Source organism: Pseudoalteromonas sp. B160 (assembly GCF_037162485.1).
GTDB lineage: Bacteria > Pseudomonadota > Gammaproteobacteria > Enterobacterales > Alteromonadaceae > Pseudoalteromonas > Pseudoalteromonas rhizosphaerae.
This window is the reverse complement of sequence record NZ_JARLUX010000001.1, coordinates 1-57,671: the sequence shown is the minus strand read 5'-3', so window position 1 is coordinate 57,671 and position 57,671 is coordinate 1. Positions and strand designations below refer to the sequence as shown.

Annotated in this window: 36 protein-coding genes, 10 tRNA genes and 6 pseudogenes (1 of these 52 running past the window's edge); 44 read left to right on the top strand and 8 right to left on the bottom strand. The window is 38.9% G+C overall.

From position 1 onward, the window contains the following. The 33 genes and pseudogenes from tolB to P4S61_RS00100 form a co-directional block, all read left to right on the top strand. A protein-coding gene (gene tolB, locus P4S61_RS00260) for a Tol-Pal system beta propeller repeat protein TolB (RefSeq protein ID WP_145233096.1) crosses the window boundary here: on the top strand, positions 1 to 260 show its 3' end. Its footprint begins 1,099 nt before the window's first position; 260 of the gene's 1,359 nt are visible here — the last part of the coding sequence; its start codon lies beyond the left edge, outside the window; the stop codon is at positions 258 to 260. A 35-nt stretch (positions 261 to 295) separates the two neighbouring features. After that, on the top strand, positions 296 to 838 hold the full coding sequence (gene pal / locus P4S61_RS00255) for a peptidoglycan-associated lipoprotein Pal (protein ID WP_145233097.1): 543 nt from the start codon (positions 296 to 298) through the stop codon (positions 836 to 838). Between the two features lie 12 nt (positions 839 to 850). Further along, on the top strand, positions 851 to 1,594 hold the full coding sequence (gene ybgF, locus P4S61_RS00250) for a tol-pal system protein YbgF (protein WP_182730648.1): 744 nt from the start codon (positions 851 to 853) through the stop codon (positions 1,592 to 1,594). Between the two features lie 168 nt (positions 1,595 to 1,762). Further along, positions 1,763 to 1,838, top strand: a tRNA-Lys gene (locus tag P4S61_RS00245). A gap of 82 nt (positions 1,839 to 1,920) precedes the next feature. Next, a tRNA-Lys gene (locus tag P4S61_RS00240) sits at positions 1,921 to 1,996 on the top strand. Positions 1,997 to 2,067: 71 nt separating this feature from the next. Beyond that, a tRNA-Lys gene (locus tag P4S61_RS00235) sits at positions 2,068 to 2,143 on the top strand. 71 nt (positions 2,144 to 2,214) lie between these two features. After that, a tRNA-Lys gene (locus P4S61_RS00230) sits at positions 2,215 to 2,290 on the top strand. A 71-nt stretch (positions 2,291 to 2,361) separates the two neighbouring features. Next, positions 2,362 to 2,437, top strand: a tRNA-Lys gene (locus P4S61_RS00225). A gap of 71 nt (positions 2,438 to 2,508) precedes the next feature. Continuing rightward, positions 2,509 to 2,584: transfer RNA gene (locus P4S61_RS00220), tRNA-Lys, on the top strand. Positions 2,585 to 2,655: 71 nt separating this feature from the next. Continuing rightward, positions 2,656 to 2,731 (top strand) — tRNA-Lys (locus P4S61_RS00215). A 71-nt stretch (positions 2,732 to 2,802) separates the two neighbouring features. Continuing rightward, positions 2,803 to 2,878 (top strand) — tRNA-Lys (locus tag P4S61_RS00210). 71 nt (positions 2,879 to 2,949) lie between these two features. Beyond that, positions 2,950 to 3,025: transfer RNA gene (locus tag P4S61_RS00205), tRNA-Lys, on the top strand. 419 nt (positions 3,026 to 3,444) lie between these two features. After that, entirely contained in the window at positions 3,445 to 4,485 is a 1,041-nt protein-coding gene (gene nadA / locus P4S61_RS00200; protein ID WP_182730647.1) for a quinolinate synthase NadA, read from the top strand. Positions 4,486 to 4,634: 149 nt separating this feature from the next. Further along, a tRNA-Ser gene (locus P4S61_RS00195) sits at positions 4,635 to 4,724 on the top strand. 174 nt (positions 4,725 to 4,898) lie between these two features. Further along, on the top strand, positions 4,899 to 6,035 hold the full coding sequence (gene csm6 / locus P4S61_RS00190; RefSeq protein WP_337117578.1) for a CRISPR-associated ring nuclease Csm6: 1,137 nt from the start codon (positions 4,899 to 4,901) through the stop codon (positions 6,033 to 6,035). Positions 6,036 to 6,105: 70 nt separating this feature from the next. Beyond that, positions 6,106 to 9,546, top strand: coding sequence for a DEAD/DEAH box helicase family protein (locus P4S61_RS00185; RefSeq protein ID WP_337117577.1), 3,441 nt, complete (start codon positions 6,106 to 6,108; stop codon positions 9,544 to 9,546). Between the two features lie 56 nt (positions 9,547 to 9,602). Then, a pseudogene (locus P4S61_RS00180) lies at positions 9,603 to 11,183 on the top strand (type I restriction-modification system subunit M). Then, complete coding sequence (locus P4S61_RS00175) at positions 11,180 to 12,130, top strand: restriction endonuclease subunit S (RefSeq protein ID WP_337117576.1); 951 nt, start codon at positions 11,180 to 11,182, stop codon at positions 12,128 to 12,130. Before P4S61_RS00180 ends, P4S61_RS00175 begins: the two are co-directional and overlap by 4 nt. Before the next feature lie 334 nt (positions 12,131 to 12,464). After that, entirely contained in the window at positions 12,465 to 12,662 is a 198-nt protein-coding gene (locus tag P4S61_RS00170) for a hypothetical protein (protein ID WP_337117575.1), read from the top strand. 107 nt (positions 12,663 to 12,769) lie between these two features. Next, the gene (locus P4S61_RS00165; RefSeq protein ID WP_337117574.1) at positions 12,770 to 12,898 is read left to right on the top strand and encodes a hypothetical protein; all 129 of its coding nucleotides are present in this window, start codon (positions 12,770 to 12,772) and stop codon (positions 12,896 to 12,898) included. Positions 12,899 to 13,039: 141 nt separating this feature from the next. Beyond that, complete coding sequence (locus P4S61_RS00160; RefSeq protein ID WP_337117573.1) at positions 13,040 to 13,327, top strand: hypothetical protein; 288 nt, start codon at positions 13,040 to 13,042, stop codon at positions 13,325 to 13,327. Between the two features lie 220 nt (positions 13,328 to 13,547). After that, positions 13,548 to 13,946, top strand: a complete 399-nt coding sequence (locus P4S61_RS00155) for a hypothetical protein (protein WP_337117572.1) — start codon at positions 13,548 to 13,550, stop codon at positions 13,944 to 13,946. A gap of 639 nt (positions 13,947 to 14,585) precedes the next feature. Then, positions 14,586 to 16,355: a dynamin family protein gene (locus P4S61_RS00150; RefSeq protein WP_337117571.1), complete on the top strand. Its 1,770-nt coding sequence runs from the start codon at positions 14,586 to 14,588 to the stop codon at positions 16,353 to 16,355. A gap of 38 nt (positions 16,356 to 16,393) precedes the next feature. Then, positions 16,394 to 16,789: a hypothetical protein gene (locus tag P4S61_RS00145; protein WP_337117570.1), complete on the top strand. Its 396-nt coding sequence runs from the start codon at positions 16,394 to 16,396 to the stop codon at positions 16,787 to 16,789. Next, a complete protein-coding gene (locus P4S61_RS00140; protein WP_337117569.1) occupies positions 16,786 to 17,601 on the top strand; it encodes a hypothetical protein in 816 nt (271 codons plus the stop codon). The genes P4S61_RS00145 and P4S61_RS00140 overlap by 4 nt, the downstream gene beginning before the upstream one ends. After that, positions 17,598 to 18,581: a patatin-like phospholipase family protein gene (locus tag P4S61_RS00135; protein ID WP_337117568.1), complete on the top strand. Its 984-nt coding sequence runs from the start codon at positions 17,598 to 17,600 to the stop codon at positions 18,579 to 18,581. Before P4S61_RS00140 ends, P4S61_RS00135 begins: the two co-directional genes overlap by 4 nt. 684 nt (positions 18,582 to 19,265) lie before the next feature. Then, positions 19,266 to 22,256 (top strand): patatin-like phospholipase family protein, encoded by a 2,991-nt coding sequence (locus P4S61_RS00130; RefSeq protein WP_337117567.1) that lies wholly within the window; start codon positions 19,266 to 19,268, stop codon positions 22,254 to 22,256. A 155-nt stretch (positions 22,257 to 22,411) separates the two neighbouring features. Continuing rightward, positions 22,412 to 22,933: a hypothetical protein gene (locus P4S61_RS00125; RefSeq protein ID WP_337117566.1), complete on the top strand. Its 522-nt coding sequence runs from the start codon at positions 22,412 to 22,414 to the stop codon at positions 22,931 to 22,933. Further along, a complete protein-coding gene (locus tag P4S61_RS00120) occupies positions 22,933 to 24,627 on the top strand; it encodes a dynamin family protein (RefSeq protein ID WP_337117565.1) in 1,695 nt (564 codons plus the stop codon). Before P4S61_RS00125 ends, P4S61_RS00120 begins: the two co-directional genes overlap by 1 nt. A gap of 94 nt (positions 24,628 to 24,721) precedes the next feature. Beyond that, complete coding sequence (locus P4S61_RS00115; protein WP_337117564.1) at positions 24,722 to 24,982, top strand: hypothetical protein; 261 nt, start codon at positions 24,722 to 24,724, stop codon at positions 24,980 to 24,982. 60 nt (positions 24,983 to 25,042) lie between these two features. Continuing rightward, on the top strand, positions 25,043 to 26,005 hold the full coding sequence (locus P4S61_RS00110) for a hypothetical protein (protein WP_337117563.1): 963 nt from the start codon (positions 25,043 to 25,045) through the stop codon (positions 26,003 to 26,005). Positions 26,006 to 26,149: 144 nt separating this feature from the next. Continuing rightward, complete coding sequence (locus P4S61_RS00105; protein WP_337117562.1) at positions 26,150 to 27,289, top strand: hypothetical protein; 1,140 nt, start codon at positions 26,150 to 26,152, stop codon at positions 27,287 to 27,289. 62 nt (positions 27,290 to 27,351) lie between these two features. Beyond that, the gene (locus tag P4S61_RS00100) at positions 27,352 to 29,607 is read left to right on the top strand and encodes a dynamin family protein (protein WP_337117561.1); all 2,256 of its coding nucleotides are present in this window, start codon (positions 27,352 to 27,354) and stop codon (positions 29,605 to 29,607) included. Between the two features lie 178 nt (positions 29,608 to 29,785). Here P4S61_RS00100 and P4S61_RS00095 read toward each other — a convergent pair whose 3' ends face one another. The 4 genes and pseudogenes from P4S61_RS00095 to P4S61_RS00080 all read right to left on the bottom strand — a co-directional run bounded on the left by P4S61_RS00095 (position 29,786) and on the right by P4S61_RS00080 (position 34,294). Continuing rightward, complete coding sequence (locus P4S61_RS00095; protein WP_337117560.1) at positions 29,786 to 30,886, bottom strand: methyl-accepting chemotaxis protein; 1,101 nt, start codon at positions 30,884 to 30,886, stop codon at positions 29,786 to 29,788. Positions 30,887 to 31,163: 277 nt separating this feature from the next. Then, positions 31,164 to 32,984 (bottom strand): tetratricopeptide repeat-containing diguanylate cyclase, encoded by a 1,821-nt coding sequence (locus P4S61_RS00090; RefSeq protein ID WP_337117558.1) that lies wholly within the window; start codon positions 32,982 to 32,984, stop codon positions 31,164 to 31,166. A 261-nt stretch (positions 32,985 to 33,245) separates the two neighbouring features. Further along, positions 33,246 to 33,640, bottom strand: a pseudogene (locus tag P4S61_RS00085) (DUF2750 domain-containing protein). A 72-nt stretch (positions 33,641 to 33,712) separates the two neighbouring features. Continuing rightward, on the bottom strand, positions 33,713 to 34,294 hold the full coding sequence (locus P4S61_RS00080) for a TetR/AcrR family transcriptional regulator (RefSeq protein ID WP_145233102.1): 582 nt from the start codon (positions 34,292 to 34,294) through the stop codon (positions 33,713 to 33,715). 145 nt (positions 34,295 to 34,439) lie between these two features. Here P4S61_RS00080 and P4S61_RS00075 point away from each other — a divergent pair, with 145 nt between their 5' ends. From P4S61_RS00075 to P4S61_RS00040, 8 genes and pseudogenes are all read left to right on the top strand, one after another. Continuing rightward, positions 34,440 to 35,483: an alkene reductase gene (locus P4S61_RS00075; RefSeq protein ID WP_337117557.1), complete on the top strand. Its 1,044-nt coding sequence runs from the start codon at positions 34,440 to 34,442 to the stop codon at positions 35,481 to 35,483. A gap of 402 nt (positions 35,484 to 35,885) precedes the next feature. Continuing rightward, on the top strand, positions 35,886 to 38,255 hold the full coding sequence (locus tag P4S61_RS00070) for a TonB-dependent receptor domain-containing protein (RefSeq protein WP_337117556.1): 2,370 nt from the start codon (positions 35,886 to 35,888) through the stop codon (positions 38,253 to 38,255). A gap of 66 nt (positions 38,256 to 38,321) precedes the next feature. Beyond that, complete coding sequence (locus P4S61_RS00065) at positions 38,322 to 39,449, top strand: alkaline phosphatase family protein (protein WP_337117555.1); 1,128 nt, start codon at positions 38,322 to 38,324, stop codon at positions 39,447 to 39,449. After that, positions 39,446 to 40,495, top strand: a complete 1,050-nt coding sequence (locus P4S61_RS00060) for an alkaline phosphatase D family protein (protein ID WP_337117554.1) — start codon at positions 39,446 to 39,448, stop codon at positions 40,493 to 40,495. Before P4S61_RS00065 ends, P4S61_RS00060 begins: the two co-directional genes overlap by 4 nt. Before the next feature lie 167 nt (positions 40,496 to 40,662). Then, positions 40,663 to 43,970 (top strand): annotated as a pseudogene (gene recC / locus P4S61_RS00055) (exodeoxyribonuclease V subunit gamma). Continuing rightward, positions 43,957 to 47,576 (top strand): annotated as a pseudogene (gene recB / locus P4S61_RS00050) (exodeoxyribonuclease V subunit beta). Before recC ends, recB begins: the two co-directional pseudogenes overlap by 14 nt. Next, positions 47,573 to 49,546, top strand: a complete 1,974-nt coding sequence (gene recD / locus P4S61_RS00045; protein ID WP_182734284.1) for an exodeoxyribonuclease V subunit alpha — start codon at positions 47,573 to 47,575, stop codon at positions 49,544 to 49,546. Before recB ends, recD begins: the two are co-directional and overlap by 4 nt. A 338-nt stretch (positions 49,547 to 49,884) precedes the next feature. Next, on the top strand, positions 49,885 to 50,382 hold the full coding sequence (locus P4S61_RS00040; protein WP_337117553.1) for a DUF2306 domain-containing protein: 498 nt from the start codon (positions 49,885 to 49,887) through the stop codon (positions 50,380 to 50,382). Positions 50,383 to 50,446: 64 nt separating this feature from the next. On the opposite strand, the pseudogene P4S61_RS00035 reads toward P4S61_RS00040, so the two are convergent. Further along, a pseudogene (locus tag P4S61_RS00035) lies at positions 50,447 to 50,578 on the bottom strand (GNAT family N-acetyltransferase); the annotation flags it as partial. A 756-nt stretch (positions 50,579 to 51,334) separates the two neighbouring features. Between P4S61_RS00035 and P4S61_RS00030 the strand changes: the two are divergent. The 3 genes from P4S61_RS00030 (at position 51,335) to P4S61_RS00020 (ending at position 53,382) form a co-directional block, all read left to right on the top strand. After that, positions 51,335 to 51,634, top strand: coding sequence for an AAA family ATPase (locus P4S61_RS00030; RefSeq protein ID WP_337117552.1), 300 nt, complete (start codon positions 51,335 to 51,337; stop codon positions 51,632 to 51,634). 364 nt (positions 51,635 to 51,998) lie between these two features. Then, positions 51,999 to 52,862, top strand: a complete 864-nt coding sequence (locus P4S61_RS00025; protein ID WP_337117551.1) for a PhzF family phenazine biosynthesis protein — start codon at positions 51,999 to 52,001, stop codon at positions 52,860 to 52,862. Between the two features lie 115 nt (positions 52,863 to 52,977). Next, positions 52,978 to 53,382 (top strand): MAPEG family protein, encoded by a 405-nt coding sequence (locus P4S61_RS00020; protein WP_182734280.1) that lies wholly within the window; start codon positions 52,978 to 52,980, stop codon positions 53,380 to 53,382. 25 nt (positions 53,383 to 53,407) lie between these two features. On the opposite strand, the pseudogene P4S61_RS00015 reads toward P4S61_RS00020, so the two are convergent. The 3 genes and pseudogenes from P4S61_RS00015 to P4S61_RS00005 all read right to left on the bottom strand — a co-directional run bounded on the left by P4S61_RS00015 (position 53,408) and on the right by P4S61_RS00005 (position 57,603). After that, a pseudogene (locus P4S61_RS00015) lies at positions 53,408 to 54,605 on the bottom strand (Nramp family divalent metal transporter). A gap of 405 nt (positions 54,606 to 55,010) precedes the next feature. Then, positions 55,011 to 56,273 (bottom strand): valine--pyruvate transaminase, encoded by a 1,263-nt coding sequence (locus P4S61_RS00010; protein WP_182785154.1) that lies wholly within the window; start codon positions 56,271 to 56,273, stop codon positions 55,011 to 55,013. Positions 56,274 to 56,484: 211 nt separating this feature from the next. Further along, positions 56,485 to 57,603 carry an ISAs1 family transposase gene (locus P4S61_RS00005; protein WP_337117550.1) on the bottom strand — a complete coding sequence of 373 codons (1,119 nt, stop codon included), beginning with the start codon at positions 57,601 to 57,603 and terminating at the stop codon, positions 56,485 to 56,487. Positions 57,604 to 57,671: the final 68 nt, after the last annotated feature.

Genomic DNA, 57,671 nt, shown 5'->3' with positions numbered 1-57,671 from the left:
TAGTGATGGTTAACCGTACTAACGGGCAGTACCATCTTGCTAAGAAAGAGCTGGCTACTGGAGCGTTTCAAGTATTAACTCGAACGCGTCTAGATGAATCACCGAGTATAGCACCTAATGGCTCGATGATTATTTATAGCACGCTACATAATAATAAGCAGGTACTAGCGCTGGTATCAATGGACGGTCGTTTTAAAGCACGTTTACCTGTGCTAAATGGACAAGTAAAGGCACCCGCGTGGTCGCCTTATTTACAGTAATATTTGCTGGTTTACTCAATATAGGAATCTACTCAATGCAACTTAATAAAATACTTAAAGGCCTGCTAATTGCTGTGCCTGTTATGACTCTAGCAGCTTGTAGCTCATCTTCAGATATCGACGAAGGTGCAGCAAATCAATCAAATCAAGCGACAGTTGAGCAAACAGCTAATAATGACACTGTTGAAGTGGCAACATTAACACCTGATCAAAAAGCACAAGAAGAACTCACTCAAAAATACGAAGCATTACGTGAAAAGCAAGTAATTTACTTTGATTTTGATAAAGCGACGATTCAAGGTCAGTACGGTGAATTACTTCGAGCTCATGCTGAGTTTTTAGTAAAGAATCCATCAGTTAAAGTACTAATTGAAGGTCATGCAGATGAGCGTGGTACACCTGAGTACAATATCGCATTGGGTGAGCATCGTGGTCAAGCAGTTGAAAAATACCTTCAAAGTTTAGGTGTTTCTGCAAGCCAAATGTCAGTAGTGAGCTACGGTGAAGAAAAGCCGATGGTTAAATCACGCACTGAATCTGCTTTCGCTAAAAACCGCCGTGCGGTACTAGTTTACTAAATTAGAGACATTATGAAGCCGAAAATTATTTTGGCAGCCATGATATTGAGCGGGAGCACCCAAGTTTGGGCTGCTCCCGCTCCTGTTTCAGAAGCTGCGAGTTCACAATCGAGTATAGAAAAACGCCTTGCTGCCCTTGAAAGTATGATGCAGTCGAGAAATTTATTACAAGTTGAGTTACAGCAACAGCTAAATATGCTGCAAGATGAAGTGAGTCAAGTTCGCGGGATCACCGAAGAACAGACCTATAAGCTTGAGAAAGTACTGCAACGCCAACGTGAGCTGTATCAAGAAATTGAAAATCGCGTGAGCCAAGCTTACTCGCAACCCAGTACAGAGCAATATGCAGAGCCTGTTGCATCGCAAGCTATTAGTTCGGATCTGTCTGAGAATGAGGCTTACGAGCGTGCAGTGGCATTAATTATGAAGGACAAGCGCTACGATCAGGCAATTCCAGAGTTTCAAACGTTTTTAACAACGTATCCAAATTCTGTTTATGCGTCCAACGCTCATTATTGGTTAGGGCAATTGCTGACAATTAAAAATGATGCAGTAAAAGCATCGGAACATTTTAAAGTTGTTGTAAATGAATTTCCAAATTCAAATAAGCGTCCAGATGCAATGTTAAAGCTTGGAACTTTATTGCAAGAGCAAGGTTTAGCCGATCAAGCATCAAAAACCTTTCAGGATCTGCTTAACCAATACCCAAGTACAACTGCTGCAAAATTGGCCACTGATCGCCTTTCAAAAATGTAGAATCAGCTTGATTAGACTGCTTTTTGTCATAAGCGGTCTAAAATTGGTCAGCTAGACATAAAAACTTAAAAAAAGAGACATTTTCTGTTGCACTCATTTTTTAAATAAGTATTATAAGCGCCCGCAGCAAACGAATGGTTCAACCACTCAAATTGCGGCAAAAAGAGCGGGTCATTAGCTCAGTTGGTAGAGCAGTGGACTTTTAATCCATTGGTCGATGGTTCAAGTCCATCATGACCCACCATTCATTAGTAAGTTATAGAATGGTCTTTTATCGGCGGATTTACGTATTAGTGTTTGGTTGCATTTAGTTGCAACAGCAGAGCGGGTCATTAGCTCAGTTGGTAGAGCAGTGGACTTTTAATCCATTGGTCGATGGTTCAAGTCCATCATGACCCACCATTCTTTATTCGTAGAATAGTAGAGTGGTTATAATCGGCGGATTTACGCAGCGTGCTTAGGCACATCAGAGCGGGTCATTAGCTCAGTTGGTAGAGCAGTGGACTTTTAATCCATTGGTCGATGGTTCAAGTCCATCATGACCCACCATTCTTTATTCGTAGAATAGTAGAGTGGTTATAATCGGCGGATCTACGCAGCGTGCTTAGGCACATCAGAGCGGGTCATTAGCTCAGTTGGTAGAGCAGTGGACTTTTAATCCATTGGTCGATGGTTCAAGTCCATCATGACCCACCATTCTTTATTCGTAGAATAGTAGAGTGGTTATAATCGGCGGATTCACGCAACGTGCTTAGGCACATCAGAGCGGGTCATTAGCTCAGTTGGTAGAGCAGTGGACTTTTAATCCATTGGTCGATGGTTCAAGTCCATCATGACCCACCATTCTTTATTCGTAGAATAGTAGAGTGGTTATAATCGGCGGATCTACGCAACGTGCTTAGGCACATCAGAGCGGGTCATTAGCTCAGTTGGTAGAGCAGTGGACTTTTAATCCATTGGTCGATGGTTCAAGTCCATCATGACCCACCATTCTTTGTTCGTAGAATAGTAGAGTGGTTATAATCGGCGGATTTACGCAGCGTGCTTAGGCACATTAGAGCGGGTCATTAGCTCAGTTGGTAGAGCAGTGGACTTTTAATCCATTGGTCGATGGTTCAAGTCCATCATGACCCACCATTCTTTATTCGTAGAATAGTAGAGTGGTTATAATCGGCGGATTTACGCAGCGTGCTTAGGCACACCAGAGCGGGTCATTAGCTCAGTTGGTAGAGCAGTGGACTTTTAATCCATTGGTCGATGGTTCAAGTCCATCATGACCCACCATTCTTTATTGGTAGAATAGTAGAGTGGTTATAATCGGCGGATCTACGCAGCGTGCTTAGGCACATCAGAGCGGGTCATTAGCTCAGTTGGTAGAGCAGTGGACTTTTAATCCATTGGTCGATGGTTCAAGTCCATCATGACCCACCATTCTGGTTTATTCAATTTCAGTTTATCTGACCCCTATTTAGTAAATTCACATCACTTTACATCAAAAGCAAAAAACACTTACAAAAATCATCGTCAAGCTAAATACAAATGCGTTAATCAAATTGCTATTATATCAATCGTGTTAAGTTACTGACCATTTATAGCGACAGATAAATACAGTGATAACAAGGCTTAAATTTTGACATGTAGTTGTTCTCGGCAATTGCTCCTGCATTGCTCTACCTCCTGCATCCATGCAGTCGTACATAAAAAATAACTAACGCAGTTAACGCTTTATTTAGCCTGCTAGAATGATTAAATATTTAAGTAGATTGGTATTTATGACCACTACTGTTATTTAGTTTTATATTCTCGTATAATCCGCCCCATAAATGCACTGTAGATTAAGTGGTCGAGAAATGAGTTTAGCTCAAACTATTATGCCTGAAGGTTATATCTTTCCTCCTAAACCAGCTCCATTGAATAATGATGAGCAGGCGCAATACAAAGCACGTATCAAGCAATTATTGATTGATAAAAATGCCGTATTGGTTGCCCATTATTATACTGATCCTGAAATTCAAGCGCTTGCTGAAGAAACTGGCGGTTGTGTTGCTGATTCGCTAGAAATGGCTCGCTTTGGTGCCAAGCACGATGCTGACATGATTATCGTTGCCGGCGTACGTTTTATGGGTGAAACAGCAAAAATACTGACACCGAATAAAACCGTGGTTATGCCAACACTAGAAGCAACTTGTTCGCTTGATATTGGTTGCCCAATTGATGAGTTCTCAGCGTTTTGTGATCAGCACCCTGATCGTAAAGTGGTTGTATACGCAAATACATCAACTGCCGTTAAAGCTCGCGCTGATTGGATTGTTACCTCATCGTGTGCCCTTGAGATTGTTGAGCACCTAGATGAAATGGGTGAAAAAATCATTTGGGGCCCAGACAAACATTTAGGTGCCTATATTCAAAAGAATACTGGCGCTGATATGATCATGTGGAATGGCGCATGTATCGTGCATGACGAATTTAAAACCAAAGCGTTAAAAGACATGAAAGCGCTTTACCCTGACGCTGGCGTTTTGGTTCATCCAGAATCACCAGCAGAAATTGTAGCGTTAGCTGATGCAGTAGGTTCAACCAGTCAATTGATCAAAGCGGCACAAACTATGAGCAATCAAAAGTTTATTGTTGCCACTGATCGCGGCATTTTTTATAAAATGCAGCAGTTATGCCCTGATAAAGAATTTGTTGCCGCACCAACGGCTGGCGAAGGCGCAACCTGTAAGAGTTGTGCGCACTGCCCGTGGATGGCAATGAACGGCCTCAAAGCGATTGAGGAAGCGTTATTAGATGCAACTGGCAAAGAAGTGTTTGTAGATATGGACCTTCGTGAAGGCGCACTCAAGTCGCTTAATCGTATGCTCGATTTCTCAGCGTCACTCCAACGCTAAACTAGGTTATAAAGATAAGGCCGCTGGTATTGCTATCAGCGGCCTTTTTTGTTTGTTTACTAGGCAGTTAACAGGCAAAAGGGAAAAACACCTTGCGCCGCCGCGCGCTATTTCATACTATTACGCCGCGTTACCAAATGGTAACCTGCGGAGGGATGGCTGAGTGGCTGAAGGCGCACGCCTGGAAAGTGTGTTTAGGTTAATCCCTAACGAGGGTTCGAATCCCTCTTCCTCCGCCATTATTCAATATTAGGACGCCTCATGGCGTCCTTTTTTGTGCTTATCAATAAAGCTTCTAATTTTATATATCAATACGCCCCCTTTATCTAGTAACTTAATTCATTGAACTCAAACAAGTTCCATTCAGTTACAAATTTGGCTATGATGCTAAATATTCAACAAAAGGATTCTTGATGAAACATATCCTACTAATAGTTACTGGTGCAAGCCCTCAAGTATTAACTGAGACGCTTTACGCTCTTCATCAGCAGGGTAAGCCGATACCCGAAGAGATTTTTGTTATAACTACAAAAAGCACAAAGGCTATGCTTACTGATGGACTATTTAAGCAAGGTCACTTAGCTAAATTAATAGCAGACTACCAACTTCCCAATATTAAACTTCCCGATGAAAATATATGGCTAATAGAAGACAACAAAGGCCAACCTATTGATGATGCAAAATCTGAAATAGAACAAACTTATATGGCTGATTTTATTACCCGTAAAGTATTTGAGCTTACTAATAAAAATAACATTAGTATTCATGCCTCAATCGCGGGTGGGCGGAAAACCATGGCGTTTTATTTAGGTTATGCAATGTCATTATTAGGGGGCGAGCAAGATTCTCTCAGCCACGTATTTGTAAACGACGAGTTTGAATTTGTAAGAGACTTTTACTACCCAACACCATACAACCACATGATCGACGGTAAAAATGGCAAACAAGTTAACTGTAAAAATGCCCAAGTTACACTTGCCGAAATACCATTTGTACGTATGCGCCAATCAATCGACGAAACCCTCATTACGAATATGCAAAGTGCCTCGTTTAGCCAAACAGTAGCAAGTTTAAACTCAGCACATAAAAAAGATTTAGCTCTTGAAGTAAATGCTAAGGCAAAAACACTTACCTTTGCAGGGGTAGAAATTAAACTTACCGCCAAAGAATGCGCCTTTTATTTATGGTTAAACAAATATAGTCAAAGTGGAAAAACTGGCTTAATTGTTGACCGTAACTTTGAAGAAACATTGAGCTACAGCAAAGAGTATCTAACGCATTTACAGCAAAATAGCAGTGATTTACGTATATTCCGTGATACGTTTGGCGTAGAACCAGAAGACTTTAGAGATGGTTTACACAGTAATTTAAAAGTGATGGAAAAAACGTTTGTACAGCAAACACGCAGCCGGATAAACAATAAAATAAAAAATTTGTTACCCAACGAGCTTGCTAAAAAAATAGCGATTGACTCTAATAACCAAAGTTTTGAAACAAGCTACTGGTTAAGTGCAGTAACACATAACATAAAAATAAATATAACGGCTTAAACTTCACAAGCTTGCAAATGCATAAAAATAAATAAGTTTGGTAAATTAGTTTATAAGGAAGTAACGAAGAATGAAGCAATCAATGAACTTTGAACACATTAAGCAACAATGGCCAGAACTACACCAGTTAGCCGCTTTTGCAGAGGAGTATGCGATTACCGATCCGCAAAGCTCATTGGTTAAATTACGTTGCTTTGCCGAAAAAGTCGTAGGCTTCATTTATAAAGAGCTCTGTTTACCTGCCAACCCTAATTCGACTTTTCAAGATAAACTCATTGCTGACAACTTTAAATCAGCAGTACCACAACAAATACAAGATAAACTGCATGCTATACGTAAAAGCGGTAACAGAGCAGCGCACGAAGGCAAAGTAAGTCAGCAAGAAGCGGTATGGATTTTAAAAGAAACTTACTTTATTTCTTGTTATCTTTATATGGCTTTTGCCAATGGCGATCAAAAAGACTTACCAGAATTCACTGCACCCGAACTTACTCAATTAACTAACCAAACAGATGCCGCTTTTGCAAAACAAAATAAGCAACTATCAAAACAGCTAGAAGAAAATAAACTTCGCTTAAAACAAGCGTTAAATGAATTAGAAGCCGCTCAGCAAGCGCAGCAATTGGCTCAAAAAGAAGCGGCCAAACTTAAAAGTGTTATTGATCAAAATAAACTCACTGAATTGCAAACAAATAATAGTGCAATTACATCTAGCTTTAACTTTAATGAAGACGAAACCCGCAAACGAATTATCGATTTAGACTTACGCGCAGCAGGGTGGCATGTTGCACTTGATGATGTTTCTACCGATGAAGTAGGCAAAGAAGTAAAGGTAAATGAGCAACCAACGCCAACAGGCACTGGCTACATAGATTACGTTTTATGGGATGACGACGGAAAGCCACTTGCTGTAATAGAAGCCAAACGCGCCCGTGAAAACATCGAAAAAGGCCGTGAGCAAGCAACGCTTTATGCCAACGCGCTCGAAAAACAATTTGGTCAACGCCCTGTTATTTTTTATTCAAACGGCTGGGATATAAAAATCCTAGATGATGCGCAAGGCTATAATAGCCGTGGATTATACGGTTACTATTCAAAAGATTCCCTGCAGTACTTAATAAAGCAGCGCACGCTGAAAAAAGATCTAAACACCACGCCAATAGATACCGCAGTAGCAGGGCGTTTGTATCAAATGGAAACCATAACCCGTGTTTGTGAGCGCTTTAGCGACAAACACCGCAAAGCGCTTATTGTGCAAGCAACCGGCACAGGTAAAACACGCGTATCTATTGCGCTTGCTAAGCGTTTACTTGATGCGGGTTGGGCAAAGCGCGTACTGTTTTTATGTGACCGAAAAGAGCTACGTAAACAAGCGGGTAATGCCTTTACCGAACACACTAAAGAGCCAGTACACATTGTAGGAAAAAGCGCTAAAAATACCGCAGCGAGTGCGCGCGTATTTATCGCGACTTACCCAGGCATGCTGCGCATAATGAACAAGTACGACGTAGGCTACTTTGACCTGATCGTGGCTGATGAATCGCACCGCTCAATTTACAATATTTATGGCGATATTTTTAAATACTTTGACGCGCTAGAAGTGGGCTTAACCGCCACGCCGGTAGAAATGGTATCGCGCTCAACCTGTGATTTGTTTAGCTGTGATTACAAAATGCCAACAGCCAATTACCCACTTGAAGACGCCATAGAGCAAGGCAACTTAGTCCCCTATAAAATTGTAAGTTACACCACACAGTTTTTACGTGAAGGCATTAAAAAAGACAACCTAACCGATGAACAAATAGCCCAACTAGAAGAGCAAGGGATTGATCCTAACGAGCTCGACTTTGACGCAAAACAAATAGACGAAGCCATTAAAAATAAAGACACCAACAGGCTAATACTGCGTAACTTAATGGAAAAAGGCCTGCGCGATAAAGACGGCCAGCTACCTGGTAAAACTATTATATTTGCTCGTAACATAGCCCATGCCGAATTAATGGCGCAGCTGTTTAGTGAGCTTTACCCACAACATGGTGCTAATTTTTGTCGCGTTATTCACTCAAAGTACGAACGCGCCGAAGAGCTAATAGACGACTTTAAATCAAGCGACGAAAACAGCGTACGCATTGCCGTATCGGTCGATATGCTCGACACCGGCATAGACGTACCTGAATGTGTAAACCTTGTATTTGCAAAACCCATAAAATCAAAAGTAAAATTTTGGCAAATGATTGGCCGTGGCACACGCTTATGCGAAAACCTGTATGGCCCAGGCAAGCACAAAACCCACTTTTTAATATTCGACCACTGGGCTAACTTTGAATACTTTGACGAAAACCCAGAAGAAGAAGACGTAAAACAAGCTAAATCTCTACTGCAAAAACTATTTGAAGCGCGGGTAACCCTTGCCCAAACCGCCCTTAAAAAAGCCAATATGGATGTGTTTGACCAAACAATTAAATTAATTCACGGCGATATTTGTTTACTGCCAATGGAATCAATATCAGTACGCGACAACTGGCTAGTGGTCGAAACTTACAAAGATCTAAAACGCCTTAATCAATTTGTGCCCAACACAGCCAGCGACTTACTCGAAAAAGTAGCGCCGCTTATGCAGTGGCGTAACATCATGGGGCAAAGTGAAGCGTATAAATTTGATTCTGAGCTAACCACTATTCAAACGCTGTTACTTACTGATGCAAACCAAATTGATTTAGCTAAACAAAGTGTAATGAACAAGGTTGAGTCGCTACAAATGCACTTAAACGAAGTGCGTAGCAAAGCACCTGCAATAGCAGAAATACAAACAGAGCAATATTGGCAGTATTTAACCCATGCAGCACTTGAGCAAAGTCGTATTAATTTACGCAGTATTATACACCTGCGTAATAAAGATATAGCACCGCCACCCACTGCTTTTATACTTGATATAACCGAAGACACCAACCAAATACACGAAGCCGACAGGCTGACAAAAATAGTCTCTATTGATTATCAAATATATCGCCAAGAGGTTGAAAAAACACTCATCCCGTTGTTTGAAACCGACAGCGTACTTAAAAAAATCCGCAATGGCGAACAAGTAACCGAGGCCGACTTAGCGCAATTAAGTTCGTTAGTGCATACGCAAAACCCAAGTGTAGATTTAAATACATTAAAAGAGTTTTTTCCCGAATCAACCGCGACGCTCGATAAAATATTGCGTACCATAGTCGGTATGGATAAAAACGCCATAGAGCAGAGCTTTACTACCTTTGTGCAGCAAATACACACACATGTAAATGCCAAGCAACAGCGCTTTATTGGTATGTTAAAAAACCACTTAATTCGCCACGGCTCTATTGAAATAGCCCAGCTTTACGATGCGCCTTTTACCCAAATACATGACATGGGGCTCGATGGCGTATTTAGCCAGCAACAAGCCGACGTAATAGAACAATTTATTAAGCAGTTTGATGTAAAACTAGGCGACAAAGCCCAAAGCGTCGAAAAGCAAATACACCTTTAATTTTATAAGCGCGTAATTAGTACGGGTTTAAACAGCACTAACTAGGATACACATTAATGATAACCGGACCTTTAAAAAGTAAAATAGACAAACTATGGGAAGAATTTTGGACAGGCGGAATAACTAACCCGCTTACCGTAGTAGAGCAAATTACTTTTTTAATGTACGCCCGTATGCTCGACATGAACGAGCAAGCCGATGAAAAACGAAGCGCACGTACTAATAAAGCGTTTAACCGCCGCTTTACCGACACCGAGCAACATATTCGTTGGCAAAACCTGCGTCATTTAGGGGCTGAAGAGTTATACAAACTGGTTAAAGATGAGCTGTTTCCGTTTTTTTCAAAAACCTCAGACGACGTATCGCCAGAAGGCGCGGTATTTAACGAGTTTATGAAAGACGCGCAATTGATGATCCAAAAGCAAAGCTTATTGGTAAAAGCCGTTGAAATGGTAAACGACTTACCCCTTGAAAACTCAGACACCAAAGGCGATTTATACGAATATTTGCTTAGTAAACTCACCACCGCAGGCATTAACGGCCAGTTTAGAACGCCGCGCCACATTATACGCGCCATGGTCGAAATGATGGACCCAAGCACCACCAGCCAAATTTGTGACCCATCAACCGGCACCGGTGGCTTTTTATCGGTAAGTTACGAATACTTGTTACAAAAATACACATCAGCCGAGGGCATAGAGCGCGAACCTGTGCTTGACGTAAATGGCAATATACAGCTTGATGATAACGGTAAACCGCTTGAAAACTTACTTTACTCAGGCGATTTAATAACCCCAGAGCAGCGCAACCACATAGATACAAACATGTTCAACGGCTTTGATTTTGACGCTACCATGCTACGCGTAGCTGCCATGAACTTAGTAATGCACGGCATTAAACAACCAGGCATCCATTATCAAGACACCCTAAGCCAAAACTTTAAAGAGCACTACCCGCAAAAGGCAAAAGAAGGGTACGACATAATACTCGCCAACCCGCCATTTAAAGGCAGCCTAGACGAAGAAGATGTATGCCCCGAGTTATTACGTAAAGTAAAAACTAAAAAAACCGAGCTGCTGTTTGTTGCCCTTATTGAACGCATGCTAAAAGTAGGTGGGCAGTCGGCCACTATTGTGCCTGATGGTGTGTTATTTGGCTCATCAAAAGCGCACGTATAACTGCGTCAAATGCTGGTGGATAACAACCAGCTAGAAGCGGTAATTTCACTACCCAGTGGCGTGTTTAAACCCTACGCCGGTGTATCTACCGCCATACTTATATTCACCAAAGGCGGCAGCACCGACCACGTATGGTTTTACGACGTGCAAGCCGATGGTTTCTCGCTAGATGATAAACGTACGCCAATAAAAGCTAACGATTTACCAAGCCTAATCAGCGAATTTAAAGCTCGCGATAAAGCAGCCGCGACAAGTGATGCTAACGATAAAACTCAAAAGGCGTTTTGGGTAAGTAAAGAAGAGATAGCCTCAAATAAATATGACCTTTCTATTAACCGCTACAAAGAAGTGGTATATGAGGAAGAAAGCTACGATCCGCCAAAAGAGATTTTAGGTAAACTAGTGAGCTTAGAAAATGAAATACTCGCTGATCTGAAAGAGCTGGAGGGTATGTTGTGAGTTGGCCTGTTGTAAAATTAGGTGATGTAGTTAAGTTTATTGGTGGATCACAGCCCCCTAAATCAACATTTAAATATGAGCCAATGGAAGGCTACATTCGTCTATTGCAAATTAGAGATTATAAATCGAATAATAATTTAACGTTTATACCAGAATCATCAACGAAAAAGTTTTGTTCTAAAAAAGATATTATGATAGGACGTTATGGTCCTCCAGTATTTCAAATACTTCGAGGCCTAGAGGGGGCCTATAATGTTGCTTTAATGAAAGCGGAGCCAAGTAAAAGCGTCGATAGAGACTATTTGTTTTATTTTCTGAGACAAGATACTTTATTTAGACTTATAGATGGTTTATCGCAAAGAACTGCTGGCCAAAGTGGTATTGATATGGATGCATTAAAAAGCTATCCCATGTTGCTCCCACCATTGGACGAGCAAAAGCGAATAGCCGCGATTTTAGATAAAGCCGATGCCATACGCCGCAAACGCCAACAAGCCATCCGACTCGTCGACGACTTCCTACGCAGCGTATTCCTAGACATGTTCGGCGATCCCGTCACCAACCCAAAGGGCTGGCAAGTAGAATTGTTAGGCGAGCATATTCGACATGCAAACAATGGCCTTTCTAGGCGGAGAAAAGTAGAAGAAAATATCGGCGATATCGTATTAAGACTTCAAGATGTTCATTATGAGGGAATTAGGTTTGGTAAGGAACTCAATAGAGTTGATCTTGAAGACAAAGAGAAAAGCAGATATCGATTAGATATAGGAGACTTGCTATTTATCCGTGTAAACGGTAACCCAGAGTATGTGGGGCGTTCAGCAGTCTTTGAAGGTTTTAATGAAGCAGTGTTTCATAATGATCATCTTATTAGAATCAAGGTTAAAGACTCATTTAACTCTAGGTTTTTGTCTTACATGCTAAACCTACGAGTGGTAAGAAAATAATATCAAGCAAGACTAAAACATCGGCAGGACAACACACTATTAGCCAAGGTGGAATAGAGTCTTTGGAGTTCATTATTCCGCCCATTGATTTGCAAAACAAATTTGTAGAAATTCAAAGTAAAGTGAAGATGCAATTGACTAGGCAATCTGTTTCATTCAATGAATTGACTCACAGTTTTGACTCTTTAAGCCAAAAAGCTTTCGCTGGCGAATTATAACGCGGTATAAAAAATTAACAAGGATGTTGCATGACCGAACGTGAATTAAATAACAACATAATCAACGTAGAGCTTACAAAGCAAGCCGCTTATTTCACGCGTAAGGATAAATAAAAATGCAGGCACAAGTAAAAAGCATGAATGAAGTGGGCGATACGGTATTTTTAACACCCACGCCATTACTCAGCTACGAGGAACTGGTATTAAAAAGCTTAGGCTCAAATACCTATCGCGGCTTTCATCGCAAAAATAGTAATTGCTTAGGTGCCTCACATACCTTTAGAGATGTGTTAACTAAAAGAAGGATTACTTAATACACGCCCTTAATAATCTCTCCTCTGAAATAGAGTTAAATACGCTTGCAAACGAGTTATGTAGTGAGCTTATTGTTGAACTGAGTAAAAATATTAAACCTTTGCAGTTGCAGTCGTTTAATAAATTACGAAAGCCCGTTGATATTGTATTTGAGCACTTTGTAGCAATGGGGGAAGACTTTGCACCAGCAAGAAAAGCCGCCACACCATGGCTGTTTTTACCTGGTTTCGAATAAGCGCTTTGAAAGCAACGGCACAAACTTATTTTTAACCAATCTAAGCAGAAATCGCTAAGAATTAGATGTAATAGTTAAAGTAAATTAGCTATTTTATGGTTTAGATCTTCAGCTATATTAATACATTAAAAGGAATTTTTTATGGGGTTAGCAATAGCATTGTTTGTTATTTATGTCGGTTTTAAGCTGATGTCTAAGAACATGAGGACATTAAATAGTATTCTTATAATCGCATTTATAGCTTATATGCTTTACATGAAGTTTGGTGCCAATGGTGAAATTGGTTTCTATGAGCTGAAAAATTTTACGACTTTTATAAGTTTAGGTATTGGTTTATTTAGTTTAGGTTTGATTCTTGGGCTGTTACGGTTTTTTCAAGTGATGAGGCGTCCTATGAAAACCGAAAAGGTAAACTTTTTAAATTCTTAATTAAATGGGGTGCTATTTATATATGCTTCACTTTAATTTTTAGATTATTTTTGGTAGTAGTTTTGGATCTTGAATGGGATGCTACCTGGTTATTTGCTAAATTTTACGGTACAAATGCCTTTCTAGTTTCTTTATTTATTTACTATTTCTGGTTTAGAACGAAGACTAGTTCTATTAACGAACAGTAAATGAAATACTTATTTTTAAAATTGATAAATTTATGAAAATCCAGTTTTGCGCCTCAAACGCGCTTAATAAATACCTAAAGGCCGATTTACCTCGCTTACCACATGAGCCAGGTAAACAAGCTGGGGTAAATACACTCATAAGCGATAGTAATTGTTTTAACTGGCAATTACAGATAATTGATAACAGCTATAAATCTCGTGAAAAAACAATCATTGTTTGTGAAGCGAATAGCCGTTTTACGTTTTTTATACTGGTTAGTTTAAAGCTAACGCAAGAGGAATTAACTCAGCGCTTAGCGTATGAATGGCAATTAATAATGGCACAAACGCTTGAGGTATATCAGCTTATTCCACGCAGCGATATTGCCGTGTTACTAAGTGACTTATCAAACATAGAATTTCCCCGCACTGGGTTAAAAATACCGATTTAAGCATAAGCGGCCATATTAGCGACGCTGCAATATGGGTTACCCAAACACTAGAGGGAGAGGGGTTTTATGAACTACCGAATAAGCTTGCTATTGAACTTGCGATTTACTTAAATACTCAGCCTAAACGTATTACTAATAAAGCAACTGGCCGCAAAGAGAAGTTTATACCTATAGAGCGGTTATTGAGTTATTGGCAATCGCTTATTAATGAAAAGCAACGCGTGGAGGATTCACCAAATTCTAAAATTGATACTAGCAATGTTATTAATTTTAGTGATTATAAAAAAGCTAAATCAAAACGAATTAATTTTTCACAAGCTTGTGAAATGAAACGTCGAAAGAAATAAGAGTATGATTAAAGAGTTAGTTAGATGTTAGGCCTAAAATGCTACTCAACCTAATCACTTTAAACGATTTTAACAAGCTAACAAGTATAAAGGTGTGGCTTTATGAATTTTAGATGGAAAAATTCATAGGGGAGAGTTATAAGGAATAAGTTTGATTTAAATAACTTCAGGCTATCGAAAGTAACATAGATTTGAAGCCACAAAATATGAATTAAATAAAACAAAAGCAAAGTGATACTCTTTAAGTATTACTTTGTTTATGTTTATAAAATATGACTAATTGAAGGATGCAATGATGTATAACAAAAATAGTATTATAACCGCTTCAAAAGATGCTACTTTGCAAATTATTGAACAAATGGGTGCGATTTCAAAAGAAATTAATTTAGAAATTAAAGAAAAAGATTTTTTTGATCAAGCGCTTTTAGCAGTAAAAAACAGTACAGAAAAATTGAATCTAATTTTGTCTGTTGTAGGTGTTATGAAGGCGGGTAAATCTACCTTAATTAATAGTATTGTGGGTAATCAAATTCTCCCAAGCCGAAGTACCCCAATGACGGCTTTACCAACTTACATAAAGCATAACGCTAGTTGTAGTGGCGTGGTTTACCGCTTTAAACATGCAGATCTGTTTTCTAAAATGCTGGCTGACTTGCATGATAAAAAGTATGTACATACTCACGAAAGTAGTGCATTTACAAAGCGTCTAGCCAATAAGAACTTAAAACTAGATGAGTATTTAAATAGTTTAAGTGATATTCATGAGCAATTAGAAATAATAAATGATATTTGCCGAATTAATATAGCGAATAAAATTGATCCCAAAGCAATTTTAGAGACATTTAGATTAGATGAGGATTTCCCAACTATAGAAACATGCTTTCAATCTATTAAGGAGTTAAAGCTTGAAGGAGAGGTAGGGAATTTTATTCTTGTGGATACCCCTGGGGCTAATGAAGCTAAGCTCCCAGAGCTCAAAAGTATAGTAGATAAACAAATTAAACGATCATCTGCATTACTATTAGTACTCAACTACACCGACTTATCGTCAGATGCTGACTCTCAAATGCGAAGTAAAATCGTTGAAGAAGCAAAAGATTACCAAGATCGCTTAATTGTAGCAGTTAATCGCTTTGATGCACGTGACAAAAAATCAATGAATAAAAACGAGACAATTCGCTACGTAAAGGAAGAGCTACTAGAAGATATTGTTTTGAATGAAGAAAATATATTTCCAGTATCTGCACGGAATGCTTTGCTTGGCGGGCAATCTTTAAATTGGCTTGAGCGACAAGGCAAATTTGAATTGGCAACACTGCAAGATTGGCAGCGAGATTTTCTAGATAATACGACTAGTGGGGAATGGGATGAAGAAGATGAGGACGACCTCGAAACAATAGAAAATATTGAAGAAACAACAAGGCATGCAAAAAAATTATTAAAAAGTTCACGCATAGCAGACTTTATTAATACCGCACTTAATCGTGCATATCAAAATACAGGACCAGATACCATTATTGCTGCTTTGGGTAAATTAAACCGATTACTCGACGAAAAATTAAAGTTGACCCTTGAAGCTGATTTAGATTCTGCTTGCAAAACAATTAGTGAGCTAAAAATACGAGTTGTATCGCTAGAAAATGCGTTAATAAATTTAGCTTCACTCAGTAATGTGATTAATAAAAAACTAAATGAGTGGGCTGAGGGAGCAAGCGATAATGTTTTTGAATACATAGAAGAGCAAATATCTAAGCTAAATGAATCGATACTTACTGAGGAATCAAATGAACGCGTTGCAACAGGAGCAAATAAAAGAAAGGAAAAAGCAGAAAAAGAGGCCAAAGAAGCTAAAGAAAAGTTAATATTAAGTATAAAAATAAAATTGAATGAGGTGAACTTAGGTATTGATAGCAAAATAAATGACAGTATTTTTATTTTAGTTAAAGATATTAAAAGAATAACAAAAGAGTTTGCAGGCGAAGTTGAACATGACGCCTTATCTGGTTTTGAAGTAAGAGAATTAGCTTTAGGTTTTAAAGTTGATTCTAGAAAAAGATTTTAATGTTGATAATAATAATCTCATTGATATAAAAGAAAAAAGTGAAGAAACCAAGAGTGGTTTTTGGCATAAAACTTGATTGGGATTGGGTTCCCGAATTTGTTAATACTGAAGTGACTGAAACAGAATACAGTGTGAATAGAGATTTGCTTATTAAACATGCGAAAGAAGTTCTCGAAGCCACTTCAAAAAACCAATTAGATGAATTAATTAATTTGCTTAGCCGAGTTGTTGCTGAGTACGAAAAAGATGTTAGGTCTATGTGTGACATAGTTCGTAATAGCTCACAACTAGCAATTGATAAAGCAAGTGCGTCTACATATGAACAGGAAGAAAAATTGTCTTTTTTGCGAAAGCAATTAAATGAGCTTGCGGAAATAAAAAAGTCTTTTAAAGAAATAGAGCAAGGTTTACATTTAGTTAAGGATGAGCTATGACACAAGATAATTTAGTTGGAAGCGCGCTGGAAAAGGATTATCCTTTTTTGCAAGAGGCTGCATTTATAGAGCTAAGTAATAGCATTGAAGTAATGCAAGATTTTTCTAAAGTTGGCGCAGGTAATACTTTTGTAGGTAGAGTTGCGAATATATTTTTTGGCCAGCAAGTATATAGGCAAGAGCAAATTAACAATGAGCATAAAAATGCGATAGAAATATTTGCTGAGCTGGATAAGTATAGAGCTCAGCAAATAATAAAAACTAAGCAAGGGCAAAAAAAGACTCTAGAAGTGCTTAAAAAATTAAAAATATCTCATTTGGAACTAAAGGCAAAATTTGATGAATCTATCACTTTCATCGAGCATCAAATCGATAGTATACAACATGGAATATCAGTAAGAGACAGAGTCAAAACAGTATTAAATCATTGGAAAGTAAGTAATATACCTATGTCGGTTTATAGCCAATTACTCTTATTATTAGCTAACTTAAAGTGGACAGCTTATGAAAGTCTACTGAACCAAGATGAAGATTTTAAAAGTTGGATTCAAAGCGAGATATTGGTGGCTTGTTGTTATAAATTTCGGTGTCAGGCTGCTGAACTTGTTCCTATGAATTTAGCTATAGCTGATTTAAAAAATCAAAATATAGAAGTACAAGACGCGATTAAATTGTCTCTTCTTAATTTAAACAACGAGATTGCAACTCAAACATACCGTGTATTGCTAGGGGAGCTTAGCCTTGCAAATATTTCACCAGTTATGTCATTGGAACGCTTGGCTAGTCAACTTTTAGAGGAGCGGGTTGTATGAAAATAGGTTTAGTTATGTCTGGTGGAGCTGCAAAAGGAGCGTACCAGGTAGGTTTACTAAGAGCGTTCACAGAGCATAAGGTTGATATTGATATTTATGCTGGTGCAAGTATAGGCGCACTTAATGCGGTAATTTGTGCTTCTTCAGATAATGTTAAAGACGCATATGAAAAGTTAAATAAGATCTGGGGTGAACTAGGTAGAAAAACCCCTTTAGAGCTTAATGCAAAGGAAGTATCGCGGTTAATTGTTCTTTCTTTTTTAAAGCTTGGATATGTCAATCCTAAAACGAGACATTTTTGCCTTACTTTAGAAAAAATTATAAATAAATATTCACCAAGCTCTGGTCTAATTAGTGATGAGCCTATTATTAATTTGTTTAACAAATTTGTTGATTTGGATAATAAAGAGAACTGGAAAGATGTTTGGGTTTCAACATTTTCAGGGACAGAGTTAGAAGCAATACTCGAATTTGTTAAAGAAGAATTGGGTGTTGAAGGTAAGAAAGCAGATTATCATTACCTCAATATAATGGAGGAGGACGCATTACTTGAAACCTTATTAGCTTCAGCTGCATTACCATTACTTTATAAAGCACGAAGTATAGAGGGGAAAGCGCATTTCGATGGAGGGATAAGAGACAATACGCCGATAACCCCGTTACTCGATAAGTGTGATGTATGTTTTGTTTCTCATCTTTCAAATGGCTCACGTTTCGACCGTAGCGCATTTAAAAATAGTTCTACACAAGTTATAGAAATTAGGCCAAGTGATGAATTTGTTACTGAAGAGGGTAACTTTGCAACTGTAAAAGCGATGCTCAATTTTGATAGTGGTAAAATTAATGCCTTAATCGAAATGGGCTATAAAGATTCGTCACGAGTGATTCAACGTTTAAGATCACAGAATATGTTTGAGCAAGAGATTAGAACACTAGATAGTGATATTGACGCGCTCTTAGATGATATTGATAACTTATAATTTTTTGATAAGAGAAATTAGCCATAATTCGAAATTGAATAAAAAACTTTTAGTTTACGTTCAATACAACGTATTAAAAATTAGATACGTAGTATTGAACTGAAAACGATAAAGGTTACTTAAAAGTTTATACTTAGTGACACACTTATAGCTTATGCTAATAGTTATGGTGCTATTGGTGTTGCAGAAATTCCAAACACTTCCTCATCAAATTATAAGTTGTTAGAGAAGCCAATTGCGAATGATCCCGTATCTGAGTATCACTTTCACAGATTTAATGTTAAATGGAAGTACATAACTGACGACAATTTTAATGGTTCTATTACTCCATCTGAGGCTAGGACCCAATTTAATATTCACCATCCGTATACAACAAGTTGTTCGATTGAAAGCGATAAGGCAAAACGATTAATTAGAGCGCTCAAGGATAATCTCAAGCCATGAGATCAAACAAAAAAGTGTAACAGTCGAAATCACAAGCTTGTAAAAATTTATTTCTCACAAGGATTGTTATATTACTTCAATCTATTCTGAGTATTCGTGTTCATACTATCCGTGCTCAGTTATTAACAAGGTGTACTTAAAACTCCTTGAAATGAAACGCTTTAAGTGGTCTATTAGCTTAGGTAAAGGAATTTAAGTGATTAACTTTTAAAGGTTAATCATTAATTGAAAAGGATATTTATGACCAAGTTAGGTTTAGTTTTTTCTGGTGGTGGTGGTAAGGGCGCATACGAGATAGGCGTTTGGAAGGCGCTAAATGAGTTTGGTATAGCTAAAAACGTTGAAGCAGTTGCTGGTACGTCTGTTGGTGGTTTAAATGCAGCTTTATTTACAGCCGGTGATTACAGCTCTGCTGAGCAGTTATGGCTTGATATTGCACCTAGCAAAGTATTAACACTTAAAGCAGAAGATATTGCTATTGCTGTGTCTAAGTTCGCAGTAGGGGTTTATGTACCGGGTGTAGCACCAAAAGCCTTGATGACTTTGAGCTCTTTGTTAGGTGGTACAGGGGCTTTTTCACAAGATGGGTTAGCTGAACTTATTTACCAAAGTAATGTTTGCAATTCAATTGATAATAATAATTTACCACTGCATTTATGTGCATTAACAGCTAAAAATGGCGAGCTAGTTTATCCTCAATTAAATACATTAAGCGCTGAAGACAAACAAAAATGGCTATTGGCAACATCTGCGATACCCGCTGTTTTTAAAGCAGTTGAAATAGACGGCACAAATTATGTTGATGGCGGCGTACTTCCTTCATACAGCGACAACACACCTTACAAGCCACTAATTGAGCAGCATAACTGCACTCACATTATTAATATTTACTTGGACCGTACTGCCGATGTAGTGACTGCAAGCAAACAATATCCAGCGGTTAATTTTTGGAATATAGTCCCGTCGCAAGCATTCGCAGGCTTAATTGAGCCGCTTAATTTTACAAAAGAAAACGCTGCTAATCTTATTGAACTGGGCTATAGCGACACTGCTAAAATTCTTAAGCAGTTTAAACCCTTTATGGATGATGAAGCCCGCTTTATGCAGGCCGCTTTTGAATTTGCAGCCTCAAACACACAATTCAACGATCAGATATCGGTAAACCGACAGTTGCGTGATGATGGAGCTTTAGATTCTAAGCAGCTTATATCTCCTCATTCATTAGATGACGTATTAAGCGAACTTGCCTATACGTTAAATGAGCAAGAGCGAGAGATAGCTAGTCAAAATATTGATAGCTTGATAGATGAATTTGCTGATAACTCAAATGAATTACTTGAACATGCCTTTAATACAATTACAGCACTTGCATCTACCGAAGGGCGTATTAACGCTCAGTTAGACCAAAGCCATGTAGGTAGGTTGATCGGGTCTGTCACTGGGAGCAATGCTAAGTTACAAGCGGGTATTAACTATGATTTAAATCGCGCTATATATTCAAGCCAGTTACTAATTCAAAAGCTTAATCATAAACAAGCGCTAACAATGGAAGCGATGGTGTCGCTTGCTAATAAAACAAACTACCTGATGACCCATGTTAATGTGTTATATGGCAGCGTTAAAAAACTTGAACAAGATGTTTTTCAATCGGTTGTTTTAATGAAGCAAGGAATCAAGGCACTAGCGCATCAATGCGACGTTAGATTCAACCAACTTGAAAATAGAATTGATAACCTAGAACGTAGCCAATTGGTAAATAGTTGGTATAACAATACAAAATCGAAGTGCGTAAGTTTAAATAATTTACAGCCAAGTGAATTATTAATTAGTGTAACGCTAAGCTTTTACAATGATTTAGGGCGGGAGTGGTCTAATAGTGAGTTAAGTTGCTACACAAATTTATTGCATGATATTGGCTTACATCAAACATTATTATCGCCGTGTAGTTTATTTAGCTCAAGCTCAGCCAAGTTATTTTTAGATAACATAGAAGCAAGCGCTATTTTACCTGTGGCCCCTAAACACCAGCAGTTTCATCCTTTATTAAAAGGGCTGCAAATAGCAAGTGAAGCACAAAACTACGCAACAGCTGAACAAGTTAACCAAAGTATTGAACAGCAGTTAGGCTTAGCACTAAATAATGAATTGAATGGTTATGAACTCGGGTTGGAGCTATTACATAGCCTAAAATGTAACGATAAAAGGCTGCCTGCTCACTCAAATACGGTAGGTTTAAATCTACTGACAGCGAATGAGCATTCAACGATGCAAGCCCAATTGTTGGGTCAAATTTCTACTTACAATACTGTTAATAATGATATTTTAAACAATAAAAATATCAGAGATGATTTAGCCTTTTTGCAAAATAAAATTGAACAATTCAAAGTCATCGTCCCCGTAATTGGCCAGTTTTCAGCCGGTAAAAGTTCATTACTAAATAATTACTTAGGGAAAGACTACCTTAAGTGTGACATAAACCCTGAAACAGCGGTTGCCACAGAGCTAAGCTATAGCGAAGACGAACATATCATAATTAATTATATTGATAATAAACTGAGTGATCGGAAAGCTATAAGCGAGTTACAAAACTTAAAAGTTGACGAAAATATATTCTATATTCAAGTTTTTATTAATAATCAAAAGCTTAAAAATCGCCCTGATTTAGTGCTGGTGGATATGCCAGGTTTTGCATCAAATAATATCGGCCACTCCAAGGCAATTGCTTGCTACTTGGAGCGTGGTGATTACTTTATAAATTTAATACCCTCAGAAAAAGCCTTCGATGCAACGGCTATTAATCAATTGCAAGAAATCAACTTTAATTATGAAAAAGACATTGCTCATATTGTGTCTAAATCAGAGCGACTACCAAGTAGTAAGTTGTTAGCGGTTAAGAGTCAGTTGCAAGCGTATTTAGCCGAAGTTTTAGAGAGTGATATAACGATTGGCCATATAGAGAATCTAGGGAAGAACAAAGATATAATTGATTTTGAGAATGCAGTCGATAACGCATTAAATCAATTTGATACATTGCTTTGTAAGCGATACTCACAGCAAATAGCCAAGTTAGGTGCGCAGATAACAAGCGCTATTAATGATCTTAAAAAGTCTAGCCAGTCAAGTGAAGCCCAACTACAAGAACAAATAAATCAATCCCACGGTGCATTTAGCTCGGTAGAAAAAAGCTTCAAGCGTCACTTAACGATCTTGAATATAACTTATGTAGCGTAGGAAAAGAGCTGTTAATTCAGCGCTCTCAACATGTATTAGGCTCATCGGTATCAGTTTTAGTCAGTGCAGCCAAATCGAATCAAGTATCACAAAAAATAAATGAGCTATTAAGGCCAGTTTTACAGCAAGGTGTTGATAACTTAGTAAAGCAAGAGTTGCAAAATTTAGATAAAAAGCTCGACAACATAAGCGAGCAACAATTTAGCGATGTACAAATTACTCTTAATATACCAGCAGAAGAGAAAGAGGCTTTTTCAGTAACGTATGCAGCTGTAGCAGCGGGAGTTGCTATAGTTATTTTAGGCCCAATAGGTGTTATTGCCTCGGGTATTATAGGTGGCTTATTGGGCCGTAAAGACAACGCAGAAGAGCGCGAGCAGCAAATAGAGTCACAAGTGCGTGAGCAAGTTATTCCTCAAGCCGTTAATATGGCTGTAGAACATTGCACACAGCAACTAAATACAGCGGTCTCAAAAATTAAACAAGCCGTTTTAAGTTCATTTGAGCAAGAGCAACACGACTTCAACCAAGGTATTGAACAGCTTAAACTACAATTGCAGCAAAGCGAAGACGCGTTTAACGAGCAGCAGTTAAAGTTTGATAACGCTTTAATTCAAATTCAGCAAACAAATCAAGCCGCGCAAATAAAAACCAATGCTATAAAGGAAGCTAGCTAGTGAGTAATGATTTAGATTTTGACAGTTTAATGAACGGTCACCTTGATTTAAGTAGCAATGCAAATGAGCAATCAGCTTATTCACAAGCATCACTTCCAAACACAAAATCAGAGGGGGTTAATCAATATTTATACGAAAGCGAAAAAGGGTTAAGTTTATGTGCTCAATTAATTGCTAATGGCGATAGCAATACACCTATTGCCCGTTTATTAGCCGAAATTAAACACACGATTGAGCATGACTTTTTACAGCTTGCCAAACAAGACGATAACACCACGGGGGCTCATACTTATGCTCAATTGTTATTGCTAGAAAAACAATTGAATGAGATTGCGGCTTTTCCACATCTTGAAAAATACTATACCGTTGCAGTGGGTGGCTCATTTAGTGCGGGTAAATCGCGCTTTTTAAACTCTGTATTAGGGTGTCCCTCGTTGCTGCCAACAGACACAACACCCACTACATCTATACCTACTTATTTGTCGTTAGGTGAGCAAAATGCAATAAGTGCACTTAATTTTTATCGTAAAAAAACTGCAATTGATGAAGAAGCATTAAAAGCTATATGCCATGCATTTAATGAGCGTTTTGGCGTAACCTTTAGCCATTTACTACAGCTAATATCCGTTGAGCGTGAAGACTTTAAATACCCTAACCTCGTATTTTTAGACACCCCTGGTTACAGTAAAGCCGACGATATAATTAACACACAAAACAATACAGACGAAAACATTGCTCGTGAGCATTTACGCAGTGCAGACTATTTAATTTGGTTGGTTGATCAGCAAAATGGTACCGTGCCACAGCAAGATATTGAATTTTTAAAAAGCTTAGAGCTAACTCAACCTGTGTTAGTGGTAATTAGTAAAGCGGATAAAAAGCCAGAGTCACAAATACAACAAATTATTAATACAGCAAAACAGGACTTACAACGAGCTGAAATTAATTTTTTAGACGTAATAGGGTACTCAGCACAGTTAAATAAAGAGTTTTCAAGCTCCCAAACCGTACTAACTGATTTATTACAAACCGTGAGTAAAGGTAAAAATGGGTCAATCGTTTTATGGCAAGCAGAGCAAATATTTAAGAGCTATATAAATTTTTATGAGTCTACTCGTCAAATTCATAGCTTAACAAGTGGTACGATTAAAGAGCTGATTTTTGCTGAAACTATATCAGACAAGAACAAACAACATTTAGACGATATAAGCAATAAAACAAAAGCGCAGTTAAATGCATTAGCAACACAAAAGCAAGTTGCCCTTAAAATACAGCAACAATTACACGAGCAAATAACGCAGTTATGCGAGTTGCTTAATGTAAAAACAACCATGCAGCCGAGCTCTGTGACATTGAGTTCAAGTAATACGACTTGCTCACTTGGTAACGATAATATACCCCAACAATCATTAGTATTTGAAGCGCTCGTGCAAGGCAGTATTAAGCAATTGTCGGCTATTGCTGACATAACCGCTTTGCAAGGGCGAGTAATTAGGTTAAGTGCAGTAGGCGTGCACATTAAAATAGAAGAAAAGGTACCAACCGATTTCGACATCATTATTACTAAACAAAAAATAAAAGCCCAGTTGGGTGATGCCGTAATTAGTGATTATTTTAACGAAGGCCAGCGTGTGAAAGTTCACATCGTAAACGATAAAAAAGCGAGCATTACAGTCGATATAGCTTCGGCATAATTTTGAATAATATACATTAAAAACTTAATAACAAAAGCGTGTTAATCGAACTTAAATTAGCAACACACAATTACTTAATAAAAAAGGAAGTAAGATGGATTTTGATATTTTAGACGTTATAAACGATGCAACAAAAGAAGCTGATGCATTTGAAGGCCACCCAGCGGCTGATTTCACCATGGAAGAGCAGCTATTATATTTAAATGGTTTAGCACTTGTTATGAATGCAGACGGCCATATTGACGACACCGAAAAAGAATATATCCGCATACTTATAAAATCAATGAGCCTTGATGAGTCAATACTTGACGACATGGTAACGTTTGCAAAAGCGCCGGATAAAGACACAGTATAAGCGTTTTTCCGTACTTTTCGCCGTCGACCCGTTGCGCAATTGTTTTTGTTCGACGCACTAATGATGACCCGCCGCGATGGCAAAGTAGAAGACAAAGAAAAAGCCGTTGTAGACAAAATAGCCGACCAGCTCGAAATACTAAAAGGCACCCAACAAGATATATTTGATTTATTTTGCCATATTAAAAACCGAAACTGGCAAGAAAGCGCATTATATTTCAGCTCCCATTTATTAAACCCAGATCACTTTAAACATTTGCTCGCCTATCATGAAATTGAGTTCGATGCGTTAATGGTAGAAACCGCTGAGATCAGGAGTAATAGGTTATTGGAGATAATAAAACCTAAGTTAGTTGATTCTATAGAGTGGGGTACATTTGCTTGTGAGGGGACATCCCAACAAGCTTCATTTATAACTAAAGAGCCAGTAACATTATTTAAAGCAATCTCTAAATCCATATCTTATTCAATAGTATTACCTTGGATTCAATTAATGTTAGATAAAGGGGCATTAAGAGTTTCCAAAGAAACAGTCTATCTTGTTCAAGAGCCTGAAGAAAAGGTATTATTTGAGTTTTCTAATTCACTATTTAAACATGATTCGGAAGCTAATGCTTTTTATATAGATCCCCTTGAGGGTGCTCAGAAAAGCATTGGATCTGGAGATCTATTAATTGCCTTTCTAAAATATACGAACCTTAACTACTTAGTCGAACATATTGATTTAAAAAACTTATTAACATTAACTGGCTCAATAGGTGTTGCTGTTTCTAATGGGGGTCATTTACCAACATGTGATGGAGTTCAAGTATCGGCTATAACTTCAGGTCATTATTTTGCTAATCAGGGCCACCCTAATGCTATTAATGAAATTAAGGATGACCAAGTCGAAATTAGATACTGTAATCATTGCTCTGGAGGGCATGGAAGACAAGCAGGTATCTGCGACGATAAAGATAGAAGGTTCACTACAATTAATACTTCAGAGATGTTAACAGAGCATGGCTTTTATTTAGTCAAATAATTTAATTGGACATTGATAATGACTAGTTTAGACATGCTTGCCACTTTTATAGATGCAACAAAAGAGCCGAGTGCTTTTGAAAACCACCCAATAGCTCAACAAGGGATTGAAGGGCAGTTATTGTATTTGCAAGGCCTAGCCTTAGTGATGAATGCAGATAATGACATTCATGAAACTGAGGTTGAGTATTTGCAAATTCTAATAAACTCGTTTTCACTCGATAGTTCTGTTTTAGATGATGTAGTTGATTTTGCTAAAGCGCCAGATAAAGCAACTATTCAAGCTTTTGTTGCATACTATAGGCGTAAACCATTAGCACAATTATTTTTATTTGATGCGCTAATGATGACCCGTCGTGATAATCAGGTACACGAAAAAGAAATGCCTTTAGTAAATGCAATGGCAACCCAGCTGGAAGTATTAAAAGGCACTCAACAAGATATATTTGACTTATTTTGTCATATTAAAAACCGTAACTGGCAAGAAAGCGCATTATATTTTAGTTGCCACTTATTAAACCCCGATCACTTTAAACATTTACTCGCTTATCATGAAGTTGAATTTGATAAGTTAATGGTTGAAACCGCTAAAATACGATCTAAGCGATTGGCGAAGCTTATCGTCAGTAAAGTTATTCGTGCATGTCAGTTAAAGTGGGAACCTTTAAACTATTGTAATGCAGAATCTTTACCGAAAGAAAAAGAGATTACAACTGATTTTGCTCCTAACATTTTCACACATGATTTGTTAGTACCATTCTTGCAATCGAAAATGGATAGGGGTGAGCTTAGAGTTAGCTCTGATGAGGTTTTTATCACTTATAATTCATTTGAAAAATTGTACTGTTTACTTACTGATTTACATTTGGAGTTTGACCCAGAAGATAAGATTTTTACAGTATCAAAAAGTTATATTTCTGACTCTGAATTAATGGTGTCAAACGAGATGAAATTAGATTATTTCAAAACAATTTTTTCACCGTTATTGAACGGGGACCCTCAAGATATAAATATAATTTTATATGAATTATTTAAAGCTAAAATATCGGTTGTTAAGCCGCTAAACCCCAAGGGTAAGAATGGCGATGCACAGCAAGTTAACTCTGTATGCTTTCCTGCAAAAGGTAAAAAATGTTTAAGAGACGAAATAGTACTTGGTTTTAACAATAAGTTTTATAGAAATAAAGGGAGTGTTAAAGCTATTCTAATTTCAAACAATAAATATTTAGGCAATTTAACACTTTGGTCAGTATTGGTTTCCGGTCAATATCGGCTTGTTAGATAAAAGTATATTTGCATATAGAAATATAATTTAAAGTTTGGCTTTTTCAATAAAAGGATTTAAAAATGATTGAAGAACAATCATCGAGTTTATTAAAAATAAGTAAAGGTTATGAGTTGTTTAACAACTCAGTAGATGCGAATTTATTAGCTGAATTACAGGCATTGGCTAGTAACTTTAAAAGCGACGCACTACATACACAAAATGAAAATAGGTTGTTGCGTATTGGTATAATCGGCCAAATAAAGCGAGGTAAATCTTCGTTCTTAAATAGTTTGTTATTTAATGGCCAAGACGTACTCCCAAAGGCAGCAACACCGATGACGGCTGCGCTAACTAAAATTTGCTATGCACAGCAGCCAAAAGCACTGGTTGAGTTTTATAGCAAAAATGAGTGGGGTAAAGTTAAAAACTTAGCCGATACAGCATTCACTAAACATGCAAGCTATGAAAACGCCTTGCTTGAATATCAAACCAATAAAGCAATATCGCAAAAGCAGGGCGTTTTTATTCCTTCACCCGCTAAGCCTGTTTTATCTGATGAAGAAAAAGCCAGTATTGAGCTTTTAAATATGGTTAAAAGTTCAGGGCTAAACGTTGCGCAATATTTAGATACAAGCATATCGCTTGATGAAGTAAATAATAATGATGAATTAGTTGATAAACTAAACAACTATGTGGGAGCCAGCGGCGAATTTACACCAATAGTAAAAAGCACTGAGCTGCATTTAAATATTGACTCTTTACGCGATATTGAGGTGGTTGATACACCAGGAATGAACGACCCAATAATCTCCCGTGGTAGGCGTACACAAGAGTTTATAGGCCAATGTGACGTGGTATTTGTACTCAGCAATAGCGGCCAATTTTTAGACCAATCAGATATGAGCTTGCTGGCGCAAAATATTCCCAATAAAGGTATTGAAGATATTGTACTGATAGGCTCACTGTTTGATGGGGCCTTATTGGATGAGTACCATAATTACCCGTCTATTCAACAGGCGTTACCGGCCATTACTACAAAACTTAATAATCAGGCTAAGAGTAATGTAGATAAGGTATGTAATGAATTTTCAGCACATCAAAGTACTGAAGATGATAATAATCAAAGCCATTTAATGAGCACATTGCAAAATGCTCTGCCGCCTATATTTATTTCATCTCGCTGTTATGATTTAGCCATAAAGCCTGAGCAATCATTAAATGAAGAAGAGTTGCACTCGTGTCAGCAGCTTAATGACATGTTTGCTGACTTTACGTTTAATGCCAGTACATTTGCAGCAGTGGCTAACTTCACAAAAGTAACAAGTAAGCTAGATACTGTTAAGGCAAAAAAAGAGCAAATATTGGCAGATCGTTTTAATAATCTTTTAATCGGCTCAAAACGTGAGGTTAAACAAAAATTAGTTCAAATTGCAGATGACGTAACTTATAAACGTAAAAACTTACTTGAAGGCGATGTTGAAAGTTTAGCGAAAAAACAACAAGCAGTTGTTAAACGCATAGAGGCTGGCACAGTTAAAGTAAATAGTGTTTTTGAAAAATACAGTATTCAAGCTGAAAAAACATTAACGCGATTACTAACTGACATAAACCAAAATGCAATTCAGGTAAAACAAGTACAATCTCAATCAGGCTCGCGGGAAGAAAGCTATACAACATCAAGAGAGGTTAGTGATTCATCGTGGTACAACCCTTTTTCATATGGCTCAACTCGTACAGTCATCTCAACTCATTACCGTACCGTTAATTACACCTATGCAAGTGTTCATGATGCTGTGAGTAAGCTTGAGTCATTTGTGGTCGATACTAGCAAAGCGCTTTATGATGTAAGTGAAAACGCAATTCAATTAGGACTGTTTAAACAGGATATAAAAGCATCAATTAGAGATATGTTTGATTTTTCAGATGATGACTTTGACCCTGAAATGGTTTTAATGCCGTTAAACAATGCCGTTGAACGTATAACTATACCTGCAGTTAGTTTAGATCTCGATGCGCATATTAATACTATTCGGCAACAATTTAGTGCTGAGCAAGTTGAAGGCGATGACATAGCTCAGTTACGTACTGAGCAGGCACGGGTCGTCACTTTATTATTGCAAGATATAAGTGTTGAGCTAAAACAATGTATTTATCAGATAGTAGCAAAGTTAGCGAAAGAGCAAAGCAGTTTTATTCCGAGCTTAACGAAAGACCTAGTAGCAAATGTTGAACAACTCAAACAGGATCTAACCCATAAAGAAGAAGTACTAAAAGGCTATGATGACGTATTACAAAAAGTTAGCACTGACCTGGCAGGATTAGACTTTAACCAATAAATATTACTATAGTTAAGGCATTATCGTGTTTTAAAAAACATAGATAATGCCTATAAAGCAACCTTACCCATCAATAAGCAGGTAGTGGGTATAACTCCAAAGCTCAGTATCCATCATAATATCAATAATAAATATAAAATGAGCAGCGCTAAAGTTGTAGTTAAACTTAAAACGACCGTTATTTAGTTATTTTGTTTGCTAGGTTAGTTAATAAATCAACGGCTTTAAAGCTCGCCGCTTCCATTTGCGATATATGATCAATCATTTTATCCGAATGGCCATCTGCAAAGGCTTGCAATGCTTGTATGCCATGGTTGTGAATCTCGGCGTGCGGGGCTTCTAAGTTTTTAAACTCAATATGGGAGGCGTATTTAGCTGCACCATCACCTTTATAGTACCATTCACCTAAACGACACATTGTGTGATCGGCAAATTCATCTGTGGTTTTATCAGATAAACCAAGTAGTACCTTATAAACTTCCAGTTTCCAAACGATATGATCCATTTTTACCGTCTGAATAAATGCGTTTTCAGTTGAGTCGGTAATAACTGAATACATGTTTTGTGAGAACGTAACAATTTTATTAGCGGTATCTTCGATAGCCGCTGAACTTTCACTGATCTCATTACTTTGTTTCCCGACGTCGGTAATGTTGCCAACAACGTGGTCCATTTGTTGGTTTACTTGTTCAATTAAGCCTGAAATTTCATTCGATGCATCAGCTGAGCGTTGTGCTAATGTGCGAACTTCATCTGCAACTACGGCAAAGCCTCTACCTTGTTCTCCAGCTCTGGCGGCCTCAATAGCAGCATTAAGGGCTAGTAAGTTAGTTTGGTCAGAGATGCCTTTGATAATGTTTACAAAGTCATTAATCCCTGCTGTGACTGTTTGTAATTGCTTTACAGATTCAGAGGCTGTTTTAGTGTCTCTGGATATCACAGAAGTTGATTGCAAAGTGGCGGATAGCATTACAATAATGTTATCAAGCAATTGCTGTGATGATTGAAAGCCATCTCTGTGCATTACAAGTTCACTTGAATTTGCTGCTAGGCTCTCCCTGATTTGCTCTATTAAAATTGAAGACTGTAGCCACAAGCGGTTTAATTCGTCTTGTTGTTTGGCAGTTTTATCAGTTTGATTTATTTGCGCTACTAACTGACTTTTAGCATTCTTAACTTGTTCCAGTTCATCATGCAGTGCTTCATTTTGGTTACGAATATCTACAATTTCATTTTTTAGTTTTGCAATTTCTTTTTTATACTTAGAATTAAATATCACGTATTTGTCCAACTGTTTCTGTAAATGTGCCCAGAGTAAATCTCAGCGTTGTGCTAGCACACTTAATCTAATAGGTTATTAGGTTAGTTTAGCAAACTATGTCGTAATTTTTTTGAGCAAGCGCAATAAAACAGTGTGCCATTGCTATTTTTAGGTCAACAGAGCAGCCTTAATGCGAGGAAATAACATCGCTTTATTAGTAAACTATATGCTTCGTGAGCAACTACATTCAATTACATGATAATGAAGATAGTTGCGCGCAAGAACATTTGTTAGTTTAACTGAGACAGACGACTTTATTCCGCCCTGTTTCTTTAGCTTTATAAAGACCAAGATCGGCTTGTTTAACCATGTCTTTATATTCACCTTGTTGATTATATTCACAGACACCTAAAGAAACAGTGACCTGAAGTAGCTTATCTTGGTAAGTCAATTCAATGTTACTTACGGCTAAGCGTAACTTTTCTGCAAGATGCGATGCTTGCTCTTTATTGGTTTCAGGTAAAAACACCAGAAATTCTTCACCTCCCCAGCGAGCAACTTTATCCATACTTCTAATTGAATCTTGCAATGCGCTAGCCACTTTTTGCAATACAATGTCACCATAGTCATGTCCATAGGTGTCGTTGAGTACTTTAAAATGATCTATATCCAGCAAAATAATACTAAAAGTTTTTTTATTGCGATTAACTCCGCTCATTTCTAATTCAAAGATATCGTGCAATGCGCGGCGATTAAATAGTCCCGTGAGCTGATCGCGCAACGCAAGCTCTTTAACTTGCAGGTAGGCAGAGTGTTTTAGTCTATAGGCAATATAAATAAATAGGATAATTAAAAGACTGAAGGCAACGATCCCATAGAGTCGTAGAATTGCATTTTCATTGCTTGTTTGCGCTAGTTTAGCTTCGATTAATGACTTTTCTTTAGAGGCAATATCATAGGCTGCTTGTGATTGATCAAATTTTTCTTTTGCAGCTAATGAGGTACTTTCATCATCTAATTCTTTGTATTCAATCATAAGTTCTAATGCGCGTTGGTAATTTCCTAATGATTGATAATTTTCGATCATTGGCGGATAGTTTTCTAAACGTTTGATGAGTTGACTCTCGCTTGAAAATATAGCAAGGGCTTGCTCAAAATAGTCGGCAGCAAGTTTATAATTACCTAAACTTTGATTGCTTTGTGCCAGATTACTTAAAACGGTAGGCTTATGTATTAAATCATTGTTTTTATTTACAATATCTAACGCTTTTAAATAATAATCAATGGCTTTTTGGTGCTCATTTAGCTCAGCATAAATAGTGCCTTTATTAATAATTATAGGAACTCGGTCAAATATATTATGGAAGTGGGCTACTTTTTCGGCTTGATTAATGGCAATTAATGCCTCTTGGTATTGGGCTTTATCAACGTACATTGCAGCTAAGTTTGCATACAGCTCAGTGAGCAGTATGTCATTTTCAGGGTATGCTGCTATTGCCTGTTGAGTGTATTCAATCGCTTTGTCGTAGTTTTTCATATAATAATTGGTAAACCCTAAACCAATTAATATCTTCGGTGAAGCATATCCTTGAATGTTTATTTGTAAATCGTGAGCATGTAAGATTTTATCGAGTCCATCTACCATTTTTCCTTGTCTAACAGAGTTAATTCCATACAAATAGTAAGTCATACTCGTAGCAAGCTGTGTGTCATCAGCAAAAGACACTGCTTTTGATAAATAAGAATCGGCTTCGGCAAACTTACCTAAGCGATATTTCATTAATCCGAGGTTGTCATAAAGTGCGTATTTAGTTTCTATATCGACTTCGCTATCGAGTAATTGTGAGACATCGTCTTTGAGCAAGTCGAATTCATGCCAGTTCTTGTCTTCATTCATAAATGCAAGCCAAACAACCATTAACTCAGCTTGTTGTGTGGTTGATTGTGCCGAGGAATATGTTGCTCTTAATTGTTGATAAGCTTGTGCGGATTCACCATCACTTTTGAGCTGTTTTATTTCACTGAGTGTGGATTCTAGTGAGTCAATTTGCTCTGTGGCATAGCCACTATTAATAAACGTTAGCAGTAGTAATATTAAAATACCTTGTCGTACCATTATAAAGTCCAAAGAGTAAGGGGCGTGTTGAAGTCAACTAATGCCAAAGTTTTTGCAGTGGGAGCTGTGTTTATTTCACTGATCAGTGTGAATAAGCATAAATTAATTATCGCTAAAAGCGACATTATTGCCGTTATATTTTAATTTTTATAGGTATTAATTTTGTATCTTTGTCTTAAAGCGTTGCGCGTAAAAAATTTAAAGTTTGCGTGGATAAGTCGCAGAACAACACGTCTGCGACTCAATTATAGCGAAGTGTAATTAGTAACGTTTTTTAGGTGCTTTTAGTTGTGAATCAAATTCATCAGGAAATAAAATTGTGCCGTCGTCTTCTTCAGTTGGAAAAACGGCGATAAGTAAGTCATCTTGTTCAAGACCGAGTGTCCATCGGGTTGTCCAATCTTTCAATGGAATTGCTTTAGCTGTGCAATTTTCCCACTCACCGGTAGCCCATGCCTCGGCATAAATACGTTCAGGCCATACCGGTACACAATCATCATCTTCGTTGGCGAGCATAACACAGCCATCGTCGTCATTTAATATCCACACTTGTTTGAACTCTTGGACGGTCTCAAACATAAAAGCCAATCTTTTTTGGCTCCTAAATTTAAGATTGTCTCGAATTTTTCAGATGCGGTTGCAGTTGCATTACTCATTAATAGACTCTCTCTAGAATGGCTTAGGTATAGTATATTGACTAATATGACAAAATGTCGATTAGTTAAAAATTAATTACACATTGCGTGGTATAAATCGTCGGCGAGTTGGCTTAGATCTTGTTCGCAGCGGTTAGTCAGTGCATAGGTTCGCAAGCCGTAAAGGCCCATTGCTAAAAAACGAGCTAGATGCTCAGCTGTGCGTGTGTTTGGGATTTCACCTTCTTTTATCGCGCGCTCAAATTGTTCGGCGAGGGCGTTTTCGTAGGCATTTAAATTTGTCATCAGTACGTGGCTGATCTGTGAATCTTGCCCTTCAACTTCACTAATACTTTTAGTCAGTAAACATACTTTCATCGCATCACCACTGATACACTCGTTGACTATTGAGTCTAAGTATTGGCGTAGGCTTGGTAAAACGGGTTTATGTTGACAAAAAAGTGCCGTAAATTGCTGATTTCGATCAGCCTGATATTGCTCAATAGCCGCTAAAAAAATACCTTTTTTATTGCCAAACGCAGCATATAAAGATCCTGGATGAAGCGCTGTAACTTGCGTTAATTTTTGCATACTCGTTTTAGCATAACCGTGTTGCATAAAAGCCAGCATCGCTTGGCGAAGTACAAATTCACGGTCAAATTCGGCTATTCTCATAGGGCGCTCTGTTGCATTCTATTTGACTTATAAGGTGTAGATGGGGTTAGTTTACTTAATCTTGAACAAATATTCAAAAATAGACTTGAATGTTTTATTGTTCGCCCTTATCTTGAATGTACACTCAAGATAAGGATTGATAAGAATGACCACTGATCTACTGCAACCGTTTAAGCTTAATGACACGATTGAATTACAAAACCGTATACTTATGGCACCGCTAACGCGTTGTATGGCTGACGATAACTTAGTGCCAACCCAAACGATGGTTGATTACTACGCACGCCGTGCTGAAGCCGGTTTAATAATTAGTGAAGCCACGATTATTCGCCCTGATGCGCAAGGTTACCCGAATACGCCAGGTTTATTTACCAGCGCACAAATTCAAGGCTGGAAAAAAGTAACCGATGCTGTGCATGAGCAGGGCGGTAAAATGTTTGTACAACTTTGGCATGTTGGTCGGGTTGCACATCCACACTTTTTTGATGGCGACGTTTTAGCCCCATCTGCGATTGGTGTTGAAGGCTCTGTACCACGTATGCGTGAGCTTACTTATATTACCCCAAAAGCAGCAACCACTGCCGATATTAAGTCATTAATTGCAGATTATGCAAAGGCTGCAGAGAATGCGCTTGAAGCAGGGTTTGATGGCGTTGAGATCCATGGTGCGAATGGTTACTTAATCGATCAGTTTTTACATTATGCAGCCAATGAGCGTGATGATGAATACGGGCAAACTCCAGAGAATATGTCGCGTTTTGCACTTGAAGTTGTTGATGCGGTAATTAATGTCATCGGCGCAGATAAAACTGGGCTACGTTTATCTCCTGGTGCTTACTTTAATATGAGCGAAGATAGCCGCGATAAAGCGGTATTTGATTACCTCTTAAACGAGTTGAATAGCCGAGCACTCGCTTACTTACATGGCGGTATTTTTGACGATAGCATGCGCTTTGCAAGCCTTGCAGATAAAACGACGTCAGAATATTTACGTGCGGCTTATTCAGGTACTTTAGTGGGTGTTGGTAGCTATGATTTTGACACGGCTAAAGCTGCTATTAATGCCAATAAGTTTGATTTAATTGCTATTGGTCGCCCGTTTATTGCAAACCCAGATTACATCAGTAAAATAAAAAATGCTGAAGAAGTGGTTCCATATAGTGATGAAATGCTGGCTGAACTAATTTAAACGTAGTTTGTTTTAGTCACTAAACCACCTACTTCTGTAGGTGGTTGCATTAACGTCGGAAACTACTTGTCTCTGGCGTTTATAACACGTCAATAGATGTTGATTGCAAACTTGTTTTAGGTATTTATTTGCGATTAGCAATATTGCTTTTTAATCGTTACTAATGCTGTGAAAAATACTCTTTCGTATTGATTTAACTCCCTCTCTATTTCCTACAAATATTACCGCGATAGACTGTTATTTAAATTATAATATCTTTATATGTTAATTGTTTAAGCTGCATTGTTGCCATAAATAATCAATATATTTGTCACTGTTACGTCAATTTTTTCGAGCTTTTTTGTCATATATTCCCTCCATACTTTGCCCGTATACAAAACAATAATTGCAAATGGGACAACAATGCGTACTTTTACTAAAAGATCGACTTTAAGCTTAGCAATCGCTTTAGCGTTTTCAACTAATAGCTTTGCAAATACCAATGAAATAGAAGAAGTCACGGTAGTGGCAAAACCAACGAGCTATGCAAATAGTGTGATTGAGCAATCAATGATTGAACAGCAGAGTTCGGTATCAAGTGTATTATCGGTGATGGATAACCTACCAGGAATTAGTATTAACGAAGGTGATGCATTTGGTGGTGATGATTGGTCTACCACTATTACGATGCGCGGCTTTAGTATCGATGGTAACCAACAGCAGTTAGGTATGACGGTTGATGGTATTCCAAACGGCGGCTCTAATTATGGCGGTGGTGCAAAAGCTAATCGCTACCTAGACAGCGAAAACTTAGCCACGGTTGAAGTGGGACAAGGTACCTCAGATATCGCCTCAGCATCACTTGAAGCACTCGGTGGTACGTTTAATTTTGTTAGTAAAGATCCTAGCCTTGAGCGAGGAACTACATTTGCTTACACCAATGGTGACCATGATGCGACCCGTTATTATTTTAAGCATGAAACTGGCACTCTCTTTGATAACACGCAAGCTTATGTGAGTTATTCACAAACCAATACTAGCCGCTGGATAGGTGATGGCAGTAATGGCGGTAAAGATAATCAACATGCTGAGGCTAAATTTGTATCTAACTTTAATGCGCTGACTGTAACAGGGCGTTTATCGTATGATGATGTAAGTGAGACCAACTATAACAGTGTGAGCTTGCAGCAATTTGCGCAAACACCAAATTGGGATCAACTAACTTGGAATTGGACTGGCGTGCCACACTTTGACCAAATGTTTGCAGAAGGTTGGGGTACATTGCGTGAAAATGCGTTAGGTTACGTAAAGTTTGAATACGCAATCTCACCTTCGTCATTATTAACAATCAGCCCTTATTACCATAAAAACTCAGGGCGTGGTGATTGGATCCCACCTTATTTAACATCACCTGTCGACAAAGACGGTAATCCAACAACCGAAGGCGGCACAAATGCTGGCTCATATGGTTTTGCAGATAGCCAAGGTAAGCCATTAATGCCTAACGCAAATTGTACAGACACACTCAGTTGGCCATGGGATTCAGGCACAGGGTTGAATCCGGCGTGTTACCCAGATTCGGCAATACCGGTAATGTCATATCGCCATACACACTATGACAAGGACCGTTTAGGTTTAACCGCCGATTATAAATTAACCTTAGGGATGCACGATATTGAAGCAGGTATTTGGCTTGAACAAACTGATCGTGACGAATCTCGTGATTGGCATAAAGTTATTGACGCTCGCGTGTATCATCACTTTGATAGCACCCCATACTGGACGCAATATAAAAATACTTTTGAAACAGATACCTTTAAGTGGTACGTACAAGATTCTATCAGCCTAGGCGATTTTACAGTTAATCTTGGCGCTAAACAGTATTTAGTTGAATTACAAAAATACGATCATTTTGCAGATCTACGCTCTGATAAAATAAACAGTGATTCAGATGTGTTATTTAGTGCAGGTGCTTTGTACCAGCTAACTAGCAGTACAGAGTTATTCGCCAGTTTCAGTGAAAATTTCTCAGCAATTAAAGATGGAGTGCTGGAGCGTGATAGTTCTACACTCACAGAAATTGAACCAGAAACAGCTGAAAATATCGACTTTGGTGTACGTTATAAAGCAGACCGCTTGAGCCTAACTGCGACCGCTTATTCTATTGCCTTTGATAACCGTATTACTTTTATCGCACCTGGCAGTGATACCGGCGGGATTGATTATACGATAGGTACAAATGGCTCTTACATCAATGTAGGTGGTATTGACTCGCAAGGTATTGAACTATCAGCAAGTTATATGCTTACAAATGAATGGAATATTTATACTTCATATACTAATAACAGCTCTGAATACGCATCGCACGATCCAAGTGCCTACGATGCCGATGGTGTTATCCTCAAAGATGAAGACGGAAAAGCGCTACCGCCAAGCTTTAAAAAAGGCGATGACGTTATCGATTCACCAAGCGATATGTTTGTGCTTTCGACCGATTATTACAGTGGCGACTTCCGCTTTGGTATATCCGCTAAATATACCGGTGAACGCTTAGGTGCATTTTTAGATGAGCAAACTCGTACACGTAATAAAGTTGATGGTTATACCGTGCTTGATATCAATGCCGGTTATGCCGCAGACGTCAATGCCGGCCCATTTAAATCAATCGATATTGCTTTTGCTGTCACTAACGTAACAGATAAACAGTATTTAGCGGGTGGGACAGGTAATGGCAGCACTTATTTTATTGGTGCACCACGAACTGCAGCACTTACATTTACTGCTAATTTTTAAGCCCTAATTATAAAAATAATAACCAAAACCCATCCTTGTTGATGGGTTTTTATTGATAGGAATACTATGAAAGCAATAGCTAAACTGGCCGTAATAGGCTGTACATTAATGGTAAGTCATATTGTCAAAGCCAGTGATAATGTCGTACTTGTGACGCTTGATGGTGTGCGCTGGCAAGAGGTATTTAACGGCGCCGATCAAAAATTGTTAGCAAATCCCGATTTTGTTAAACAGCCAGAGCAATTGAAACAACAGTTTTGGCGCGATGACAAACACGCCCGACAAGCTCAGTTAATGCCATTTATTAGCAATACGATTGCTCAACACGGTGTGTTAATTGGCGATAGAGAGAATGGTTCAACAATGTCGGTGAGTAACCCGTGGTATTTTTCATACCCAGGCTACAGTGAGATCTTAACTGGCAGTGTTGATGAGGCAATTAACAGTAATGATAAAACGCCAAATCCAAATAAAACTATTTTAGAGCGATTAGAGCAACGCGCTGACTATAAAAATAAAACCGCATTATTTGGCAGTTGGGATGTATTTCCGTTTATTGTTAATACCAAACGCAGCTACGTATATGTAAATGCGGGTTTTATGCCAATTGAGGCAGACTTATTTGCCGATGCGCCACTATTAAATGCTTTACAACAGGAGATCCCAAGTCCTTGGCATAATGTGCGTTTAGACAGTTTTACATATCGTTTTGCCAAAGCTTATATGCTGGCAAAAAAGCCTAAGTTATTAGTGATCAGCTTAGGTGAAACCGATGATTTTGCCCATGATGGTCATTACGATCACTATTTGCAGTCGGCTAAACAAAGTGACGCTTTTATCAAAGACTTATGGCAAACCATTCTGACTACACCTGGCTATAAAAATAACACAACGCTTATTATCACCACGGATCATGGCCGTGGCAGTAACGCTAATGATTGGCAGCATCATAGTTCAAAACAAGCAATGGCAAAATCGGAGCAAGGTCGTAAAGCTTTTCCTGAGGGAATTATTGGCTCTGAGCATATTTGGTTAGCTGCAATTGGCCCAGATATTAAACCGCAAGGTTTATTAAAAACAACAACAGAGCTCAAACAAGCACAAGTTGCGGCAACGATTTTAACCGTACTTGGCGAAAACCCTAAGCAGCTTAATCCCGCTATGGCGGATGCAATTGATGAGATTTTAAAATGAAGCATTTAATTAAAGCGGCCGCATTGGTAAGCATTGTTGCGAGTTTTTCAGTATTAAGTACACCGCAAAAAATACTGTTTGGCTCATGTGGGCATCAAGATAAAGATATTCCGATTTTTGACGCAATCAATAAAGAGCAGGCAGATTTGTTTATCTTTTTGGGTGATAACATCTACGGCGACACCAACGATATGCGCGTACTTGCCGATAAATATCAGCGCTTAGGCGCTAAGCCTGGCTTTAAAACGTTAAAAGCACAGACTCCCCTTATTGCCATGTGGGATGATCATGATTTTGGCCAAAATGATGCAGGTAAAGAGTACCCACATAAAGAACAGTCTCGGAAAATTATGCTCGACTTTTGGCAAGAGCCAACGGGTTCAGTGCGTCGCACACGTGCCGATGGGATTTATACCTCGTATATGTATGGCGAAGGTGAGCACACGATACAAGTGATCATGCCTGATCTGCGTTGGAACCGCGATGCACTTAACCACGTTAGTGAAACACAATACAAGACTGAGCGTAAAGCGAATAATCAAGGGCCTTATAGCCCAAGTGAAGTAAAAGGCGCATCGATGTTAGGTGAGGCGCAGTGGCAATGGCTTGAACAAGAGCTTAAAAAGCCTGCTGCAATTAAACTGATTGCTTCGAGCTTACAGTTACTGCCTGACTTTACCGGCTGGGAGTCATGGGCTAATTTTCCGGAGGATAGAAACCGTTTATTTGCGTTAATTAAAAAACACAAAGTAAACGGCGTGGTAATTATCAGTGGTGACACACACTGGGGAGAGATATCAAGGTATGAACAGAACCTTGATTATCCACTGATTGAAATGACCAGCTCAGGCCTTACTGAAAAATGGAAAAACGTCAGTCCTAATAAACACCGCGTGGGGAAGTTCACACATGACGTTAATTACGGTGATTTAAGCATTGATTGGCAACAAACAGATCCAGCTATTTCACTCCAGCTAAAAGGCATTGATGGCGATGTGATCATGCAAAGCCAATTTAGCTTATCAAGTATTAGCCCATATAAATAATGACTCCCTCAGAAAATAAAACGCACAGTAGCTATACTGTGCGTATAAAAAGTGAGTTAATTATTGTGCTAACTCGCTGATTTATTAATGCCAATTAGCGACAATGGCTACCCCTATAATTGAAAATATCTTACACTGTTTTTATCTCAAGCAAGAACAGTGTCGCTATGCTCAATATTATTCAATCTAACCGTATGGAAGCCCTGCAAGCGCAGTTTCATCAGCTTTTAAAAGTAAACCCATTAAGCAGCCCGTTTGATAAAGAAGTGGTGTTGGTGCAATCTCCGGGTATGTCGCAGTGGCTGAAAATTGGTTTAAGTGAAAGTTTGGGGGTGGCAGCACAGGTAGATTTTCCATTGCCATCGAGTTTCATTTGGCAGTTATACCAGCAGCTATTACCGAATGTACCCAAAGAGTCCGCGTTTAATAAACCTAATCTTGCTTGGAAATTATTTGCTATTTTACCAAACTGCATTGATGAACCGTTATATTTACCCCTTAAAACCTACTTAGCAGGTGACACAGACGGTCAAAAAACCTTTGCTTTATGTGAAAAAATAGCCGATGTATATGACCAATATTTAATGTACCGTCCGCACTGGATAGCCACATGGGACAGCGGCACTGATAAATTAGATGATGTAGATATTAGTATCGCGCCGTGGCAGCCTGATCTGTGGCGAAAAATAGTAGCGCATAGTCAAGTGCTTGGGCAAAGTCAGTTTCATCGCGCCAATATGCAAGGGCAGTTATTAGCCGCGCTTGATAAAATGGACAGTAGCTTATTACCAAAGCGGATCAGTTTATTTGGTATTTCAGCCATTGCCAGTTCGCAACTTGATGTGTTTGATGCATTGAGTAAAAAAACTGAGGTGTTTTTATTCTTTTTTAATCCCAGCGAACATTATTGGGGGGATTTAATTGATGAAAAAACTGCAGCTAAAATAACGGCTAAATACGCCAAAATGCCATTGCTGGAAGCGCAGCAAAAAAAGCAAAGTGAGCCAGAGCAAGACTACTATTTTATTGGTAATCCGTTGTTATCATCGTGGGGTAAATTAGGCCGTGATTACTTTGAACAACTGGTACAGCGTGACGCAAGCTGGATTGATGGCTTTATTGATGTGTTTGACGACAGTTTACTTGGTCAAATTCAAAGCGAAATTTACCAGTTAGCGTTTAAAGGTGAATCCCTTACTGACAATAAAGAATGGTTTATAAACGATGAAGGTAAGCTTGCAATAAGCGCTACCGATACCAGCATTGCTCTAAGTGATTGCCATACTCCACTTAGAGAAGTTGAGCGTTTGCACGATTACTTACTTAATTTATTTAATCAAAACCCCGCACTCACCCCAAAAGATATTATAGTAATGATGCCGGATGTTGGCACTTATAGCCCTTACATCGAAGCGGTATTTGGTGGTGCGCAGGGTAACCGTTTTATTCCCTATGCGTTAGCCGATCTAGCCATTGAGCAAGAAAAACCGGTACTGAGTTCGTTTGCAAGCTTAGCTGATCTGCCGTTTTCGCGCTTTGGTGTGTCAGATATCCTTGATTTACTGCAAGTGACGCAAATAGCTGAAAAGTTTAGTGTTGAAGCGCGCGAATATGAGCAAATTCAATATTGGCTTGAGAGTGTTGGCGTCAAGTGGGGAATAAACGCCGAGCATAAGCATAGCTTTGATTTACCCGCGATAGAATTAAATACCTGGCAACATGGCTTAAACCGCTTATTGTTAGGTATTGCCCAACGTGATGAACAATGCCCGTTTAATGGCATATATAGCGCTGATGAAGTGGAAGGGATGGCACTTGATACACTCAATAAATTAGTGCATTTTATTGATGTATTGCAACACTTTAAACACAGGCTCACCCCAGACGACACGCTAACTAATAAAACCCTTATCCTGAGTGAACTATTAACGGCTATTTACGAGAGCGAAAGCGACGATAGCTGGGATTTACTGGTACTGCAAAAGGTGCTCGAAGAGCTGCAAAAGCACCATGATAATGGCGATTACACACAAGTAGTGTCACAGCGTATTGTGAGTTATTTAATTAAACAAGGCATTCAAGAAAAAGGTGTAGGGCAACGCTTTTTAGTCGGCCAAGTGAACTTTTGTACGCTAATGCCAATGCGTGCTGTGCCATTTAAAGTGGTGTGTATGTTAGGGCTTAACGATGCCGATTACCCACGAACTGTGCAGCCGATTGGTTTTGATTTAGTGCCTTATTCGAAAAAGCAAAAGGTGACCGATCGCGCAAATTAGATGACCGTTACTTATTTTTAGAAGCGCTGCTCAGTGCCCGTGATAACTTATACATGAGTTATATTGGCCGTTCATGTTTTGATAATCAACCGCGTATGCCATCAACCTTAGTGAGTGAATTACTAGAATACATTGGCCGCAGTTTCAAATTTGCTGAGCCAAGTGAGCAAACCTTGCCTGAGTGTTTGATCAATAAACAGCATTTACAGCCTTTTAATAGCCTAAATTATCAGGCAGATACCACTAATACGCTGCAATCCAATCACAGTTATAATCCAATTTGGTTACCCGCTCAGGCGATAATCCCAGAGCCACTGACGGCGCTTGAGGTCAGCGCACCTGAACATCTTGAGCTGGATATGTTTATCCGCAGCGTATGCAATGCACAAGAGAGTTTTTATCAGCAAAGTTTAGGGTTGCGTTTAGCACAATTTAACGAAGTAGCTAAAGATGAAGAGCCATTTAGTTTAGACGCACTGCAGCGTTATTTTTATCTCGACGAAATACTCGAAGCGGCTATTTTTGAGCAGCCCCTTAGTCGTGAGCAAATACTGCAACGAGGCGAGTTACCGCAGGCGCATGTTGGAGATTTGATCTTTGAGAAAATGCAGCACCGGGTTGATGCACTGGCAGGGCAAGTTAAAGAGCACATCAAGGGCGGCAAAAATGAACCGATTGAAGTTGCGCTAACACTTCACAGTGATAACAACAGTACTGAGCTTGAAGGCTGGTTAAATCATCTTTATCAGCACAAACAAGTGTTTTATCGTAGTGCCAGTATCAAGGCAAAAGATCTCATCAAGGGCTTTATATATCACCTTGTTGCGCAGTGCGTGGATCAACATGTAGAAACTGTATTACTCGGGCTTGATAAACAAATCACTTTTGCAGCTTTGGATAAAGCAGATGCCCAAGCACTGTTGCAAGATTGGTTTACTTTATATAACGCGCTACTTAAAGAACCCGTAGCGTTTTTTCCTGTGAGTGGCTATGAGTACGTAAAAAGTGGTGGCGATATCGGCAAAGCAATGAGCAAATTTAGCCCACAATATATTGGCCGAGGCGAGGGCGAGAACCCCTATATTCGCTTAACAACGCAATCGTTGAATGAGTGCCAAGAGGAATTTATACGCTGGAGCGATATGCTACTTGCGCCGTTATTTGCACATGCAAAGGAGAGTGACCATGCAAGCGCTTAATCCACTTACGATGCCGCTTATTGGGCAAAGTCTCATTGAAGCCAGTGCAGGCACCGGTAAAACTTATACTATTACAGGTTTATATTTACGTTATTTACTCGGCATGCAAATCGCGCAACAGCACTCATCGCCCGTAAATACTCCGTTGAGTGTTGAACAAATATTGGTCGTTACGTTTACCGATGCCGCCACCCAAGAAATTAAAGACCGTGTGCGCACTCGTATTATAGCAGCACGTGATGCACTGCTTGGCCAAGCAACAGAGGATGAGCTGATCAATGCTGTGATCGCCACAATCGATGATAAACACCGTGCATTTGATTTGCTCGATGCCGCCGCTAAATCGATGGATGAAGCAGCAATATTCACCATTCATGGTTTTTGCCAACGAATGTTAAAACAGCATGCGTTTGAGTCTGGTGTGGCGTTTAATTTGGAGTTTATTTTAGATCAGCGGGAGATCTTGCTTGAAACCATTAAAGATTTTTGGCGAGTGTTTGTATATCCACTCAATAAAGAAAAAACTGATGCAATTTTAGAGGTATTTGCTGCCCCTGAAGCGTTATTTAGTAAAGTGGCGAACATACTTAATAAAGGCAATGCGCTGGTTACTCCGCAAATAAAACTAGATGATGTGTGGCAAGCACGCGAGCTATATCTTGGTAAAGTCGCGAGCTTTAAAAAAGCCTGCCTTGATAGCGAATTTATTGCAGCTGTAAAAAGCTCTGGCTTAAGTGGTGCCAAAACACCTGCACGTAAAGGCAGCCTTGCAGCGCTTGAGGCATTTTGTAAAGGTGATGAGCTGTTTTTTGAGTTTGGTACAAACAAGTACTCTTATGAAATATGGAGTACTGAAAACCTCAGTGACGAAGCTAATTATAAAAAAAATCAGCCTTTGTTTAGTCATGTAATGCTTAGCCAGTTTGATGAAATGGCGAAGCTTGTTAACACCGTTAATCAAGGCTTGGCAATCGCTATTGTGCAACATGCGGCAAGTTGGGTTAAACAAGCCATTGTAAAACGCAAGCAAGAGCAAAGCGTTATAACTCCTGATGATTTATTAACTAATTTGCACAGTGCACTCAATACAGAGCAAGGCGCAGCACTGGCAGAAAAAATAGCGCAGTTGTTCCTGGTAGCGATGATTGATGAGTTTCAAGATACTGATCCCATTCAGTACGGTATTTTTAGTAAAATTTATAGCCAAGAAAACACCACGCTTGCCATGATAGGCGACCCTAAACAAGCTATTTACGGTTTTAGGGGCGCGGATATTTTTACGTACATTGGTGCTAAACACGAAGTGGCAAAGGAGCAGCAATTTACCCTTGGTACTAACTTTCGTTCCAGTAGCGATGTGGTTGCAAGCGTCAATGCACTGTTTAGTAAACACGATAACAGCTTTATTTATAACGATGCGATCCCGTTTAATCGTGTGGCGGCACAAGGTAAAAAAGCCGATAAATCGTTTTTAATTGATGGCCAACCTGCCACCGCCTTTGAGTTTTGTGTGTTTGCAGATAGCGCCGCAGATGAAAAAAATAAACCAACTAATAAAGGCATTGGCCAGCAACATTTAGCTAGCTATTTTGCCAATAAAATAGTGATCTTACTTGAGCAAGCACAGCAAGGGCGTGCGTGTATTGCGAATAAGCCAGTCACGGCGGCAGATATTTGTATTTTGGTGCGTGATCGGGTTGAAGCGCAAATTATGAAAAAAGCCCTCAGTGATGCCAAAATTGCGAGCGTGTACTTATCCCGTGAGAGTGTATTTAGCCAAGAGCTGAGCCATCATTTACTTAATTTTTTATCGGCTTTACATGGCCAATACAACGAATCACTGTTGCGCGGCGTGTTAGCTGGGCCATTATTTTGCTTAAGTTATAATGAAATTTATGCCTTGGCTGATGATGAAGCACAGTGGCAAGAGCATCTTAACTTTTTTGCTTACTTGAGCTCTATTTGGTACAAACAAGGTGCTATGGCTATGCTTGAGCACTTACTCAGTCACAATCAATTAAGCGCGAAATGGCAAGGTGTGGGTTACAACGTTGAGCGTTGGCTGACCGATTTTCGTCATTTAGGCGAGATCCTACAGCAAAAACAAATCGAGCTAGAGGGTACTTTACGGTTATTACGTTGGTTTGCGCAGCAAGTAAGCCAACAAGATGGCGAAACCGTGCAAGTACGCCTTGAGAGTGATGCCAATTTGGTAAAAATAGTCACTATGCATGCTTCAAAAGGGCTTGAATACCCGCTGGTATTTATGCCATTTGCCAGCGGGTATCGTGAAACGAAAGATGCGTTGTATCATCAAGATGGCCAGCTGATTTACGATCTCAGTAAAAACGATGATGCGTTACAAAAAGCGGAGCAAGAACGCCTAGCTGAAGATCTACGGTTATTGTATGTTGCACTCACTCGCGCCGTTCATTACTGCGCAATTGGTATGTATAACCTAGGCCAAGGACAAAGTAGTCGGTTGGCAATTCAAAGTAGCTCCTTAGGGCATGTATTATTTGCAGGACTTGATATCACCAGTAGTTTAGTGTGGCGCACGCATTTACAAGAGTTTTGTGCTGACAAACCAGCCATGAGCTATCAACAGTTTACTAGCGAAGAGTTATTTCAACAGGGTGCATTATCACTGCAATCAAGCCAAACACAAAGTCACAGTGTGAGTGTTAATAAGGTTAAAGTTAAAATTGAACGTGATTGGCGCACCACCAGTTTTAGTGCGCTGAGTTTTAAAAGTCATAGCGAGCATTTAGAACCTGGGCGCAGCGACGAAGATCATCAAAAAGATGAGTTTGCCACGCAACAAGACGATATTCGCTCACCTTATAGCTTTCCCAAGGGGCAAAACCAGGTAGTTGTTTACACGAGATTTTTGAGCAACTGGATTTCACCAGCCCAGAGCAGCACCCCACAAACCATGAGCAAAACCTAAGCGTGGTAGTTGAGCGTAGCTTGAACAAATACCACATTAGTGACCAATGGCAAGAAACAACTGAGCAATGGGTGCTTGCCGCGTTAAACTGCCCATTGAATGAAAACGGTTTAAGTTTAAGTAAATTAACGCCACGGGATTGTTTGGTTGAAATGGAGTTTAATCTGCCAATTACCAGTTTAACGGCAAAAGGCTTGAATGAAACATTGATTAAGCACTTTGGTTTTAATCAAAGTAGGCTCGATTTTTATGATGTAAAAGGATTATTAAAAGGGTTTGTCGATTTAATATTTTGTCATAACGAGCAGTATTTTATTTTGGATTATAAGTCTAACTTTTTAGGCAACCAGCCAACTGATTATGAGCAAGAGCATTTAGAGCAAGCTATGAGTAGCCACCAGTACCATTTACAGTATCTAATTTACACCGTGGCATTGCATCGGTTATTAAAACAACGGATCAACAATTACAGCATTGAGCAGCATTTAGGTGGCGTATATTACACCTTTTTACGTGGTATGGCAGATGGAAAAGGTGTGTACTTTAAAAAGTTGACCGCCGAGCAAGTTATTATTTTAGATGGGCTTTTTGGTCAAGGCAGTGTTGCCCAAAGCATAGATGAGGCAACCGAAAATAGCCAAGGAGCAATGCTATGAGCGTGTTAGATACCAATACAGCCATTGCAACAGCAGCGACGAACGACGTACAAATAGTGCCATTGTTTGATTACCTACTTAGCGAAAACCGGCTACGAATGGTTGATATAAAACTGGCAGAATTACTGTGTAGCAGTGAGCAAACTCAACAACCAAACGACGTTTATTCACTGCTTTTATTACTCTGTTTATCGCAGCAAAGTCAGCACAGCTGTTTAGATTTAGCGCAGGTAGATTGGCGTAATCCGTTTAATTTACGCCAAAGTGATTTTACCAAACTAGCGGGCATAATTCCTGACACACTCAGCCCGTTTAGCGACACATTTACCACCGCAGAGGCAATTAATTGCTTGCAAAACCATCCTAGTGTCGGGGAGACTAAACCGTTACAGTTACTTGAACAACGACTTTATTTTGCACGTCTAAGCGGTTATGAGCAAACACTGGCATCAAGATTGTTGTTAATGAGTGAGCGTAAGCTCGATATTGATAGCGATAAGTTAACTCAGTTACTTTGTGACTATTTCCCCGAACAAGATGCACCAGAGCAAGGGCTCGATTGGCAAAAGGTCGCCTGTGCGATGGCAGCAACCAAAGGCTTTAGCGTTATTACCGGTGGACCAGGTACAGGTAAAACCACGACCGTGACTAAGCTACTAGCAATTTTACAATCGCTTTATCAAAATGCCCCACTGAGTATTAAGTTGGTGGCACCGACAGGCAAAGCCGCTGCGCGATTAAGTGAATCAATCCTTGGGGCAAAACAACAGTTAAAAGATAAAATAAGCGCTGCTATTACGCCGCTGATCCCAGAAAGCGCGCAAACGATTCACCGGTTACTGGGGGTAAAACCGTTTACTAATAAGTTTAGGCATAACCGCAGTAATCCATTGCATTTAGATGTATTGATCATTGATGAAGCGTCGATGGTTGATTTATCGCTGATGGCTAAACTAATTGAGGCCTTACCAGAGCATGCGCGACTTATATTACTCGGTGACAAAGACCAGCTTGCCTCGGTTGATACCGGCAGTGTAATGAGCGATTTATGCCAAGGTTTAGTGCTTGGCCAAACACCAAGTTATTCAGAGGCGCGTTGCGCTGAACTAAACAGCTTATGCTTTAATAACCAGCGCAAATTAGTCGCAGGTAATAGTCAATTCAAACTGGCCGACTGTATCGCGTTTTTACAGCACAGTTACCGTTTCACTGCCGACAGCGGCATAGGGCAATTAGCATTAGCGGTTAATACCAATAACAGCGGCAAGCTCAATTATGTAGAGCAAGAGCTGAGCAGCGGCCAATTTAAAGACGTTATTTTAGACTATGACATTGTAAGTAAGCCGATTGATAAACTAGTACAAAGCGCCGCCAGTAAATACGCTCAGTACCTTAATTTAATTAAACAACACGCGAGCGTACAAGACATACATAAAGCTTTTGCCAGCTACCAGTTGTTAGCCGCAGTACGCGAAGGCGATTACGGCGTTCATAGTTTAAATAAACGCATTGAAACGCAATTAAGCCAGCAAGGATTGATTAATGTAAACTCAAATCAGCGGCATTATTTGGGCATGCCGATTATGATTGCGCAAAACGATTATCAGCTAAAACTATTTAATGGAGATATTGGGATTTTAATGCACGACGACAGTGCCCAGCTCAAAGCCATATTTATTGACGAGCAGGGCAATCAACGGGCATTTTCACCAGCCAGACTACCTGCCCATGACACCGTTTATGTAATGACTATTCATAAATCACAAGGCTCAGAGTTTGCCTATACGGCTATGGTACTACCACCACAAAACCAAGCAACTGCCGGCATCAACCGCCAGTTAGTCTATACCGGCATTACCCGCGCTAAAAACACTTTCGAGCTGGTGGCTGATAAAAAAGTGTTGTTAATGGCAATGAATAAATCAGTCAGCAGGGCATCAGGATTGTATGAGAGGTTGGTGGAGTTGTAAGCTGTAAACGGTAAGTTTTAAGTTTAGCTCGTAGTTAATTTATATTTGTGAACTCGCTTTAGCTGTGATTGGTTTATGGATGTAGGACGTACTTTAGCGCGTAAAAATGCGATATTAATTCTAGATTTAATTGTAATTACTCAATTAATATACTATCTGTAATTTTAGTAACCACTTTTACTATGAGGGATGATCTTGAGTGTAAAAGACATATTAAATGATCCTCAATAATAATAACGGTGTAAAACAGATTATTGAACGCCCTCGCTGACAAACTCTCTTGATCTCATTGCTCAGTGGCTGATGACAATATTAGCAATATATGGAAATTCTTGATTATGTATATATTTGAGACAACAACAGGTGGGATTCATACTATTTTCGCTTTAGCAGCATTGTTTTCAGGTGGTTATGTTATTTTTAAAACCAAAGGTACAAAACTACATAAAAATGTAGGTTATATTTATGTGATATCAATGATACTTATGAATATAACTGCACTATTTACTCATGTTTTGTTCAAATTTGGTCCTTTTCATATGCTTGCAATATTTTCTTTGTTAACAGTTCTTTTTGGTATTTTTGCTCCTTTGTTACTTAGGAAGCATGACAACTGGTTGCAATGGCATTATTCTGGGATGTCATGGTCATATGTTGGTTTATGGGCTGCGTTTATTGCAGAAATTGTCGTTCGTCTTCCATTTGAAGGTATCGCTGAATCATTTTGGCTGCTAGTTATTGGTGGTTCATTATTAGTTACTTGTATTGGGGGGTATTATATTAAAAAGCATAATATAAAATTAGTAAAAAGTATTACCAACACATCAGAGCATTAATTATCTTTTTCGGTAGTGTGTTTTTTGACCGCCCATGCAATGTTGGCCATTTATAAATCAACTCACCAATACTTGCTCTGATGTCTGCCATGATGATAAATAATTTGTTATCTGCGTTTTTAAATGAAGTGAAGCCGTATTTTTCATAGAAATTTTCAGCACCGTCTTTTGCATCAATAATGATGATAGGAAAGCTGCAAATAGCATTTATGATGTCTGAAAATCCCACAATAAAATTGAACCAAAATAGGAACTAAGCTAATGTTGAGTCATCATCACAAAAAGCAAAAAACGAGTTAACCTACAGACTCGTCAGGTACCACGGATGAAGTTCAATAAAAATTTAACTATATTACATCTCGACGTAAGTGCTGGATTAGCTGTTGGTCTGCTATTGTTTCTGCTGCAGGATTGGGTGGTTAGTCTATATAGATTACCTAATATAATCATTATTTTTCTAGCAACAGCGAATGTTTGTTATGGTATTTATGCTCTCACAATTGCGCTTTCAAACGTTAAAAGCGCTGTGTTTATCTCTATCCTAGCAATTGTAAACACTGTTTGGGTGTTTGTATGTATCGCGGTTGTTTTATATTACACCAAGACAGCAAGTTATATTGGTTTATTGTTCATAGGCTTAGAAGGTATATTTGTAAGCTTTCTTGCATATTATGAATGGAAATATAGGTATGTTTTATCGAAGGCATGAACGGTCTATCAACCCACGAGGATAGAAAACTTATCGCTGTATGCGATTTATATCATTATTTATGTGATCGGTTTATTAAAAAGTAAAACATGGCTAAAGCAACAATAGTAAGCTGTAAATTAACATAAACTATTTAACAAAGAACTATGCACGCTAAGGAGTATTCATGTCGCATCAAGCTAAGCGGATCTATTTTTGCGGTAAAATGGGCGCAGGCAAATCCACTGAATCTAAAAAGTCTCAGTGGAGCGTAATACGGTGCTTATTTCTGAGAATGAATGGTTATCTACGCTTTATCCGAACCAAATCAATTCTTTTGATGACTATATTAAATTTGCTGCTCAATTAAGGCCCTTAATAAAAAGTCATGTTCAAAATATATTAAAAACTGGTACTAATGTGGTTATGGGTTTCCCCGCTAATACGAAGAAACAACGGGAATGGTTTAATTGTTTATGCGAAGAAGTAAACTCAGAAACAGAGCTCATTTACTTAAAAATAAGCAATGAATTGTGCCTGAAACAGCTGGCGAAGAAGAATTGAACAACCTTCAAGGGCAGCTTTTGATAATGAGGAAGTGTTTTACCATGTTACCCAGTATTTTAAAGAACCAGTTGAGAACGAAGTTACCACTCTTAATGTTGCTGTAAAAAATGTAGAGCAAGTAAAAGGTAACACAGGAAATTGAACACCCTATAAGGCAATTAATAAAACCGACTACTCTGACAGTAATTGTCTTAAGGTTCTGTTATTTGGCTCTCGCAACAGTCCTAAAAAATGATTACTCTCAATCAGGGATCAAACCACTAAACCATTGAATCAAAATAGCAACTCGGCTATGGTTGATGGACTAAAAGATAAATAAAACGAGTCACTTTTAAGGCTCGTTATAGAGGAGTAGGTACAGGTGGATATTGAAGTTGCTTTGGTAAGCGCGTTTACAGTAAATGGCAAAGGTGGCAACCCTGCTGGTGTTGTGTTTAATGCTGACAGGCTCACAGATGCTGAAAAATTAAAAATTGCTCAAGTTGTCGGGTATTCAGAAACGGCTTTTGTTGCTAGTGATAATGAAGCTGATTTTGAGGTGTCTTTTTTTACGACAACAGCAGAAGTTGATTTTTGTGGCCATGCTACGTTAGCTACTTTTTCTACTATGTTCCAAGAAGGTGTGCTTACTGCGGGCACTTATGTTCAGCGCACCAAGGCTGGCATGTTATCAGTGAGTATTGAACCAAATGGTAAGGTTGTCATGGAGCAGCAATTACCTGAAAAAATAGCTGGTTTTTCATATCAAGAAATTGCCCATGTGATAGGTATTGAAAGTAATATACTTGAAAGCACAAACTTACCTATTGAAGCTATCTCAACAGGACTAGCCGATGTCATAATTGCTGTTCCTCATGGATATTTAGATGCAATAGAGCCAAACGATGAACGTATCGCTGATTTTTGCAAACAGCATAACCTTGTTGGCTTTCATGTTTTTGAGCTTTGTGAAGTGCAAAGTAAACATACAGCCAGCTGCCGTAATTTTGCTCCTTTGTTTGGTATTTCTGAAGAGTCAGCAACAGGAAGCTCTTGTGGGGCTTTAGCATGTTACCTTACCGAGCATCTTGCTGAGTTAGGGAGTGAATATGTTTTTGAACAAGGTAGGGCTATGAATTGCCATTCAATAATTACAGCATCTGTTGAGTCTAACAATTCAATAATAAACAGCGTAAAGGTGGGTGGTTTTGCCAATAGTATAGGCTCAGTAATAGTCGCCGTATAACAGCTAATCTCTTAAGCCTAGTAATTGACAATAGCGTACAATTGACTGTTTTTATTCTATGTTGAAGAAGCTTGTTTTAGCGAAGGTTAGATTACTCTAAAGGACTCAGTGTGAAATGAATACTATATTTTTGCCCATGTTCGCACACGTGATTTTGTGTGTTGTGCTATATGGTTTGCTCACTATTGCCAGAGCCCCAAGTGTATGGGGGCTTGGTAAAAGAGCGGATGGCTCTAATCCATTTCAATCTATACAGCCAAAACTCAGCGCTAATTTGAGCAACCAATTCGAGTGGCCGGTATTTTTTCATCTGGTTTGTGTGCTTTTAATTTCTACTGATTCAACAATTAGTTCAGCTTATTATTTGCTGGCTTGGGTCTTTATCGCTGGGCGAGTGTTGCACAGTGGTGTTCAAATATTCACTTCAAACATCAGGCTGCGAGGAAGTATTTTTACAATTAACTTCATCGCAGTACTCGCAATGTGGGTGATGTATAGCATTGAAAAAATGAGCAGCTAACAAGGTGGAAAGACTCGCAAACGTATCAAAAAATCAAACTAAAGAGCTTGTAACTACTTAGGCCAAAAATAAGTACTAACACTGGTAAAGTAAGTAGGTTTACCAATACTGAGTTAGTGTATTTACCCATTACTGCTTTTTGATTAACTAACCACACAAGGTAAGTGGTGACTATAGGCAGCAATAAGCCATTGGCGGCTTGGGCAAAAATTATCACGGCAACAGGGTCTAAACCCAGAGATGCTACGGCAGCACCAAATAATAAAATAACAATGGCAACGCTTTTAAAGCGAGTGTTATCCATTTTATTTGACCAACCTAACATGCCACACACTGCGTAGGCACCGGCAAGGGGGCCGTGATTGCGCTGGTTAAGCCTGCGGCAAATAAACCAATAGCAAAAAAGTAATGGGCGGCATCACCTAGTAAGGGTTCAAGCTGCACCGCCATGTTGGCAGCGCTAATTTGCCCTGCATCGGTGCCATAAAACGCTACTGATGCGGTTGATAAAATAGCTAAGGTGATCACACCACCTAGGGTGATAGACACGCCCGTATCTATATTGGTTTCTTGAATTACTTTTTGTTTGTCACTCTTGCTGTCATGGCGAGCAGCCAGTACCCCTGAGTGTAAAAATAAGTTATATGGCACTATGGTCGTACCTACCAATGCTAATACTGTGGTAACTGAGCCCTCTGGCATGCTAGGAACAAAACCAGCTAATATGTCACTGAGCGAGGGAGCCGCCATAACAAGCGTAGAGATAAACACTAGGCTCATTAAAATCACTAGTAAAATAAGCGCATTTTCAACGACTTTGTGTTTACCGCTGTAAAGTAACACCGCACTTAAAAATGCAATGAGTGGCGTCCAAAGCTGGGCATTAACATGAGGAAATATTTCAATTAATCCCATGCTGGCACCGCTAAGGTTGCCAGCCTCGTAGGCGGCACTACCTACTCCAATGGCGCTGATCACTAAAAATATAGCGAGAGATTTAAATAGGGGCGTTTCAATGTGAGCTCTTAGCGCTTGCGCTAAATCTTGCCGGTGGCTACGCCAAGGCGCGCCGCCATAGATTGTAATAATATGGTGGCAATAACTGAAAACAGTAATGTCCATATTAGTGCAAAACCAAAGTTTGCACCTGCCACGCTGGCAGTCGTAATAGTCCCTGGTCCAATGAAGGCAGCGGTGACGAGTAGTCCTGGTCCTAATCGCATAATTGACCTTAATAGTACTTTTATATATTGCTATTTAAAGTTACATCTAACGTTTTATAACGCGATGCCTGTATTATTGCTGCCACTTATATTAAGTGCCTTGCAGCGATAGCCGCCCCTTGGCAAACCCTTTTTTGATGATAATCATATGTTAAAAAAGGTCGCGTAGCATACCAACTTATATATAAATTTAAAGGGGGCGTGGCGCGTTTGCACAAAATTAATACAATCAATAAATAACAGTAATAACCGCTTACCTCAGTTTAGGGCTTATTTAACGGCTTAGAGGATGACTGAATAACCTTAAATTGTTCACAGGTTTATGCCAATAACTATAGGCACTATAAACGCTTTGCACGCATTGTATTCGAACAGAGGGTTTGAATACCCTAAATATCACCCAATTCATGCCATCACTGCTTTAATGGCCTCTAAGCCTTTTCGCAAAGTGCTGGCATCGGTTGCATAATTAATGCGAATACACTGGTGTTTGTGTGCCCAAGCATCATCAATACCAATAAAAAAATTATGCCCAGGAATAATATAAACATCCTGCTCTTTGAGCTTTTGGTAAAGTTGTTCGCTGGTTATTTTTGCCTCTTTAAACCACAGCCACATAAAAAATGCGCCTTCTACTTTGTGTAAGTAAACGGGGAGGTGGGCAAATATTTCATCAAACAAGTTCATTGCTGTTTGTGCTTTTTCTCGATAAAAAGGCAGCACTGAATTTTTACACAGCGGAAGGAGTTCATCTTCATTAATAAGGCGCGTTACTAAACTTGGGCCAAAACTATTCGGCGACAAAACCATACTGCCATTCACACGGCCAATGGCTTTAATTATGTCATTGTTAGCCACTACAATACCGGTTCGCAAACCCGGTAGGCCAAGCTTTGAAAGTGACATGCATAAAATAATGTTTGAGTTCCAGGTTAAGTTTGCGTCGGTATAAATACACCCAGGGAATGGGTCGCCGTAGGCGTTATCAATGATCAGTGGGATATTATATTGCTTAGCCAATAAATCGAGATGCTGTACTTCTTCATCAGTAATGACATTGCCTGTTGGGTTAGTCGGGCGCGATACACACAGTGCGCTAATGCTGCTGTCGCTTGCTAATACTTGCTCAACAGCTTTAAAATTAATGATATATTTAAATTGGTTTGAGCCACTTTCAGTATTTAAAATTTCGATATCGGGCTTTATTGCTACAAACATATCGTCAGTTAAGCCTTGATCTGCATAGCCTACATATTCAGGTGCCAGCGGAAATAAAACCTTTTTATGGCTTCCATCAGGCATACTGCCAGCTAACAGATTAAATAACACAAAAAAATTGGCTTGGCTGCCATTACCAAGCGCTATATTATTTGCGGTTAAATCCCATGAGTATTCACTTTTTAGTTGCTTGGCCAGAGCTGCACGAAATGCATCATTACCCGTTGGGCCATCGTAAAGTCCAAATACGTTGGAAAGTGTATTATTAGCAACAAGCTTTTGTAACTCATTGATAAAAATATCATTAACCTCAGGCACTAGGGCTGGATTACCACCACCGAGCATAACAATATTTGGATTGTTACTGTTTTTAGCATCGCCTAAATCTTCCATTAACTGAGTAATACCATTAGGTTGAGTAAATTTAGTGCCGAAGTTTGAGTAATCCATAATGACCGTGTGCCTTAAAAAATGATAAGTTAGTGTAAATTAACACTATGAATTTGATATTGAAAAATTTTCACCGATTAGATTACTATAGCCATAACCCGCTATAATCGTTTTTCATATTTTAAGTAGGGCAGCCTTATCAGCAACCTTGAATCACACACTAAAACACCTTTAAACACCAAAGTAGACAGGGCAAGAGCATGAAAAAAGTCTATGATTTCAATACCTTTTCAAGGTAATCTGTACTGCGCATAGCTTTTTTCTGTTTTGCGGGCATGCCTTTATTAAAGCTTGTTTCTGCTTTTAGCTGATTAAATGCGATGTGTCTCAGCCCCGCAAATACAGGTGCTGCACCTTCACGCCTAATTCGGCAATCATCTTCTTTAAATCCGACATCTAAACGCCAATGTAATCCATTCTCTATTTGCCAATGTTGCCGTGCGGATCTTGCGAGTTCTTCCGCCGATAGATATGCTGAACTGATGTAGTATCTATAGCATAACTCATTGCTTACTTTGTTTTTTTCTTTCCTATAAGAAACAATAACTCCCACTGTTTTGGCATCTTTCCAATTGCTCGTTTCTGATAAATCACTTACGTTATGACTAACAGCACAACACCTGAATTCTTCTCTGTTTTTATGATAATCGGCTTCATTAAACAAAACTCCTTCGGACGCTTGTCGTGTGACCTCAAGTAATAAAGCATTCTCTACTTGTGACAGCAGTCCTTTATGGTTCGCTTTTACTGCCAGTAGGTAATCGGCTTGTTTATCCACTATTGTCTCTGCAATTGATTTTTGACACCCCATAGCGTCAATCGTGACTAAGCAGCCTTTTATCTCCAGTAATTCAAGAAGCTCTGGTAACGCTGTTATTTCATTCGACTTTTTATCAACAGGGCATTGCGCCAAAACAACACCATTTTCGCACGCAAATGCACTGACCATATAAAGTGCATCGCGCCTATCTGACTGATTAAATGAACCTTTCAATCGCTTACCATCAATCGCAACTACATCGCCCTGAGTTAATTTAGAACAGTCTTTCATCCAAGAAGAAAAAGAATCTTGAAACTGCGTCATATCAATGCGACTCATCACACGAGCGATTGTGTCATGGCGAGGGATACCTTGCTCAAGAGGAACGTACTTCCTGAGCCAATCTAATCTATCATGGCCAAAATCTTCAATATCTTCCCAGCCTTGGCACCCAGATATGACAGCGCTGACAGCTAAGAATATGATATCAAAAAGTTTATGGACAACTTTACCCTGCTGGCGAGGGTCGGCAATTGATTCGAAATATTTAAATAGTTGAATATCAGGCATGGGGGCTCCTTAAAAAGGAGTATAAGATCATACTTTTAAGTCAAGGTAAAGTTCGTGATCTTGCCCTG

Bases quoted from the DNA above. Each gene is read 5' to 3' on its own strand.
- pal (WP_145233097.1), top strand. From the start codon at position 296: ATGCAACTTAATAAAATACTTAAAGGCCTGCTAATTGCTGTGCCTGTT.
- ybgF (WP_182730648.1), top strand. From the start codon at position 851: ATGAAGCCGAAAATTATTTTGGCAGCCATGATATTGAGCGGGAGCACC.
- nadA (WP_182730647.1), top strand. From the start codon at position 3,445: ATGAGTTTAGCTCAAACTATTATGCCTGAAGGTTATATCTTTCCTCCT.
- csm6 (WP_337117578.1), top strand. From the start codon at position 4,899: ATGAAACATATCCTACTAATAGTTACTGGTGCAAGCCCTCAAGTATTA.
- P4S61_RS00185 (WP_337117577.1), top strand. From the start codon at position 6,106: ATGAAGCAATCAATGAACTTTGAACACATTAAGCAACAATGGCCAGAA.
- P4S61_RS00170 (WP_337117575.1), top strand. From the start codon at position 12,465: ATGCAGGCACAAGTAAAAAGCATGAATGAAGTGGGCGATACGGTATTT.
- P4S61_RS00160 (WP_337117573.1), top strand. From the start codon at position 13,040: ATGGGGTTAGCAATAGCATTGTTTGTTATTTATGTCGGTTTTAAGCTG.
- P4S61_RS00155 (WP_337117572.1), top strand. From the start codon at position 13,548: ATGAAAATCCAGTTTTGCGCCTCAAACGCGCTTAATAAATACCTAAAG.
- P4S61_RS00150 (WP_337117571.1), top strand. From the start codon at position 14,586: ATGATGTATAACAAAAATAGTATTATAACCGCTTCAAAAGATGCTACT.
- P4S61_RS00140 (WP_337117569.1), top strand. From the start codon at position 16,786: ATGACACAAGATAATTTAGTTGGAAGCGCGCTGGAAAAGGATTATCCT.
- P4S61_RS00135 (WP_337117568.1), top strand. From the start codon at position 17,598: ATGAAAATAGGTTTAGTTATGTCTGGTGGAGCTGCAAAAGGAGCGTAC.
- P4S61_RS00130 (WP_337117567.1), top strand. From the start codon at position 19,266: ATGACCAAGTTAGGTTTAGTTTTTTCTGGTGGTGGTGGTAAGGGCGCA.
- P4S61_RS00115 (WP_337117564.1), top strand. From the start codon at position 24,722: ATGGATTTTGATATTTTAGACGTTATAAACGATGCAACAAAAGAAGCT.
- P4S61_RS00110 (WP_337117563.1), top strand. From the start codon at position 25,043: ATGATGACCCGCCGCGATGGCAAAGTAGAAGACAAAGAAAAAGCCGTT.
- P4S61_RS00100 (WP_337117561.1), top strand. From the start codon at position 27,352: ATGATTGAAGAACAATCATCGAGTTTATTAAAAATAAGTAAAGGTTAT.
- P4S61_RS00090 (WP_337117558.1), bottom strand. From the start codon at position 32,984: ATGGTACGACAAGGTATTTTAATATTACTACTGCTAACGTTTATTAAT.
- P4S61_RS00080 (WP_145233102.1), bottom strand. From the start codon at position 34,294: ATGAGAATAGCCGAATTTGACCGTGAATTTGTACTTCGCCAAGCGATG.
- P4S61_RS00075 (WP_337117557.1), top strand. From the start codon at position 34,440: ATGACCACTGATCTACTGCAACCGTTTAAGCTTAATGACACGATTGAA.
- P4S61_RS00070 (WP_337117556.1), top strand. From the start codon at position 35,886: ATGCGTACTTTTACTAAAAGATCGACTTTAAGCTTAGCAATCGCTTTA.
- P4S61_RS00065 (WP_337117555.1), top strand. From the start codon at position 38,322: ATGAAAGCAATAGCTAAACTGGCCGTAATAGGCTGTACATTAATGGTA.
- P4S61_RS00060 (WP_337117554.1), top strand. From the start codon at position 39,446: ATGAAGCATTTAATTAAAGCGGCCGCATTGGTAAGCATTGTTGCGAGT.
- recD (WP_182734284.1), top strand. From the start codon at position 47,573: ATGAGCGTGTTAGATACCAATACAGCCATTGCAACAGCAGCGACGAAC.
- P4S61_RS00040 (WP_337117553.1), top strand. From the start codon at position 49,885: ATGTATATATTTGAGACAACAACAGGTGGGATTCATACTATTTTCGCT.
- P4S61_RS00020 (WP_182734280.1), top strand. From the start codon at position 52,978: ATGAATACTATATTTTTGCCCATGTTCGCACACGTGATTTTGTGTGTT.
- P4S61_RS00010 (WP_182785154.1), bottom strand. From the start codon at position 56,273: ATGGATTACTCAAACTTCGGCACTAAATTTACTCAACCTAATGGTATT.
- P4S61_RS00005 (WP_337117550.1), bottom strand. From the start codon at position 57,603: ATGCCTGATATTCAACTATTTAAATATTTCGAATCAATTGCCGACCCT.